This window comes from Rhodococcus shunpengi, from assembly GCF_048381395.1.
GTDB lineage: Bacteria > Actinomycetota > Actinomycetes > Mycobacteriales > Mycobacteriaceae > Rhodococcus.
The window spans coordinates 9,125-62,422 of record NZ_JBLWIU010000017.1 but is presented as its reverse complement, the minus strand read 5'-3'; the positions used below and the strand labels follow the sequence as shown (position 1 = coordinate 62,422).

Below are 53,298 nucleotides of genomic sequence, written 5' to 3'. Positions count from 1 at the left end.
CGACAGAGTGTTTCAGGGGTCAGGAACCGAACGTTTCGTTTTCCAGGCCCAGTGCGCGGATCTTGCGGTAGAGGGTCGAGCGGGCCACACCGAGTCGGTGGGCGGCGAGGGATTTGTTGCCGTCGGACTCGTCGAGGGCGCGGACGATCGCTTCGCGTTCGGTGCGTTCGAGCGAGGTCAACCGGCGGCCGGCACCGAGGGTGCGGTAGTCGGCGGGCAGATGTTCGAGTTTGATGTCGAATCCCATCGACCGTGCCGCCGCGGTACTGAGCACCGAGGCGAGTTCGCGCAGGTTGCCGGGCCAGTGATGGTCGATCAACGCCCGATGCGCGGCCGGTTGCAGTTGCGGGGTCGGACGGTCGGGGAATTCGGCGGCGAGCAACTCCCGCGCGAGATCGGTGAGATCTTCGATGCGCTGGCGCAGCGGTGGGATGCACACACTGCGCCGCACATGGGTCTGCACCTGATGGCGCAGATCGTCGGGGGTGCTCGAGGTGGCGGTGGCGATCACCGGTGCACCGAGCTCGACGGCGGCGTCGAGCAACCGCCGGGTAGGAGCGACAGCGTCGTCGGGGACCTCGTCGAGGTGCTCGAGGATGCACGCGAAACTGCCGGACAGACGCGCCCGCAACTCGGCCACCGCCGAGGGGGTCAACGTCGACGCGTCGACGCTCGGGACCGGGGCGTTCGGTCCCCAGCGGTGCTGGATCTGCCGGGCCAGATGGGTTTTGCCGACACCGGACTCGCCGATGATCAGCACCGGCGCGACGGTCGCGGCGATCTCGTCGACCCGGTCCTGGAGTCGGTGCGCGGCCAGGCTGCGGCCGGCGATACGCGTCGCCGGCGCCGCACCGGCGGGCGCGGCGGGGGCCAGGCGGGCGCGCGGACGCGGCGGAGCCGGGGAGGCCAGCGGGCGCAGTTCGATGATCGCGCTGAGCGGATCGGTGGACTCACCGACCCGGCGGGCATGGACCCGCACGTCGATCCCCTCGGCGAAACGCAGCGGTCCTTCCCATTCGTCCTTGGCGGCCAGATGGGTGCTGATCCAGTCCCAGATCATCATCTGATCGGTCGAGTCCATCAACCGTGACACCGTCGGGGTCGCGATCACCGTGTCCCGGCTCATCGCCACCACCGCGGCGTGGCCGCGGCGTTTGCTGCGCATGTATTCGCGCAGCAGGTTCTGCTCGCTGCGGGCGGACAGGGCGAACAGTCGTTCTTCGATGTCGCGTACCGCCGAGAGCACCAGCGGTGCCATCAGCTCGTTGACATCGTCGACCTGGCAGGTGATGTCGACGATGCCGGTCACCGCGCGTGAGACCTGGTCGACGATCGGGGAGCCGACACAGGCCAGCGGGTGCAGCGACTCGAGCAGGTGCTCTTCCCCGCGGACCCGGAACGCTTTGCGTTCTTCGAGGGCGGTGCCGATCCCGTTGGTTCCGGCGCATTCCTCGGCGAAGATGAACCCCGGGGCGACCTGGGCCCGGTCGAGACGACCGAGCAGCGACCGCTGCCCGGCCCGCCGGTCGACGATGGTCGCATCCTGCGAGGCGAGCAGGATCGTCACCGGTGCATCGGCGAGTTGATCGGCCAACCGATCCAGGACCGGCCGCGCCGCACGCACAAGCTTCGAGTCTGTGGGGGTATCGATGTAGCGCAGACGAGAACCGTCCGAAGCCGCCCCGATGGCACGGCAGCGGCGCCAGGACTGCTCGATCTCCGGCCGCACTCGTGGCGAAGCATTGTCATACCTGTCGGAGTCATACCTATCGGAATTGCGATCGTCTACGTGCATGCCAAGCCGCTCGGTCACGTCATCACCACCTCGAACACCTCACGGTCAGTACGAACATTATGTAATAGAGGTCACATGGACCATGAGTGTCCCAGAACGCTACACCACGGACTTCTGGGCCCACATCCGGCGCATGCGCACCTTGTCCAATTTGCCCACTGACGTCTTGGGGACCTCGTCTACCCGCACGAACGTGTCGGGGAGCCAGAACTTCGGCAGGGTGACCGCCAAGTGGGCCCGAAGCTGATCATCGGAGACCTCCTCCGTTGTCCGAACCCACGCCAAGGGGCGCTCCTGCCAGGTTTCGTGCGGTACCGCGATGACAGCGGCTTCCACCACCGCCGGATGCAGGAGCAGCTGGTTCTCGACCTCGACGGAAGAGATCCATTCTCCTCCGCTCTTGATGAGGTCTTTGACCCGGTCGCGGATCTCCAGCCGGCCGTCCGGGTGGATCACCGCGACGTCGCCGCTGCGCAGCCAGCCGGCGTCGAACGCCTCGGCGGCGCGGTCGTCGTCGAGGTACGTCCCGGTCACCCACGGCGAACGAACCTCCAGCTCGCCGGTGGTGAAGCCATTCCACGGCAGCTTCCGACCCTCTTCGTCGACGACACGCACCTGGAACAACGGCAAGGGTCTGCCTTGGCAATCGGCCGAGTTGCTGAAAGTTCCCATAGGGGAGGTTTCGGTCATCCCCCACCCGTTGACGGTCGCCACTCCCCGCTCCGCCCACCACCTCACCAGCACTGGTGGCAGCACCTGCCCGCCCAACCACATGGTCTGCAAACTTCCGAGGTCGTAACGCTCGGGATCGGCATCGAACTGTGCACGCATGAGCGCCGCCACGGCCGGGGCGCCGACGAAGACATCGGGTGTCTGATCCGTGATGATGCGCAGCAGCTCCGCGGGCGAGGGGTGCGGCCCGGGGAGGACGAGACGTGCGCCCTGCAGCACCCCCGCGTACGGAACACCCCAACTGTGTACGTGGGACATCTGCGTGGCAAGCAGGTACGAGTGCCGACCGTCGATCGCGACGCCCCCGGAAGCACTGATCGCCATCGCGTGCAGCACCGTACTTCGATGGCTGTACACGACCCCCTTGGGCAGCCCGGTGGTACCCGAGGTGAAACAAATCGACGATGCGGTCGTCTCGTCGAACTCCGGGAATTCCCCGATCGGCACGGCATCGAGCAGCAATCCGTCGAACGACCACCAGGTCACCTCTGCAGATATCGAATACTCGGCCTGCTCGAGATCACCGATGACCACCACATGCCGGATCCGCGGGAGGCGCGGGAGAATCTCGAGGAGTACGGGCAACAGATCAGCGTCGATCAGCACAACCTCGTCCTCGGCCTTGTCCATTGTGTAGGCGATGTGCTCGGGTGACATCCGATGGTTGACCGTGTGCAGCACTGCCCCGCACGCAGGAACTGCGTAGTAGGCGACAAGATGCTCGAAGGTGTTCCAGGCCAACGTCGCAACCCTGGTTCCGAACCCGATGCCCAAGTTCTCGAAGGAACCAGCAAACCGGCGTGCGGTCGCGCCGAGATCGCGGTAGGTGAACTCTCGGTCTCCGCGGGTTGCGTCGCACGAGACTCCGACCCGGTCGGCGAAGACGTTCTCAGCACGCCACAGCAGCGAGCTGATCAGCAGTGGACGATCCATCATCGTGGTGAGCATGGCGCATTCCTCCGGATCAGGTGAGCGAGGGTACGACCAGCCTGCACACCAACCCTGGCACCGAACCGTCCGAATTTGCGACAGCGCCCGATGAACTCGTCCGCACTGTTGCGTTGTGGGACACCTCGACCGCCGTGAGGATCCCGAGACTGGAGCCACCTCACCCGCATAGGCGCCCGGCCGACACCGGCCGAGCCCAGCGGGCAACGAGCGCCGGAAGAAAGGTACTCCCATGACAAGTCGTCCAATGACGGAAGTCGCAACAGGATTCACCTACACCGAGGGACCTCGGTGGCATGAGGGCCGACTGTGGTTCGTGGATTTCTACACCCACTCGGTCAATGCCGTGAACGCCGACGGATCCATCGAACAGGTCTGCACCGTCGAACACCAGCCGTCCGGACTCGGATGGCTTCCCGACGGGCGCATGCTCGTCGTCTCGATGAAGGATCGCAAAGTCCTGCGCCGCGAACCCGACGGCTCGCTCGTCGAGCACGCCGACATCTCCGAACACTGCCACGGTCACGCCAACGACATGGTCGTCGCCGCGAACGGTCAGGCATACGTCGGCGAGTTCGGATTCGACCTCATGGGAGGTGCCGATCACGAGCACGGCGTTGTGGTCCTCGTCGACACCGACGGCACTTCCCGAGTAGCTGCCGAAGGACTGTCCTTCCCGAACGGTATGTGCATCTCCCCGGACGGAAGAACGCTGTACGTCAACGAACTGTTCGGCAACCGCGTCTCCCGATTCGATATCGAACCGGACGGCACACTCGGCCCCCGTCAGGACTTCGCCTCGTTCGGCGATCTCGGCGACGAGCCGAGCGTGGAGAAGAGGCTTGCGGCGTGCACGATTGCACCTGATGGTCAGGCCCTCGACGCTGAAGGTGCCATCTGGATCGCCGACTGCGTCAACCAACGTGCCGTCCGCCTGGCCGAAGGCGGAACCATCCTGGACGAGGTGAGTACGGCTCCGCTGGGAGTGTTCGCGGTTGCGCTCGGTGGCGATGACGGTCGCACACTATTCCTCTCGGTCGCACCGGATTTCGACGAAGCCAAGCGCAGCGCTGCGCGTGAAGCCAAGGTCCTCTCGACGAGAGTCGACGTTCCGCACGCAGGGAGGCCGTGATCGTGCTGCGCACACGTTTCACCGACACTTTCGGGATCGAGCACCCGGTGGTGTGCGGTGGCATGACCGGGGTCGGCACCGCGGAGCTGATCTCCGCGGTGGCCAATGCCGGGGGTTTGGGGTTTCTCACCGCGCTGACGCAACCCACCCCCGAAGCTCTCGTCGCTGAGATCGCCCGGTGCCGGGAGATGACCGATAAGCCGTTCGGTGTCAATCTCACCCTGCTGCCCACCGTCACTCCCGTGCCGTACGACGACTACCGGGCCGCGATCATCGACAGCGGCATCACCATCGTGGAAACCGCCGGCAGCAACCCCCAGGAACATGTAGCGGCGTTCAAAGCCGCCGGGATCAAGGTCATCCACAAAGCGGTAGCGGTCCGGCATGCGATCAAAGCACAGTCCATGGGTGTCGACGCCGTCAGTATCGACGGGTTCGAGTGCGCCGGCCATCCCGGCAACGAGGACATCCCCGGCCTGATCCTCATCCCCGCCGCAGCGCGCGTGCTCGACATCCCGATCATCGCCAGTGGCGGATTCGCCACCGGCGACGGATTGGCCGCAGCACTGGCCCTCGGCGCATGCGCAATCAACATGGGCACCAGGTTCGTGGCCAGCGACGAAGCTCCTGTGCATCCGAACGTCAAGGCCCAGATCGTTGCCAACGACGAACGCCAGACCATCCTCGTGTTCCGAGAGTTCCGTAATACCGCACGTGTGGCCCGCAACTCCGTCTCCGAGACGATCGCAGCCCTTTCCGCCCGCCCTGACGCCACGTTCTCCGACGTCGCACACCTCGCCTCCGGGGTACGCGGCCGAACGGAAGTGCTGGAGAAGGGGAACATGGAAGGCGGCATGTGGTGGGCCGGCCAGTCCCAAGGTCTCATCGATGCCGTGCTTCCCTGCAAGACGATCATTTCGGACATCGTGAGCGATGCCGAAGCCGCCATCCGCAGGATTGCCGCCGACCTCGCCTGACAGGCAGACGGGAGAAGTCATGGAATACACCACCCTTCGCCACGAAGTCGAGGACGGCATCCTCACCGTGGTCCTCAACCGTCCCGACCGTCTCAATGCGTTCACCGTCGAGATGGCCGACGAACTCGAGCACACCTTCGTGTCGGTGAACGACGACGACACGGTCCGGGCCGTGATCGTCACCGGAGCAGGGCGCGCTTTCTGCGCCGGCATGGACCTGTCGAGTGAAGGGAATGTGTTCGGACTCGACGAGTCGAAACGCCCCACTCTTGCCGACATGAAGAATCTCGACGACCCCGAATTGCGCCGGATCCGCGACACGGGCGGTCGTGTCACCCTCGCAATCCATGCCTGTCGTAAACCGGTGATCGCCGCAATCAACGGTGCGGCCGTCGGAATCGGTGCAACCATGACGCTGGCGATGGACGCGCGGCTGATGTCGACCCGAGCGCGGTTCGGCCTGGTGTTCGGCAAACTCGGAATAGTGCCCGAAGCGTGCTCGACATGGTTCCTTCCCCGGCTGGTCGGCATGCCCACTGCGCTGGATCTGGTCTATAGGGCAGAGATCCTCAACGCCGAGGTCGCATACATCGACGGGTTGGCGCAGGCGGTCTATGAGCCCGAGATGTTGCTCAGCGAAGCGCGCGCGTTGGCAAATGCCTGGACCCGCGACCGCTCACCGGTCTCGGTGGCCCTGATGCGCCAGATGCTGCTGCGAAACGCGGCCGCTGCTCACCCCGCAGATGCCCACCGCGTCGATTCGCTGGCCATGTTCTACACCAGCATCGGCGACGGCGCCGAGGGAGTGCAGGCATTCCGCGACAAGCGCCCACCCGAGTTCCATGACAAGGCCTCAGCCATGCCGTCGTTCTACGAAGAGTGGATCGAGACAACGACGCCGTGAACACCTACTGCGTCCCCGCTCCAACCGACCGAACAAAGAAAGTCTCATGAAGCGCACTGTCCTTATGCATGAACTCCGCCAGGAAATCGGACTACCGCTCGGCGACGGCATCCCCGCTGATTCGTCCGCATCTCTGATGGTCTCAGCCGATGCTCTGAGCGCGTGGGGCGCGGAGACCGAAGCGGCCGCAACACGCGAGTTGGCAGCGATGCTCCATCAGTGCCTCTGAATACCGAACCTTCCACTTCACCAGCTCGGTTCGTGATGATCGATCCACGCAGGACATCGAACTCTCAACGGATCAGGACTGGAGAAGCCCCGCACCCGGTTGGAGCCACCTTCCCGACCACGGGGAAGGTGGCCCACCGCACTTCGCGCGGAAGGCGCCCGGGTGCGAGTGTTCGACGTCTCCTACCCCAAACACGTACTTACATCGGGGCTACTGTCCGTCGGCCGAGGAATCCGTCGAACCCTCTCCTCACGGCCGCGGTAGGAACGGGGGTCTGTCCCTACATGGACTATTCGACTATGAGGGCGAAGTTGCTGTCGTTTTAGCCGATGGTGGGAAGCGTCTGCGAGCCGATCAATGGGAGCAACGGATCTGGGGAACAACCCTCGTCATCGATTGGAGTATCCGCAGTCACGAAGAGTTTGCCTTTCGCGTACCATTCTACGCTCACAAGAACTTCGATCATTCTAAGTTGATGGGCCCTTGGGTTTCAGTGGACGAAGTGAATCCGGCTTCGTGTGACGTCACGACCCGTGTCAACGGAGAGGTCCGACAACAGTTCAACGGTTCGGAAATGATGCATTCCTTCGGAGAGCTGCGGGAACAGATGTCCGAAGATTTCACCCTCTTGTCAGGAGATGTACTCAGCGGGGGAACCGGGGCGGGAACCGCAGTCGACAGCACAGTCGTTGACAATGACGGAAGACTCCCCTTCGATAAATTTCTGCATGACGGAGACACCGTCGAAGTGTCCTCTCCGGGACTCGGAACGTTGAACGCGCACATTGTCGGACATCCATGATGCTGGGCAGCCAGACAGCATTCCGTTGACCGGAGTTGACTTGCGACTGAACCGGGGTGGGCGCGACTGCCGGAGCGACCACAACGGAGGTGGTTGATGCCGGCGCCCGGTACGTGCTGGATATCGAACTCTTTGTTGTGCTGGGCGGGGGCGGGCCACCGTCGGCGTGCTGACGATCGTTGCGACGGTCGTGGGCGTCGACATTTTCGGCGTCGTGGAAGCCTCGACTGACACGGTCACCGTTTCGGTGACCACAACCGGCGAACCGCTGTCGGTCGAGCAACCCGCGACGAGGAGCAAGAAGACAGGGCTGGCGACAATGACACGAACCCTCATGCCGGGATCATCCACCTTGCCCTATTTTTTGATACCGGAGGCAAACGACTCGTTCCACCCGTTACCGACAGAGCACCGCCGATGCATGACCTACGACGGTGGTCTTGCCTGCCCTACCGACGCCGGACCATCCTTTCAAATCAGGACGGGTCATCAGGCAAGGATCCCGTGCTTGCGTGCTTCCTTCACCCACGACGGGAATTCAGACAGCAGCAGATCGTATAGTTTGTCGTCGGACACCTTTTCGATCTTGTCGACCGCAAAGAATCCGACGTTGTCGACATGCCGATCCGGCAACGTATCGAAACGTTCGAGCACCCCGAACCCAGCTCGGCCGAGACCGACGAACTGCCAGAAGATCGGCTCCGACACCGCGGCACGCAACTCGGCTTCGATCTCCTGATTTCGGTACACACCACCATCGGAAAAGAACAAGACCAACGTGGGAACAGGCTGAGGATCCGCCCGAACCAGGGCACGCACATCGGCGATGACCTTCTGCTCCTCGTTCTGGATACCCACCGTACGCATATCGATCTGCCCGGCGGCGAGGTTGCGACGCCGCCCGAAACCCTTCATCTCACCCACGCGAACATGCAATCGGATCCACTCAGGCATGTCGCCGAGAACGAGATCCGGTAAGCGAGCACTGTTACTGGCAAAGGTGAACGCCTGCATGCGACCGTCGTCGTCGAGTTGCGCAGCTACGGCCGCCATTCGTTCCACGACGCCGGCAACCACACCCTTGTCATACAACCGGGACATCGATCCCGAAGCATCCAGCACGAGAATCACCCGGGCCCTCAGTCCGGTGGCACCGCGTTTCGTCAACGATACTGCGACCTGCTTCTTGCGCAGTTCCAACCGCTTACGCATGTCCACAGGAAGCCGCTCGAGCTCCGCAGCAACTCCCCCGGATGTCGGCGGCGTTGTAGTGGTTGAACCACGAGGGGATTGGGTTCGGCTATCTACGTGAGATGGCGGCGGCGGATCGTCAACCGTGATCCCGAAATCGGTTGCGATTCCGTACAGTCCCGATGCGTATCCCTGCCCTACTGCCCGGAATTTCCACTGCTCGCCCCGGCGGTACACCTCACCGAACAAAAACGCAGACTCGACCGAAGCATCGGTGATATCGAATCGAAGAAGCGGGTGGTCAGCACCGTCTCGTACGACCAACGCCAAACCCTGCAGCTGGCCGAACGTACCCCCGTCTGCGGACGCAGCTATCACGACGCGGTCGATGTCTGCGGGGAGGCGGGAAGTGTCGACTGTGAGAGTGTCGCTCCCCGGACGTGGCTTGCCGGTATGCACCACCGCGCCCGATACGTGCGACGGCTGGTTGAAGAACACAAAATCGTCGTCCGAGCGCACCTTGCCGGACCCCGAAAGCAGCAAAGCAGATACGTCCACATCCGGCACGCCAGCGCTAGCCGACCACACCAATTCGATACGCAACATCGTCGTGCCCAACGCAACGTTGGCGCCCTTACTCATCGCTACCGGCATGCGAGAGAGCCTATACCGCCTGAAAACTCACCTGCGTGTCCACCGCAGGTTCATCGGCCCTTACTGATGTCAAGGGACATGAGGACGTCCCTGCAGGCGGACAGAGGGTGTCCCTGTGCGCGGCCAGCTGATCTGCCTGTCGGCGGTCAGCTGATCTCTCGCACCAGGTCAGCTCAGGGCATCACCCCGCCCAACGGTGGCGTCCTGCACCCGCAACGAGGTGCCCTCGGTGATCACCACATGCGCATGGTGCAACCGGTCGACCGCGGCGGTCATCTTCGCCCGGATCCGGACCGTCCCGGCCGCCAACGCAGCGATCAACCAGATGTGTGCACCGAGTCCGAGATCAAGAAACCAGGCGTCGGCCGCGGAGCGGGCCCTGGGGACCGGCAGATTCGGAGCCCCGCCCGGATCCTGCGGATGATCTTCGGTAATGCGCCGGGTCGATCTGCAGATGCCGCACCGCGATGCCGGCGACGTGATCGATCCTCACGGTGCGCGGATTGTCGGTCAACGCGTAGGTCGGGACTCCGCCGAAGCGACGCACCGTGGCATCCAGGCACCCGATCAACGTCGGCAACGTTTGATCCCAAACCGGGATCACCACCCGGTAGCGCGGCCACGCCAACCAGGCGCAGAACAACAACGTTGAGCGTAGAATCCCGCCAGGGTCAGTCACTTTCGGTCCGTCGCCCCGGTCGAACTGCATCCACAACCCGGGCTCGGTGGTCCTCCCCAACTTCGTGGGAGGAGCCGACTTAAGCCAGCAGTCGACTGTGGGTAGTCAGTGCGCCAAGGCCGCAGGCTGCCGCGTCGAACGCCCTTGTCTGGCGGTGCGTGGTCCGCGCGACCGCGGGGTGGGCGAGATACCGAGAAGTTCGAGGACAGCTTGCTCGTCAGCCGGGAGGTGACCGTCTCGCCACTTGCGGACCTTGCGGTAGAGCCACTCCCCTACGGGTTCACCGTCGTCGGAGAGGTAGGTGCTCGGAACCTCGCCGGTACCGTGCTTTTCGCGGTAGGCAGCGATCTCGAGCAGCATCCGGCGATGCTTGCTGTCGAAACCTGCGGGACGGGGGATTTTCCAGTCGAATCCGATCGCGTCGAGTTCGGCCTCGCGAGCTGCGGGAAGGATGCCGAGGACGCGGGCGATGCGGTGCCGGTCCGCCCAGCGTCCGAGATGAAAACCGTCCTCGGCCACGACACGCGAATCCGGGTCCGGGGTGTTCGCATGTTCTCGGTAGCGACGCACCGCCGGCGACAACACGGTGGCGGGTCGGGGTGTTCGACGCGCATAGGGAGCGGTGCGATCCAGCTTTCGCATGGGTTCAGTATGCCCGGCGACGTTGGTGCTCACACCCGTTGAGTTGAGAGGTGGGCGCTTACAACTCTGTTCCGTTATGCCCCGGGTGTTCCCTGTCGACCGCTGCGTGGGGCTGAGACGGTCCGGCCAGGATCACTGCGATCACTACGGCGACCAGCGCAATCGTTGCGGTGATCACGCAGAACCACAGCGGCGCCGCCAGATGGGTTGTGGTCGGGTCCGCCAGAAAACGTGAGCTGAACACACCGGCAGCAAGTCCTCCGAAGGCCAGAGCGATCGCTGCACACCACATCTCCGGGCGCCGCCGCGCAGCCAGAAGAGCGCCGACGGGCAGGCACACGAACAAGCCGATTATGAAGGCACCCACCGCTGACTCGGCTGCCGGTGGGCACGGCGGGTAGTCTCCTCCGCAGGAGCCGGGAACTTCACCGCGGACGTAGACGAACGACGCCCAGGCCAGCAGTGGGGCAGCAGCGAGCAGCAGGGCGCTGCCCACAACGAGTTGCACCGATGCGAACAGGTTTTTCGCGCTCATCGCGTTGCCTTTCCGTGCAGATCTACGGTCACGGAGTCGTCGGCCGAGGAGTCCGCAGGCTCGAAGTGGAAGGTCCACTCGTCCGAAGGGCCGTAGCCGCTGCCGCTGCCGAGAGTCAGCCATGGCGGTTCGGGCCGGCCGGTGCGAGGATCGATTTGATGATCGCCGGCGCGCCACAGGGTGTGCAGGCTGGTCAGTACCGAGTCGATGTCGATTCCGGTGAACTCGGTGGCGGAGATCCCGTCGTCGAAACGCTCCGGTTTTGCCGTGGAAAAGTGGCGGCTTTCGATGTGCCCGGTGATGTCCGTCGTGATCTCGGTGGCGCGGCCGGCACGGTCGACGACGTTGATTCTGAATGCGTGCCCGTCGAGGACGATCTGGTGGATTCGGTGCTGGTCCGTGACCCGCTCGCCGAGACGGTCGAGTCCGGCGCGGGCATTGCCGGGTTCGAGCATCGAGCGTGAACCGAACGGCTCGTACGCCACCGCGAACGAGAGCGTCTTGGGCCGGTCCTTCGCCCAGTCGATCGCGTACGCCATGCACGCCCCGACGGCCAGCATCCCGGCGCACAGGACCACCAACAACACCCGGCGACGAGACCACCTGTCCGTCAGTGCCGGGTGCGGGCCGGCCTCACTCGTACTCATGGCTTGTGAGCCTAGCGAGCAGGCCCGCAGCAGAAGGTCCCCAACCCGCGCCGTTTCCGCGGAGGTCACTGCCGCCTGCCCACGCCAGGCCGCTGGCGAACCTCGGACACGAAAGCATCAGAAACCGTCAGGATCTCGCGTAATGACACCTCCCCCAGCCGGCGACGACTCGCACACCGCAACCTGCGGCCACGGATCACCGAAAGGATCGCCCCGGACCCTCTGCCCCGCCTGGTTTCGCCGACCCGAAACGCCGAGGGGTGCTCTCTATCTGCATAGCCGACATGTCCCTCGTTGCGGCCCGGCAGCGCCATCATCGACGAGCTTCGAGGCAATGCGGAGGAGCGTCGTCCTTGCAGGACCCGGGAACCTCACCGCGGACCACCAGTAACCCCGGCGACGCAGCCACTGCACCACGGCCAGCCGACAACGGTATCTGAGGTAGGGCTGCCCTTCTCAGGAGAACGGGGTCCTTCACAGCTCACACTTCGACGCCGCACGTTGAAGGGCGATGGACACGGCAATTCGCGCTTCGCGCTGTCTCTGAGCATGCAGGCGGCGATGTCCTGCCCGATGTTGTCGAGTACATACGGCAACGCGCTGGCCGGGATCCGGTAGGTGTTGTATCGGCGGACGCTGCGGGCAGCGCGGTTGGCGGCTTCGTTGTGCAGATCCCCGTCGTGTCCTTTCACCCATTCGAAGCTGACCCTGCGATCGGGGACGGCCCGGACGATGCGCTTCGCGACGTAGTTGATGTAGAGAGTGGTCCGGTAGTCGCCTTGCCGAGGTCGACGAGATCGGCCCCCTCCCTGCGCTACGCCTCCGCGAAGGTCCTCAAGGCTGGCCCCAGCGGCGGAACCGGGGGTGGTTTCGGCGGCGGGCAGTCCAATGCCGGTGGCAGCGACGAACCGCCGTTCTGATCCGACCAGCCGTGGTGAGGCGGCAGGCGCCGATCCTGGTGCCTGCCGCCTTTCCAGGTGAAGGGAGCAGCCATGACACGCACCACCGACACTGCCGCCGGGGTCTCCACTGCGGCAGCCGCGCCCGGCGCTACCCGAGGGCGTCGAAGACAACAGCCGGCCAGACCTGGTTCGCCGACGGCGATACCAGAGTCGACAACACCGAAACCGGGGACCGGCCGGATGCATCCGCGGCACCGAGACATCCGCTGATAGACGGGGAGTGGGCTTATCCGACGTAGAGGAAGTCGGTCATGTCCGAAGGTGAGACGCGCCGTTGAGGTCCAGGATTGTCCCGGTGGCCCATTCGGCTTCGGGTGAGGCGAGATAGACGATGGCTGCGGCCACTTCGGCCGGTGTCCCGACGCGCCCGAGCGGACTCTGTTGCCGTAGTGCGGTGCCTTCTTCGCTGTTGAGCTTCGGTTGCTGACGTTCGCTGGAGACGAACCCGGGTGCGACGCAGCTCACGGCGATTCCTCGTGGTGCCAGCCCGATCGCCAGCGATTGTCCGAGTGCGTGCAAAGCAGCCTTGGTTGCACCGTAGGCCGGATGCTCGGGTTCACCTCGAAACGCCCCACGAGAGCCGACGTTGATGATGCGACCCCCGGCGGTCATGTGTTGTGCCGCTGCCCAGGTCACGCAGGCAGACCCGAGAAGGTTCACCTCCACCATCCTGGTCCACACGGTGCACCAATCGTCGTAGCTGACATCCGTAATCGGGTGGCGATTGCCCGCGGACGGTGCTACCGCGGCGTTGTTGACAAGCACATCCAACGAACCGAGCGCCCCGACCGCGCGCTCTACCAGGTTTCGTGCTTGCGTCGGATCTCCGATGTCACCGCTGACGATGGTGTGGCCTTCACCGGGAAGCTCTGACCTCGTGTGCTCGGCGCCGCGCCGGTCGGTCGCATAGTGCACTGCCACGGTGTCACCGAGTTCGGCGAATGCGCGGGCAGTGGCGCGGCCGATGCCGCTCGATGCGCCGGTGACCAGAACCTTTCGCATGGACTGAACCTTCGCTTTCGCGGTGAGTATCCCACCGATCTCGTGTCATCCGCCGTCCGCCCACAGGCAGGTCCCGTCACGAGACAGGGGCGGGCTCGACATGGACAACACTATCCGACATCGAGTGGGGCGAACTTCCGTTCAGTGCAGGACAGCGGCAGGAGCACCCTCGAACGCTGCCGCTCTGTTCGGCGAGGGTTCACAGTGCAAAGACCGCGATGTGCGGACAGTTCCTGCCTACCTGAACGACAGATCTACGGCAGATCGGAGCTGGCGGTTGCTGCGAGGGATCCCAACAGTTGGAGCTTGTCTGAGCTGGGCGAGCCGACGGGAGCTTGGTAGACGATCAGTTGATGGCCGGGTGCGCTGCGGACGTCGAAGGCGTTGTATTCGAGGAGAAGATCACCGACGGCAGGATGGCGAAATTCTTTTGCCTCGTGAGTTTTTCCTCGGACGTCGTGCCGGCTCCACAGTTCGCGGAACTCGGCGCTTGCAGCGTGTGCCTGGAGAACAAGAGCACGGACGTCATCTGCCGAACCCGTGTGACCGAGAGCGAGCCGAAGGTTCGCGACACACGAGGTGGTTGCGCGATCCCGATCGGTGAAGAACCTGCGTCCGAAGGGGTCGAGGAAGACCATCCGCGCAATGTTGTCGATGCGTTCGAACCCGCTGTACAGCGCTCCAGCCAGATCGTTGTATGCAAGAACATCCAACTGACGGTTGATGATGAACGCGGGGGTATCAGACCAGGATGCGAGCAGTTGCCGAAGTGAATCGTCGACGGTCGTCCGTACCGGAGTGCGCGGTGTCGGGGCCATACCGGCGAGACGGAACAGGTGCTCGCGCACATCGGTGTCGAGGTCGAGTGCGCCGGCGAGGGCGTTGAGGACCGCTGGGGAGGGATTTCGCTCGCGTCCCTGCTCGAGTCGGGTGTAGTAGTCGACACTGACACCGGCGAGCATGGCGACTTCTTCACGCCGAAGACCAGAAACCCGCCGCCCCGACTGCGCTGTGATGCCGACATCCGTGGGCTGCACGTGACCGCGTCGCGCTTTGAGGAATGTTCCCAATTCGGTGGAGCTCATAAGACGACGCTAGCCTCACCGCGACGCGCCTGGCAGGCCGTATCGCACCCAGGCTGGGTTTGCGTGCCCGTGAGCACCAGGGCGGCACCGAACAGGGCGATCGCCACCACGAGGAACATCGCGGTGGTCACACTGCCGCCGTGGGCCGGTGCAGCGATCACCGGGCCGACGCTGCCGCCGAGGAACATGAACGCGCCGTACCAGGCAGTCGCGCCGGCCGTCTCGGGCAGGCGCAGACATCTCGACGATGCCTGCGACAAGGGCAGAAGTGGTCAGCACGATGGCTGCGACAAAGACGATGATACCACCGGCGACGACCAAGGTGGTGCCCACGACCCCGATCACGGCCGCGCTGCCATGCGGCTCCTCTCACGAGATTCCTCGGAGCGACAGGATCCGACTCTCGTACCTCGGCCAGGCCGAACCAGGCCGTAGCGCACCCAGGCACACAGCGGCCTGTTCCCGTGCTCCCTCCAGCCGAATAGTGGATCTCGCCGGAGTGACCCGGCGTCCTCGAATCCCATTCTGGAGTACACATGATCACCGCCTTCACCCCCGAACTACTCGAACTCATCACCGCCAACCGCACCGGCGGGCATCGTCCGCTGCTGTTCGCCAACGCCCGGATCATCACCGGCGACTCCCTGATCGGCGACTTCGACCGCGGCGATGTTCTTCTCGGCGGCTCACGCGTGGTCGGCATCGGACCGGGCCTGCTGACCGCAGCAGATGACGACGGCGCCATCGTCATCGACTGCGCCGGGTATGTCATCGTGCCGACGGTCGTAGACACTACTCAGCTGCGCGGCCTGCGCCCGAAATCGTTCCGGTCACCGACCGCGATCGCGCCGGGCAATCCGGCCGGTTTCGCAATCCTGCCCGCCGTGTCCGGAGAATCGGAATCCGTGGTGGGCCGATTCCTCGCCGCCCCCAAGATCGCGCTCACGGTCGTCGTCGACGGTGACATCGCCGTGTGGGATGGACACCCGGTCGACGTCACCAGCCTTGCAACAGATATCGAAGTTGCCCACACCGCCTCCTCGGACCGGTATCTCGGCACCTGGATCGACGAGAACGATTTCGTGCACCAGCACCTGACCGCCGACGGCCGCTACGACGAAACCCGCGGTGGACGCCCGCACGCCTACCAGGGCTCGTACTGGATCACCGGCGACCGCATCGACTACCGCGACGATCTCGGATTCTGGGCCTTCGGCGAATTCGCCGACGACGTACTGCATCACGCCGGCTACACCTTCCACCGCTCCTGACCTGCCGCCGACACCCGAAAGCACACCATGCCGAAGATTTCCCTCACCGAGTTCACCGCTGCCCGTGACAGCGGCCGCCCGATCCTGCTGACCGGCGGCGCCGTCGTCACCATGGATCCCACCATCCCGGACCTCGACACCGGCGACGTCCTGCTCACCGGTTCCCGAATCGCCGCGATCGGACCCGACCTGCGCTCCGACCCCGAACACGGTGCCACCGCCACAGCGGCCCTCGCCCTCGATACCCGCGGGTTGATCGTCAGCCCCGGTTTCGTCGACACCCACCGTCACGCCTGGGAAGCGCAACTGCGCCGCAGCATCCCCGACGTCGCCGACCTCGGTGAATACGTCACCTCAACCCTGGCCGGCATCGCCCCGAACTACGAGCCGGAGGACATGTACATCGGGACCCGACTCGCCGCGCTGACCGCGCTGGATTCGGGTATCACCACCATGCTCGACTTCTCGCACAACTCACGCAGCTCCGCGCACTCCGATGCTGCGCTCAATGCGCTCATCGACACCGGAATCCGCGGCGTGCATGCCTCGATGGGGCCGCACTTCGGCCAGTGGGACCACCAGTGGCCCAAAGATATGATCCGGTTGGTGAACGACTTCCACGGCGCCGCAGGAGGTCTCGTCACCGTACGACTGGCTGCCCTGTCCACCGACGAGATCGCCGGACCCACCATCGCCTACGGCCCCGAACTCGCTGCTCTCGCTCGCGATCTCGGCGTGTGGACCAGCATCGACGCGGTCTTCGGAATGCCCTCCTCGGAGGCGATCCTGCGCTGGGCCCGGATGGGGATCCTCGATCCGAACCTCACACTGATCCACTCGACGGGACTGACCCCCGAAGCATGGACGGCGATGGCAGACGCCGGTGTCACGGTCTCACTCGCCCCGACCTCCGACGCACAGATCGGTCTCGACACGGCCGTACCCGCCGTCGACGAGGCCCTCGCCGCCGGGATCCGGCCGGGCCTGAGCATCGACGTGGAGGTCGCGCTCGCCAGCGACATGTTCACCCAGATGCGGACCCTGCACGCCATCCAACGCATGCGTGCCACCAACGCCGCCTACGGAACGGAGGAGACCCGCCACCGGATCACCACGCACGACGTCCTCGACTTCGCCACCCTGCAAGGCGCGCACGCCAACGCGCTCGGGCACGTCACCGGTTCGCTGACCCCCGGCAAGGACGCCGACCTGCTCATCGTCCGTGCCGACGACGTCAACAACATGCCTCTCAACGACGCCGTCGGCACCCTCGTGCTCGGCTCCGACACACGCAACATCGACACCGTCCTCGTCGCCGGCAACCCGCGCAAGTGGAAAGGTTCGCTGATCGGCGAAGACATCGACGCCCTCCGCGAGGACGTGATCCGCTCCCGCGACACCATCACCCGACGGGTGGCGGCAGCACTGTGAAGACCATGAAGGAAGCGAAGGACATGAAACAAGATCAGCACCCATTCGTCGGGCTGTGGGTAACCGCCGACGGGAACATCCGCCAGCGTCTCCTCCCGGAGGGACGGTACGTCGAGGCACGCGGCAGCCGGGAGGCCGCCTACACGGGCGACTACCGGATCGACGGCACCATGATCTACTACCGCGACGACACCGGCTTCTCCGCCGACGGGGAGTTCCGCGACGACGTCCTGTACCACGCGGGCATGGTCATGTACCGGGACCCGACCGGCTGAAGCAATCGCCGAACTGAAACCGGCAACCAACAGAGGCAGTTTGCACCCGAATGTGCCTCAGGGAGCGTCGGCGTGTGACAGCTGAGATGCGGCGAACTCCAGGTAGGTCAGTGAGTGCTCACATCCCTGCCCTACCAGGAGCTCACTTGCCGCCTTCACCTATCGCGCTGTGCCCGTCATGCCCTACCCGCCACCAGATCGGTCGACTCCGGTGCGCGGTGCAGCCGTCATCATCGGTGACCGACACACAATGGGCACCGCTCGAGCCCTTACTCCCACCTTTCGAAAACACCGAAGGTCGAGGTGGACGCCCCGAAAACGCTGCCGACGAGCGGTTCCCGATGCAATCTTCGACGTCGTGACCGCACCCGTGTCGGCGGCGGACGCCACCCACTACCGTCGCCACCCTCCGCCAGGCACTCCACCTCGCCCCCCGGAACACGAGTGCTCGACCTGGCCAGCGGCTGCGGCTGCGACTGCGACTGCGGCGAGATGCTTTGCACGTGGGCACGCGACCTGAGATGCACGGGCACGGGCACGGGCGTGGACATCAGCACGCTCTTTACCGAGCAGGCCCGCGCCCGCGCTGTCGAACTCGACGTCACCGACCGCGTGAGGTTCGTCCACGGCGACGCCTCCGGCCACGTCACGGACGAACCGGCCGATCGCGCCGCATACGTCGACGCCACATTAATCGGTAACGGCGTCGCCGGCACCACCGAATTGCTCGCCCGCAGCCTCCGCCCCGGCGGGATGATCGTGATCGGCGAGCCCTACTGGCGCGTGATTCCCCCCGACAAGGAGACAGCGGTGGCCTGCCATGCCACCCGCGTGGCGACTTCCGGCCGCTGCCGGGGTTGATCGAGCAGTTCGGCGAACTCGGGTACGACGTCGTGCAGATGATGCTCGCCGACCAGCAGGACTGAGACCGCTACACCGCAGCGCAATGGCTCACTATGCCCCGCTGGCTCGACGAGAACCCGAACGACGAATTGGCGTCGGAGGTTCGGGCCGAGCTCACCGCCAAGGCCGCCCGCTACACGCGTTACGTGCAGAAGTATCTCGGCTGGGGCGTCTTCGCGCTGATGCAGCGCTGACCCCATATCCCGCGCGGGGCTCGGACGGTGCATCGTCCGAGCCCCGCACGGCCCATAGCGCTCACTCAACCAACGCCACAGAGCGGCATCGATCACTGTCGGTACCCGGCCATCACACCAACGCTGTGGACTTGTTCATCACAGCGTCTGTAGAGCAGGAGCAAACTGTGGTTCCGCTGCCTGAAGGTGTCCACGCAAAGTAGTCGTCTGGTACTCGTGCCGGTACAGGCCCCGCGCCCGAAGCCTCGGGATGACCTCGTCGGCGATGACCTCGAGGCTGTCGACGAGGATGTCGGGCTGCAGGTTGAACCCGTCGCAAGCACCGGCGAGATACCACTGCTCGATCCGGTCGACGAGCTGCTCGGGTGTGCCGACGAATCCGCCGTGCCCGGAACCGGAGTAGCGGGTCTGACGCAGATACTCGCGCACCGTGGGACGCGTCTGCCGGATCTGTTCGAGGATTGACTCGCGGAAACCGATGCTGCCCTGGAAGGTTTCGGAGATCGGACCGTTGATCACCTCGTCGGGGAACGGCTCGTCCAGTTCGAGGGTGGTGACGTCCACCCCGATCGCGTGCGTGAGCCACGCGGCCGAGTACCAGGAGGGGCTCGTGTCGTACAACTCGTCGACCCGGCGACGGGCCTCCTCCTCGGTGGACCCGAGGGTGAGCAGCAGACCGGGCAGGATCTTCACCTCGCCCGGCCGGCGTCCGTGACCGGCCGCGGCCGACTTCACCAGCCGATAGTGCTCGCGCGCAGTCTCCTGGGTGATCTCCGCGGCGAACACCCCGTCCGCATACCGCGCGGCGATGTCGCGGCCGGCGGGCGACCCACCCGCCTGGAAGAGCACCGGGTGTCCCTGCGGCGAGGCGGGAGCGACGAAGTCGCCCTCGTAGTCGAAGTGTGAACCGTGGAAGCGCACCGTCTCTCCGGTCTGCGCCGCGGTCCACAGTTGCCGGGTGAGGTCCGCGAATTCGGCGGCCCGCTCGTACCGTTCGGTGCGCGCCACGATGTTCGGCAGACCGAAGTTCGCGGCCGAGCGATTGTCGCGAGTGGTTACCAGGTTCCACCCGGCACGACCCCCGCAGATGTGGTCGAGGGTGAGGAGGCGGCTCGCGAGTTCCACCGGATCGTTGAAGGTCGTCGACGCGGTGGCGAGCAGACCCACCCGTTCGGTGGCCCGTGCGACGTGCGCCCACAACACCGTCGGGTCGAGCCGGATCGGGTTCGCATCATAGGCCGGATCCCCCAGACCCAGCGCGTCGGCGAGGAAGACGGCGTCGAGCGTCGCGCGTTCGGCGAGTCGGCCGATCCGCTCCCAGTACGCGGGTTCGACGAAGTCGCGGGCGTCCAGCAGCGGGGAACGCCACGCGGAGGGGATGTACCCGTAGACGAGGACGTTCACGCCCAGAAGCACATGACCTTCACGTCGGTTGCCCATCGCCTAGACCCCTTGTCCCTGCGGACGCGCATACGGATTCGAACCACCGACCGGCACGGTCCCGTTGACGTAGTAGTCGCCGAGGACACGTTCCTTGAACACCCGCGGGTTGTGGGAGGACAGCGTCCGGGCGTTGCGCCAGTGCCGGTCGAGTGCCGATGAGACTGCGGTCGCCGAAGCGCCCAGGGCATCGAAGATCGTCGCCGTGATCTCGAGAACGGAGTCGATGATGACGGACTGGGCCTCGTGGGTGCGGACGGTGGCGTCCACCAGCGCCGACTTCTCCCGCTCGACGTCGCCGCGAGCGTGTGCGTGAGCGACGACGTCGAGGGTCGCGCTCTGCTTCTCGAGGGCGGCCTCCGCCTGGAACAGTCGCGTGGCGATGCGCCCGATCTGCTGCTGCAGGAGCGGATCCTGCGGCGGTACCTCGTTCACGCCGAGCGGGTAGTTGCGGGTGCGGCGTCGCAGGCCGTCGGAGCCGTCGCGGAAGGCTGCGCGGCCGATGCCGACGAGCACCGACAGCAGCGCCGTCTGGTAGAAGAGTCCCTGATATGCGAATCGCTGCTCGGCCGGGAAGGTTCCGTGCTCGTCGACGACCGCGTCCTGGTAGCGGGCCGATCCGCTGGCAGTGGTTTGCTGCCCGAAGCCCTCCCAGTCGTCTATAAGGGTGACGCCGGGCTGCTCCCGCGCCACGAGAGCCGTGACGAGCTCGTCGTTCTCGTTGCGGCCGATGACGTCGAGCCAGTCGGCGTAGAGGCTTCCCGTGGCGTAGTACTTGTTGCCGGTGATGCGGGTGACACCCTCGGACGTGGTGATGCGGGTGCCGATCTCACCGAACTTGGTGTTGCTCGCCTCGGTCCATCCCCCGCCGACGAACTGCCCTTGGCGGAAACGTTCCAGCCAGATCTCCGTCGACGGATGGTCGGACGAGTTGAGCCGGTCCTCCACGAACGCGAGGTGGTTGCGGAAGATGTGGGCCACGTTCGGGTCCGCCTCGCCGAGTTCGGCGAGCAGCAGGAAAACCTGCTGGAGGGTGGCGCCGTCGCCGCCGAGTTCGCGTGGGATACGTAGCCGCGAGAATCCGGCGTCGATCAGCCAGCGGACCTGCTCGTAGGGGAACTCGCGCGTTCGTTCGCGTTGCAGATTCCCTTCGGCGATGCGGGCGAAGACGGGCCGGTACGTCGCGGCGAGGGTGTCGAACTCCGCGAAGGGGCCCGCGAGGAGCGTGCGGATGTCGGGGGAAGTGGGGGCGACCATTGTGTTCACTTTCTCGGTAGGTCGAATATGACGGCGTGTACGACACGCGGGCGTCGAAGGTCAGCGGTAGACGCTCGTCGTAGGTGCCGTGAACGCCGGGTCTGCGGATTCGAGCAGAGGAGCCGGTGCGCCGAGTCCGAGGAGGACGCGGAGGGTGCTGTTCGTGTCGGCCGGGGCCGCTTCCACGGATGCACCGGACACCGCTCGGGCTCGGTCGAGCAGGCGAGCCGGATCGTCGAGTGCGGACTGCGCCGAGCGCAGCAGCACACCATCCGCGCCCGCGTCGAGCGCCGCAGTGACGGCGGTATCGGCGCCCTCGGCATCGGCTTCGACCGGAATCTCGATCAGCACAACACTATTCGGTAAGCCGAGCTTCGTTCGGATTCGGCTCACGGCACCCGCGGGATCGACAACGCCACCGAGCACGACGAGATCGGCGACGGCCGGGATCTCGGCGAGCAGATCGTCGTCGTCGGCGTACCACGCGAGGACCGGTGCGCCCTGCACCGACGCGGGGGCACTCAGCGGTCCGGCGATGTCGACGACACCGTGGTGGTCGACCCGCCTGATCCGGTCGGACTGCACGAGGATGCCGGCTTCCTTGTCGGCGACGATCGAGTCGAGCGGCCAACTCTGCCACAACCGCGCAATCGCCAGCGCTGCGTCGGCGGCAGTGACGGCACCCAGCTCGGCGCCACCGTGCCAGGCAGTCTCGCCGTGACCACGCGGATCGCGCGCGCCGAACAGCAGTCCGGTGCGCCCGTGGGTGAGGTGGTCGAGCGAGAGCACACGGCGGGCCAGATTGTAGGGCAGGTCGTGGTGCGCTGCGCCGGTGACGACGAGCGGCGGTCCCCCCGCGCGGGCCAGGGCGGTCGCCGCGAGGGACGGATCGATGTCGGTGGGGCGCGGGCCCGTCCGTCCCACCTCGGACTGCGGGTTGCGGGCGATGCGGTCGATGCCGATCACCCCGAAGGTGGCGCCGGTGGCGGCCCAGCGCTCGCAGACCGCCGCGTCGTCGAGGATGCGCAGCGCCTCCTCTCCGGTGAGACCGACTGCGACGATCGGCCGACGGGCCGGATGTGACGTCATGACTTGTCGAGTACCTTTCCTGAACCGAGATCGGCGCGCAGCAGGTCGTGAACCTCCGGCGCCCTGTCGGTGTCGTAGAGATCTTCCGTGGGGAACGTGTCGACGAGGCGGCCTCGCGACATCACCCCGATGCGGTCGCACATCCACTCGACGAGACCCAGTCCGTGCCCGATGAACACGCACGTGAGATCGAGTCGCTCCCGCAGATCGAGAACGAGGTCGACGACCCCTGCCTGAGTTGACACGTCGAGGGCGGAAGTCGGTTCGTCAAGGATCAGCAGATCCGGCGACAGGGCCAGTGCCCGTGCCAGGCAGACCCTCTGAGCCTGGCCTCCGGACAGCGAATGCGGATAGCGGTCGGCGAATGCGGCCGGCAGACCGACGAGTTCGAGGACCTCTGCCACCACGTCCGGCATACCGCTCTTATCAGCCACGGTCCTGAAACGCCGTAGCGGACGGGCAATCTGCTCACCCACCCGCACGGCGGGATTGAGCGAACCGACGGGATCCTGGAAGACATACTGCAGGCGCGGGCGGACGGCGCGGAGCGTGTCACGGTCGTTGCCCGAGAGCGGATTCCCTCGGAAGTGCACGGTCCCGGAAGTCACATCCAGCAGACCTCCCATGAGCCGGGCCAGCGTGGACTTGCCCGATCCGGATGCACCGATCAACCCGTAGATCTCGCCGGACCGCACCTCGAGCGACACATCGTCGACGGCGACGAACTCCGAACGGCGTGTTCCGGTGCCCCAGCCGCCGACGGTGAAACTGCGCGTGACGTTCTCGAGTTTCAGCATCGGGGGAACCGGATCGGATATCACCGCAACGGGTTCCGTCACCGCCTGGGTGACCGCACCGCCCGACAGCGAGCGGGCACCGCGCCAGTGCGGCAGGGTGTGTCGCTTCCCCAGGCGGGGAACGGCGGCGAGCAGCTGCTTCGTGTAGGGATCGCGGGGCGAGGACAGGACCTCGTCGCGTGTTCCGGACTCCACGACGGCGCCGTTGCGCAGCACCACCACCGAATCCGCGAGGTGCTCCACCACGTCGAAGTCGTGGGTGATGAGCAGCAGCGACGCGCCGGTGGAGGAGGCCACGTCGCGGAGCAGGTCGAGCACCTGCCGCTGCACGATCGTATCGAGCGCGGTGGTCGGCTCGTCGGCGACGAGCAGCGCGGGCTCGGCCAGGCCGGCCAGCGCGAGCACGACGCGCTGCCGCATCCCGCCACTGAGTTCGTGCGGATAGGAGTTCAGCACCCGATCCGGATCGTCGAAGCCGACCCGGCGCAGCCAGTTGGCGGCGAGTTCGCGCCGCGCGGCGCGACGCGTGCGCGGACGGTGCCGCACGAGCACCTCGTCGAGCTGACTGCCGACACGGAAGGACGGATCGAGCGAACTCAGCGGATTCTGGAAGACCATCCCGATGCCGGAACCCCGGAAGGTGTCGAGCCGCTTCTCGCTCAGTCCCGCGAGGTCGACGACCTCACCGGACTCGCTCCGGAACAGGATCGATCCGCCGGTAAGGTTCGCCCCCGGCGGCAGCAGGCCGAGCAGCGCAGAGGCCGTCAGGCTCTTGCCCGAGCCGGACTCCCCGACCAGGGCGAGAACCTGCCCCGGCGTGATGTCGAAGGACACGTCGCGGACCGTCGGCTCGTCGTGCGGGTCGCCGGGAAAGGCGATGCGCAGATCGGTGACCGAGAGGATCCGCTCGGACGTATCCGGGCCGGGCGCAACCGGCAGGCCAGGGTCGTGGAGTGTGCTCATCGCCGGGCTCCTCGCCGGGACCGGGGATCGAAGACATCGTTGAGTCCGTCGCCGATCCAGTTGAAGGCCAGCGCGACGAGCAGGACCGTCAGGCCCGGGATCAGCGCGACGTAGAGGTGGCCGGAGATGACCACTTTGGCGCCGGACGCGATCATCTGGCCCCAGTCCGACGCGGGCGGCTGGACGCCGATCCCCACGGCACTGAGGCTGGCGGAGAATACGACCATCGCCCCCACGAGGCTCGTCGCGTAGACAACGATCGGACCCACGACGTTGGGCAGGACCTCCCGCACCGTCAGCGACCAGCGTCCCGCTCCGAGCGAGACCGCGGCCTCGACGTACTCACGTCCACGTTGCTGCTTGACCTCGGCGAACACCACGCGTGTGATGTAAGGGATGACGGCGAAGCCGATCGCGAAGACCACGACACCAGCACCGGGACTGAGCAGCGCGGCGAGCGCGATCGCCACAAGGATCACTGGGAAGGCGAACAGCACGTCTACCACTCGCATGATCAGGCCGGACAGGCGCGGACCGGCGAAGCCGGCGGCCAGCGCTGCGGACGATCCGAGGACGGTCGCCGCCGCGACGGCCGCCACGGCGAGCAGCAGTGAGGTGCGGCCTCCCCACAGGAGCCTGCTGAGCAGATCCCGACCGAGTTCGTCGGTGCCGAGCAGATGTCCGGGGCTTGCGGGCGGAAGGAACTTGGCCGTGGGGTCGGTCAAGATCGGATCGTAGGGAGCCAGCAGCGGCGCGAGCAGCGAGCACACCGCGACCACCGTGATGACGACGAGGCCGGCGAGCAGCTGGGCGCGGTGGCGACCGTGTCCGGACGAGAATCGTCTCCGAGCGATCACTTCGTCGAGCAGTGTTGCCATCACGCACCTCTCATACGTGGATTGAGACCGTCAACCACGACGTCGGTGACGAGGTTGACGACGAGATAGCACAGAGCCACCAGCACGATGCCGCCCTGGATCACCGGATAATCCTTGCCGTTGACCGCATTCACCAGCTGGGTCCCGATTCCCGGCCAGTTGAAGACGATCTCGACGAAGAACACTCCGGTGATCAGCGTGCCGATCTCGAGGCCCGTGATATTGACGACGCTCGGCAGGATGTTCCGGAAAACGTTCCGGCCGTACAGGGTCTGCGGGGCAATACCCTGAGAGCGGAACGTACGGAACCAGTCCGACGAACGTTCCCGGATGACCCCGACCCGCACGAACCGCGCCAGCACGAGCATCGAGATCAGGGCCGCAGACACCGCCGGCAGCACGAGATGTTGGAGCAAGTCTCCGAAACCACCGCCACCACGGGATTCCATGCCGCCCACCGGAAGCCACTTCAACTGCAGCGCGAACACACTGATCAGGACGAGACCGAACCAGTAGACGGACAGATTGCTGCCGATCTGCACGACCAGCATCACCAGCCGGTCGATCCACGTGTTGTGAAAGATACCGGCCACGAACCCGATCGCGGTACCGAACACCAGGCAGACGACCACACCGGCCACCGTGAGGATCAGCGTATTGACGAAATTGGGCACGAGGATGTCGAACACCGGAGTGCCCAGGGTGAGGGACAGTCCCCCGCCGTCGGCGAACAGGTTCTTCACCCACACGAAGTACTGCTCCCACAACGGCCGGTCGAGTCCGTAGGTGGCGCGAATCTCGTCGAGCTGTTCGGGAGTGAATCTCGAGGCGAACTGCGCCTCCACAGGATCTCCCGGTGTGAGTGCACCCAACAGGAACGCAAGCACCGAGACGATCACCAGGATCGGGACGATGTTGACTGCACGGATACCGATCCGCCGGAGGTAATTCATCACTCCCCCGCGAGCCAGACGTTGCTCAGGTCGTACCAGTTGGTGGACGCGAAGACGAACCCTTCGACGTTCGGGCCAGTGGCGTAGTAGCGGTTCAGGTTCACCGCCGGGATAACGAGAGCCTTGCTGCGCAACTGTTCCTCGGCAGCCTGCCACAGCGCGATGCGCTGCTCGGCGTCGTCTGTGTAGAGCGCGGTTTCGATCGCCTGGGTGACCTCGGGGTACTGCTCAGGGTTCAAGCCGCGGTTCTTCAGGCCGTTGTAACCGTTGTGGAGCCACTCCGCATTGGTCTCACCGAACTCATCGATGCTCAGACCGTCACCGGGCTGCGGATTATAGACGCGCGCGGAGTAATTCACGCGGTCCAGGCTCACCACTTCGGTCTCCACCCCGATCTGCTTCAGGTGCGCCTGCAGCCACTGACCGACGTTCTCGTTGGCCACATCGACCACGAGGTTGAAACGCAGTTCGCCGGGCCCGTAGCCGGCATCGGCGAGCAACTGCCGTGCCCGCTCCGGGTCGTACTCGAAGTCGGTCACGTCGTCGCGATACGCCTCGTTGCCCGGGGGCAGGAAGGAGTACTGCGGGGTGGCGTAGCCGTTGTAGACCTCGTCGGCAAGTGCCTGCCGGTCGAGGCCGTGGATGAGGGCCTCACGGACACGGTCGTCGTCGAAGACGGGATTGCGCCGGTTGAAGGAGAAGTAGATCAATTCCGCGCCGGTGCCTTCGGGCACGTCGATCCCGGCGTTCTCGAGCGTCTCGACGTCGTCGGGCTGAACGTAGCTGATCAAGTCGACCTCGCCGTTGATCAAGGAGGCGACGCGGGTCTGGTTGTTCGCAATGATGCGGAAGGTGAGCGTGTCGAGATGCGGCGGCTCACCCCAGTAGCTTTCGTTGCGTTCGAGTTCGATGCGGTCGCCGATCGCCCGCGAGACGAAGCGGTACGGACCGGTGCCCTCGGGGTGCTCGGCGAAGCCGTCGTTGCCGTAGGTCTCCCACACCGCCGGGTTGCCAACGGGCAGGGTGTACATCGACTGGGCGAGGATCCGAGGGAATCCGAGGAAGGGGCGGTCGAATTCGAAGGTGTAGGTGTAATCGCCCGTGGGCGCCGCGTCGGTGAGGTTCGCGAACCACACCTTCACGCGGCCGGCGCTCTCCTCGTCGAAGTACTCGTAGGACCGGTCCCACACGCGGCGCACGTTCTTGTGCAGCGCCGCTGCATCGAAAGGGCTGCCGTCGTGGAAGGTGACACCCTCACGTAGCTGAAAGGTCCAGGTCCGTCCGTCCTCGCTGTGCTCCCAGCCGGTGGCCAGCACGGGGACAAGTTCGGGGGTGCCGGCGGTAGTGGTCAGATCCTCCCCGACGAGCGGCTCGAAGATGTTGCGGGAGACGCGGTAGGTCTCCCAGAACACCTGCCGATGCGGGTCGAGGCCACGCGGCTCGAGGTACAGACCGGTGACGAAATCTCCGCCGTCGACAGGACCGGTTCCCGCGTCGGCCGTCCCTCCCCCGGACCCGCATCCCCCGAGGAGCAAGACCGCAGCCAATCCTGCCGACGCGACCACGAGACGGTTTCTTTTCCGCACTGATCCACACTTTCTTTCGAAAACGCACAAGTATCCGGCGGCTGAATGTAATCGTGTCCGTCGAGCAGGTCATCGTATGGAATCACCATGATCGCAACGCTTCACAAGGTGTAGAGGAATCCGATCCCGCGCAGCTGTTTCGGACTTGAAATCACCGCAGCGCGAAATTATTGCCTCGAAGACGGGGATCAGGCTAGCTTTGACCCGTCTCGGGAGAACCGTGTCCACGCGTCGGTAGCGCTCCCGCAGTACACCCATCCAAGAATTGCTTCGGCAGGCGCATCGGCACCGATGCGCCTGTCTTTCGTACGACAGGAACACGACATGTCCGCACAACCAGCCGATCGTTCCGCATTCGAATTCGATATCCGGGTGCTCACGGACGAACGCGATCTGATCGCGGCCCTTGAGGTGTTCCGAACAGCGATGGTCGGCCTTCCGTGGTCCGTTCCCCTATCTCCTGACGTTGCGGGAAAGTTCTTCGAATCCGGCAGGACTCTAGGCGCATTCGCCGACGGTGAGCTCGTGGGGACTGTCGACTCGACACGCGGTTCCCTCACCCTGCCCGGCGGACGAACGGTCGCCCACGCCGCGGTGACCCACATCGGAGTGCTTCCCACCCATACCCGCCGCGGAATTGTCTCCCATCTCGTGCGCCGCCAGCTCACCGACGCCCGCGCTACCGGGGAGGTCGTCGCGACGCTGCGCGCCTCGGAAGCGACCATCTACGGGCGCTTCGGCTACGGCATCGCGAGCCGGGTCGCCTCGGTCACGGTCGACACGCGCCGTGGCGGGTTCCGGCCCGAGGTGCCGGCGGGAGATCCTGTCCGGCTCCTTCCCGCGGACCAGATGTGGGACGTCCTGCCGACCATCCACGCACGGATTCCGAACACCCGACCCGGCTTCATCACCCGATCGTCACAGTGGTGGGCGGCGCAGGAGCTGCGCTACGGCCAGGACCGGGGACCTGCCTACACCGCGGTGACCGGACCGGAGGGCGCCGAGACGGGCTTCGTCCGCTACCACCCTGTCGGTACCGAGACGTGGTTCGGCAGCAACGAACGCAGCATCGTCGTCGACGACCTGTTCGCGCCCTCCCGCGAAGCGTTCATCGGACTGATCCGGTTCCTGTGGGAACTCGACCTCGTCAACCGGATCGTCTTCCCCGGTCTGCCGGTCGACACATCGCTACCTTGGCTGCTGACCGATCAACGTGCCGTCGCCACGACCCACATCCGAGACGAGACGTGGCTGCGAATCCTCGACGTCGAAGCAGCCCTGCGCGCCCGCACCTACGGCGACGGCGGGTCCCTCGTCCTCGCCGTCCACGACCCGCTACTGCCCGAGAACACCGGCACCTACCGCATCGCCGACGGACACCTCGAGTCGGTGACACCCGGCCTCGCCGCCGATGCCGATCTGGAGACCGACGTCTCGACGCTGGGCAGCGCGCTGCTCGGCAGCGAGCGCTGGCACCGACTTGCCTACCCCGGCACGGTGCGCATCGGCGCCGCCGACGCGCTCACCCACGCCGACCGGCTCTTCGCCACCGGCTCGGCCGCGTTCGCCGGCACCAACTTCTGATCCCGTTCCGCCACCCCTCTCGAAGGATCAACTGTGAACAGATATCGACGACCCGCCTCCTGTACTGCGCGGAACATCGGTCTGGCCGCCACCACCCTGGCGGCTCTGCTCGTCTCCGCCTGCGCAGGGAGCGCCCCGGCCACCCGTGCCACCGACGACGGCGACATCGTCCCCGGCGGCACATTGCGGGTCGCTTCTCTCGCGTCGGACATGGACTCGCTCGATCCGCTCACCGGCTACGACACCAACGCATGGGCGGTGCAACGGGCGATCACCCGGCAGCTCGTCACCTTCCCCGGATCCACCGGGGAACTGGAGGACGATACCGAGATCGTGCCCGACCTCGCCGAGTCATGGGACGTCAGCGAGGACGGCCGCACCTACACGTTCCACCTGCGGGACGGCATCACGTACTCGGGCTCGTCGGACCGTGAGATCGTCGCCGGCGACTTCGTGTACGCAGTGAAGCGATTCTGCGATCCGAACAAACAGGTCGCGGCGATCAACTACTTCCATCTTTCCTTCGAGGGCTTCACCGAGTTCTGTGACGAGTTCGCGACCGTTCCCACCGGAGATCTCGCAGCGTCCAAGCAGTTCATCGACACGCACGAGATCTCCGGTGTGCAGGCCCTCGACGACAAGACCCTCATCATCACCGCACCGTCGAAGTCGTACGACTTCCTCGACATCCTCACGATGAACTTCGTGACACCACTTCCTCCGGAAGTCGCCTCGCAGTACTTCGGTGACTCGCTCGAATTCCGACAGAACTTCCCGTCGTCCGGCCCCTACCGGATCGACACCTACCAGCCGGGACAACAGCTGGTGCTGAAGAAGGTCGAAGGCTACAACCACGACGCGGATCCCGCCCGAGCAGCGTACGTCGACGAGATCGTCATCGACTTCACCACCAACAGCGAAGACAGCGTCGTTCAGAAGGTTCGTTCCGGCGAAGCCGATCTGACCCTCTACATGGATGTTCCACCTCGCGCCGTGCTGAACCAGTACGCTTCGACGAACGATCCCGGCCTGCACACGTCCGACAGCGGTGCAGCGAACTTCGTCGTCATCAACGCCAAGCCGGAGGCGACCTTCCCCGGCGCAACCGCATTGCGTGACCCGCGCGTGCGCCAGGCCTTCGCCTACGCCGTGAACAAGGCGAATCTCGTTCAGGGTCAGGGTGGCCCGATCGCCGCGAAGCCGAACGGACAGATCGTCACGTCCACGCTCCTCGGCCACGAACCCTTCGATCCCTATGCCACACCCGACAGTAAAGGTGATCCCGAGAAGGCTCGGCAACTGCTCGCCGAGGCCGGCCACCCCGACGGGCTGACCCTCGACGCGGTATACAGGTCCACCGCCCAATTCGAATCCATTGCCGTGACGTTGAAGGAGGATCTCGCGGCTGCGGGAATCACCTTGAACCTCATCGCTCTTCCCGGCACCGAGTACACCTCCTACCTCCAGGATCCGAACTCCCGGTACGATGTCGCGCTGAGTGGTTCGTTCACCCCCGACTGGCAGGGCCGCTCGACCCGCATGCTGCTTGGCGGATGGCTCAACTCGGAAGCCGCGCCGTGCGGCAAGGGCAACGTCTACGCCATCTGCTATAGCAACGACCAGCTCAACGAACTTGCACGCGAGGCGTTCCCGTCGGACGATCCGGCACCGATCTGGGCCGAGGCCGACCGCATCGTGTCCACCGACCTGCCGTGGATCCCTCTGTTCGAAAAGCGCAAGAACCTCATCTCGTCCGACCGGGTGATCAACTGGACGTGGGCGTCGCTGCCCGCACAGGCCGACTACACCAACATCGCGCTGCGCCCGGGGTCCTGAGATGCCGCTCCTGCAGGTCGACAATCTCAGCGTCTCCTTCCGATCGACACCCGTGGTGCACGACGTCTCGTTCTCCGTCGACAAGGGCCGCACCCTCGGCATCGTCGGTGAGTCCGGATCCGGCAAGAGCGTGTCGCTGCTCGCCGCAACGGGACTGCTCGACTCCGGTGCCGCCGTGCACGGGCGTGCCCTGTTCGACGGCACCGACCTGGTGACCGCGTCGCCGCGGCACCTCCGATCGATCCGTGGCAGCGACATCGGCTTCGTATTCCAGGACCCGTCGAGCAACCTGCACCCCCTCATGCCGATCGGCCGGCAGATCAGTGAGGCGCTGACGGCGCACCACTGGCTGGACCGGACGACAGTGCGGCGACGGGTGCTCGAGCTGCTCGATGAGGTCGGGATTCCCCGAGCACACGAGCGACTGGACGATCATCCCGTGCACTTCTCCGGGGGTATGCGTCAGCGTGTGATGATCGCGATCGCGCTCGCGAACAATCCGCAGCTGGTTGTCGCGGACGAGCCGACCACAGCGCTGGACGCCACAGTGCAGGCGTCGATCCTCTCGTTGCTGCGGCGCCTCCAGCAGGACCACGGCATGGCTCTCGTCCTCGTCAGCCACGATCTGGCGGTGGTCGCGGAACTCGCCGACGACGTGGTGGTCATGCGCAACGGTCGTGTCGTCGAGACCGGGCCGGTCGATCGGGTGTACAACACCCCCGCCCACCCGTACACGGCGGAACTGCTCGAGCCGCTCGCACAACCCGTCGCCGCTCCGGCCGGTCCACGACCGGACCAGCCGGAACTGCTGCGGATCGAGAACGTCTCGAAGGGATTCCGTGTCACCCGCAAGGCGCACCGCCCGGTCCTTCGGGACATCGACCTGCGGATCGGCGAAGGCGAGATCGTCGGTCTGGTCGGCGAATCCGGTTCGGGAAAGTCGACACTGAGCCGCATCGTGACCGGGCTCGACATCACCGACACCGGCACGGTGAGTTTCCGCGGCACCGCCTACACCGCGTCGAGCCGCAACCGGCCCGTGATGGATCCACAAGTGCGGCGCTCGATCCAGATGGTCTTCCAGGACCCCTACGGAAGCCTGAACCCGCGCCGCAAGATCCGGCAGATCCTCGCGGCACCCTTCGAACTGAGCACAGACCTGCAGGGACCGCAGATCCAGCGGCGGGTCGGGAAACTGCTCGAGACGGTGGGACTCCCCGGTGACTTCGCCGACCGCTATCCGCTGCAGCTGTCGGGCGGGCAACGCCAGCGCGTCGCCATCGCCCGGGCACTCGCACTCGACCCCGCTCTCATCGTCGCCGACGAACCGGTGTCGGCACTGGACAAGACCACCGCCCGGCAGATCGTCGACCTGCTGCGCAACCTACGCGACGAGCGGGGCACGTCGTTGCTGTTCGTCTCGCACGATCTCGGTGTGGTGTCCGCCCTGTGCGACCGGGTCGCGGTCCTGCACGACGGAGTGATCGTCGAGCAGGGTTTCACCGACGAGGTGTTCGCCAACCCGGCTCATCACTACACCCGCACCCTGCTGAGCGCGGTGCCGGGCAGCACCCGGAAGGAGACCGTCGATGTCTGATCTGTGGACCGAGCCCGTCGGCGTCGACACCCTCACCGACACGCCACCGCGGAACGGACGGCGGCTGTTCACCGCCCTGATGGAGGACCGTTCGGCGCGCCTCGGCCTGTGGACCGTGGTGCTGGTGATCCTCGCCGCGCTCACCGCCCCACTCGTCGCGGTCCTTGTCGGGCACGGCGCCACCCAGCAGTTCCGCGAGACCGCGCTCGACGCCTCGGGTATCCCGGTCGGCCCGTCCTCGACCTTCTGGCTCGGCGCCGACGGAGAGGGCCGGGACGTCCTGGTCCGCACCCTCTACGGCACCCGGATCTCCCTGCTGGTCGGGATCCCCGCGACGACCCTGGCGATGGTCATCGGCACGATCGTCGGAGTGGCCTCGGGACTCACCGGTGGGATCTTCGACCGCGTGACCGGCCAGATGATCGACATGGTGCTGTCGTTCCCCTTCATCGTCACTGCGCTGAGCCTGCTCGCGCTCAACCGCGGACCAGACGGCCAGCCCGTGGTCAGCCCCCTCGTGGTGGTGATCGTGATCATCGCCGCGTTCACCTGGACCTACTTCGCGCGGCTGAGCCGGGGACTGACGGTGACTCTGCGGTCGCGCCCGTTCGTCGACGCCGCGGTGACCCTCGGCGCGAAACGTCGATGGATCCTGTTCCGGGAGGTCCTGCCGAACGTGCTGCCGGTGGTTGTCGTGTACTGGGCTGTGCAGCTTCCCGCGAGCATCGTCGCGGAGGCGACCCTGTCGTTCCTCGGGGTCGGCATCCAGGCGCCTACACCGAGTCTCGGCAACATGATCGCTGACGCCCAGCGCACCTCGCTGTACCAGGTGCAGCCCTGGTACCTACTCGGCCCGGCGATTGCCCTGTTCGTCATCGTGCTCGGTTTCAATGCGTTCAGCAGCGGGCTTCGCAACGTCCTCGATCCGAAGGGACGGTGACCTCGATGCTCCGGCACGTCACACAACTCCTCACCCGATCGGTGACGACCCTCGTACTCGTCCTGCTGGCGGCCTTTGTTCTGATCCGTATCGCCTACCGCGATCCGGCCACGATGCTCGCGCCGCGCAACGCCGGTCAAGAGGGCATCGATGCGGTCGCCCGCGCGCTGCGCCTCGACGATCCCTGGTACCTCCAGCTGAAGCACTACCTGTTCCGGGGCCCCGACATCCAGGGAGCTCCCATGGGTCTGGTCAACTGGCCTCCGGCGCTGGGGTATTCGTTCCGACAAAACACACCGGTCACGGAACTGATCCTGTCCAAGGTCCCAGTCACCGCGTCACTCGCGTTGGGCGCCCTCGTGATCTGGATGACGCTCTCGTTGGTGTTCGGTGTGGAGGCTGCGCGTCGGGAGGGTACTGCGATCGACCACGGGCTGTCGGCTCTGGCGTATGTCGCGTTGTCGCTGCCGACCTTCCTCACCGGCATGCTGTTGTCCTACTTCCTGTTCTTCACGCTCTCCACCCACGGGATCTACCTCTTCCCGAGCAGCGGATACGTGCCGCTGACGGAGAATCCCTTCGAGTGGGCCCGGCACCTTCTGCTGCCGTGGCTGACCCTGGCGATCGCCGAGATCGGCATCTTCCAGCGGGTAGTGCGTGGGTCGATGCTCGAGGTGCTCGGCACCGACTTCATCCGCACCGCCCGAGCGAAGGGCCTGTCGGAGCAGGTCGTGCACTATCGGCACGCGCTGAAGGCAGCGCTGAACCCGGTCATCACCCTGGGCGGTCTCGAACTCGCCGTGATCATGGGCGGGGCGATCGTAACGGAGACGATCTTCGGCCTCGACGGGGTGGGACGCCTGGCGGTGAACGCAGCTCTCGAAGGGGATTTCCCCGTCGTCATCGGCACTACTGTGTTCGCCGCCGCGGTCTTCGTCACGTGTTCCTTCATCGTTGATATAGCCACGAAGCTGAGGGAGCCGTTGCGTACATGAATCGTCCGCAGACCGTCCCCAGGCAGATCGGTGTTTCAAGAGTCCGATGCCTCGCTTGGCCTTCTGCTCTCGTAGATCGACCGACAGGTCGCCAAACTAGGACGCAGCACCAGTGTCCGCTCCACTCATTTCTGGGCCTTCCTCATCGCGAAATCCTCGACCGGTCCTTGTCGAGGAAATCGTCATCGACAAGGACCTACAACGGGCCCGATGCGGCGAACATGTGAATCCTGTTTCAGACCGGACCGGCACTAGCTGAATGCGTGCACGTCCGGCGGGTCTCGATCGGCTCGTTGTTGTCCGAGCGGCAGAACTTGGCCGAGTACGCACGTCAGGTCGGTCTGGTCACCGGCATCTTCTTCCTGTGCAGCCTCGCCCTCGGCTACGCAGGGGCTCGCCTGCTGAAACTCGGACAGCCGCAAGCGATCGCCACATCGATGGAGGTCGGCATCCACAACACTACGGTCGCTTTGACCATCGCGCTCAGCGTTCTCGGAAGCTCAGAGGTGGCGATCCCCAGTGCTGTGTACTCGATCCTGATGTATGTGCTCGCCACCGCGTTCGGCTTCGTTGTCGTCCGGAATGGTGCGCCGGTCCCGACCACACGGCCGGCGACTGAGCAGAAGATACGCAATATCTGACAGCCCAACAGCGATGGCATAGCAACGCACTGGAAGAAACTTGCGCGCCCGATCCTGGACAACGGCCGAAGTTGACCGCCCATCAGCGCGCTCGGCCCAACCGCCGGCATCAAGTTGGGATCCGCCGAGAGATGCCATCAAGAGCACGGCCCCGGAAGGTTGGGCACGGGCCAGAATTTGAGGAGGAAGTACGCATGACGAATCAAGCAAAGCCAGCTGTTCGGCGCCGAAACCTCCGATTTGGAAACAGATTCGGCCATCGCGTTGCCGGAGCGCTCGCTGTGATGGTCGCCTGCACGACCACCATCGGGACCACCACGGCCTTCGCGGAGCCGGTCACCTCCGCCCCGCTGCCAGTCCCTTTCGATATGGGCGCGGCCGTACTCCCGTTCTTCTTTCCCGAGGACGTCCCGGCCGGCGCCAACGACCCGAACTGTCGACTGACTCCCGAGCACCCACGGCCGGTAATTCTGGTCAACGGGACATTCGTCAACCAGGCGGCCAACTGGCAGGCAGGCGCACCGTTCCTGCGCAACAACGGCTACTGCGTGTTCACCTTCAACTACGGAAACCCCACCTGGATCTTCGAGATCCCCGTTCAATCGGTAGCTGATGTGCGCGACAGCGCACGGCAACTCGCCGCTCAAGTGGACAAGGTCCGGGCACAGACCGGCGCCGAGAAGGTCGACCTCGTCGGCGCCTCGCTCGGTGGCGGTCTTCTTCCCCACTACTACATCAATTTCCTCGGCGGTGACCGCTACGTCGACAAGCTCATCGGCCTCGGCCCCGCCAACCACGGCACGACCCTCTCGGGCGTCGTCTTCTTGCGCAAATCGTTTCCGCCCCTGGGTCCTTCCGCCGTCAACGCTCTGGAGATACTGTTGCCGGCCTCCATCCAGCAGACCGTCGGTCACGAGCTGGTCAAGCAGACCTACGCCAACGGTGACACCCGACCTGGTGTCACTTACACTGCCATCGTTACCAAGTACGATGAGGTGAACACCCCGTACACCAACCAATTTCTCAATGGCCCCAACGTCACCAACATCCTCATGCAGGACGGCTGCGAGGAGAACCAAACCGACCACCTCGGTATGAACTACAGCGAGCGAGCATGGGGCTTCGTCCGAAACGCGCTCGACCCGGAACACCCCGCGCCGGTTGTTTGCGTCCCCGAAGGCTTCATGTTCCCCGGCCTGACCTGAACCACCTGATGGCCACCCGAGCCCGGGTGGCCATCAGCGTTATAACGACCTGCGGCAACTCCGCCGCGGTTGCAGGCGCGGATATATGTGCGGGATTGTCGGCGCCGTGGGCGGCCAAGAATGGCTGGGCGCTTGCCGAAATGACCGGTGATTTGACGCCGGATGGGATGCGGAAGTCGATGAACACGACCGCATGGAACATCGACGGGGTGCGCAATGATGTGTGCGCCTATGCGGTCGAGCAACTCGACGACCTCGATGGGGTGTCGATCGTGTGTGAAACCGGTTCCTCGTGAATGTACGGAAATCCGCTGGGGTGCAACGACACTACTCGTAGTGTGGCAGGACGGGATTGCTTCATGGTCAGGTGACAGATAGCGTCACGCAGCCTGTGCGGCTGGTGTGGTCATGATTGTCTCGAACTCGACCGCCGTCAATCTGCCGAGTCGGAGCTGACGGCGCCGGCGGTGGTAGGTGCGTTCGATCCTCCCCCGCAAGCGGGTGGTGCCCCCAGTGACGATCGCGATGCGTACCTGCTCGCGAGTGACCCAACGCTGCCGGTCGAGGACGTTGCGTTGAAGCAGCGCAAAGAGGCCACGCGGTTGATGTGGCCGCCGCATCGTCGGTCGGCACCTGCGGCGTGGCCGCCGCACCACGCTCCCCGATCCGCAGGCGGGCGGTGCCGGATCTGATCGGTCGGGGTTTCACCACCGACGAACTCGACACCCGGTGTTCGGTTCCCGAGCAGGCTGAACAGCAAGGTCCCTATCCCTCGCTTTGGAAGGCGTCCGGGTATAGCCGCTCCGCGATGGTTTCGACCGCTTCGACATTGCCGATGGTGCCGGGATAGAAGTCGCTCTGCGGGACTCCGATGAGCAGATCGTCCCGAACCGCAGTGACGTTCGGGAATGTGGCGCGCAAGTACTCGAGCACCTGCTGTTCCTGCTTGTCGCTGGTTGTGCCGAACACAATGGCGTCGGGGTTGCGGCTGATGATCTCTTCAGGATTAATCTCGGCCGAGAAGAAGTCGGCGAACTCCGGAGCGTCCGGGTCGAAGACGTTCTCTCCGCCGGCGGTGCGGATGATGTCGTACTCGATGCCGGCGCCGATCGCACCGAGAAGGTTCCCCTCGACCCAGACCTGGGCCACACTCACAGGTTCCTCGCCGCTGATCGCTTCTTCGACAGCGTGGAGGCGGTTCTGTGCGTCCTCGGCGAGCGCATCGGCCTCGTCGGCAACCCCAAGGATCTGCCCGAGGGTGGCGATGTCGGTGAACAGGTCGGCGACCTGCGCGTTGGAGCGGCGGTCCGCGCATCCGCCGGTGGCGATGTAGGCCTGGGCGCCGTTCTCTGCGAGTTGTTCGATGCTGGCGTAGCCCTGCTCGGCGGTGAACTCGTACTCGGTGGGCGAGACCACCAGATCCGGTGAGACCGCCAGGAGGTCCTCGCGCGCCGGTGGCGTGTCCGTGCTGAGCACGGGGATGTCGGCAGCACGACCGGCGACGTCGTCGGGGAGTTCTGAGGTGCTGACCTGGGCCTGGCCGACGAGCGAGTCCTGGGCTCCGAGGCGCAGCAGCAACTCGGTCTGGGAGGGCATCATGCCGACGACCCGAGTGGGGAGTTGTTCGAAGGTGAGCTCGCGCCCACAGTTGGTGAACGTCGCCGTTTCGCTCGTGCCTTCGGAAACGCCACTGCCGGTGGATGTCACGCTCGTGCCGCAGGCAGTGAGCAGAAACGGTGCGAGGACGAGCAGACTGACACCAGCGGTCAGGCCTTTCCTCGCGGGTCTCGGGTTGCTGGAAAGAGAGTTCATCGGGTGGGGATTTCCTTTCTCAGGGTGATGCCGGCTTCGTCGGCGGTCCGTGCGCGCTCGTCGAAGACGAAGTGCCGTCGTCCGGTATGCGGATGGGCGACCGAGGTGGACTCGACATGGAAGACCGAGCGGATGAGGTCGACGTCGAGCACCTCGTCGGGGGCTCCATAGGCGACGAGCCCTCCGTCTGCGAGCACACCGATTGCGTCGCAGTTGCGAGCCGCGAGGTTGAGGTCGTGGAGGGCGAGAAGTACTGTGCGCTCGGTCGTGCGTACGAGGTCGAGCAGCTCGAGTTGATGGGCAATGTCGAGGTGGTTCGTCGGCTCGTCGAGAATGAGCACCGGCGTGTCCTGTGTGAGCGCTCGGGCGAACAGCACGCGCTGCCGCTCACCGCCCGACAGCTCCGAGAACGCTCGGGATGCGAGGTGAACGGCCCCGACCTGGGCCAGCGCGCCCAGCGCGAGCGCGATGTCCGAGTCCGAGTCACGGCCGAAGCCCTTCCCGTGCGGGATGCGTCCGAGGAGTACGAGGTCGAGGACGGGGACGTCGAATTCTTCGCTGTGCTCCTGCGTCATCACTGCCACCCTCTGCGCGAGCTGGCGGCGGGTGAGCCTGTCCAGCGAGGCATCGTCGTAGTGCACCGTTCCTGCTGATGGGATGTCGATTCCGGAGAGCGCGCGCAGCAGCGTCGATTTCCCGCTGCCGTTCGGCCCGAGCAGACCCAGAACCGTGCTGGAGGGGACCTCGAAGCTGATGTCGCGGAGGATGTCTCGGCCTCCTCGGCGTGCGCTCAGTCGGTCGACGGTGACCCTCATCGGCCTGTGCCCAGTCGGTCGGCGCGCTCGCGGCGCAACAGCCACAGGAAGAACGGGGCGCCGACCAGGGCGGTAAGCACTCCGAGTGGGATCTCCGCGGGCGCGGCCAGCGTGCGTGCCAGCAGGTCGCAGGTTGTGAGGAACACCGCTCCGCCCAGGACTGCGACCGGCAGCATCTTGCGGTGATCTGAGCCGACGATGATGCGGGCCACGCGTGGCACGACCAGGCCCACGAATCCGATGCCGCCGGAGACTGCCACTACTGCCCCGGTCAGAAGCGCGGCGGCGATGAGGACCGTGGCGCGCAATCCGTTGACGTTGATGCCGAGCGAGGTGGCCGCGTCGTCACCGACGAGCAATGCGTTGAGCGCACGCGCACGGGTCGCTGCGAAGATCGCAACCGCGATCAGGGCGATCGTTGGGAGGAGCAACTGTGGCATCGTCGCCGCCGAAACGGAGCCGAGTAGAAAGAACATGATGCTGTACACGTTCTGCGCATCGGTTGAGATCGTCAGGTAGCTGGTGATTGCGCTGAACAACGAGCCGAGAGCGACCCCCGCCAAGATCAGCCGTTGTGGAGCGATCCGGCCGCCCTTGCGCGCCAGGAGGTACACCGCACCCGTCGCGATCCCCGCCCCGATGAACGCTGATGCCCCGATGCCGAGCGAACCGATCCCGATGCCGAGCACGATGTACGACACGGCCCCGACGCCGGCGCCCGCTGAGACTCCGAGGATGTAGGGTTCGGCGAGTGCGTTGTGCACCACGGCCTGGATGAGCGCTCCCGCCAGCGCGAGCGACGCACCGGTCAACGCCGCGAGAACGCTACGCGGAAGCCGGAACTGCCACACTGCGTTGTCCTGCATTGTCGTCAGCGAGCCGTCCGTCATCCATGGCATACCCGGCACCAGATGTCCGACAAGGATTTTCACCGCGTCCGTCGCGGGTACCGTGATGGTCCCCACACTCACGGACAGCACGAGCATCACCACCAGCAGCACCGACAACGACGGCACCAGGATCCGTACCGCCAGCGCACCCTTTTGTCTGGGAGCCTGCGCAACAGGGTCGGTGTCGTAGCCGCCTCCGGCTGGAAAGGCAGCGGGCGGCTGCGGTGTTGCCGTGGCCGTCGAAGTATCCGGCGTCATGCGTCTCGTCCTTCGAAAGATCGGGTGCGTCCGGTGGTGTGTGCAGCAAAACTGAGAAGCATCGAGCCCATCGAATGCAGACTGTTGAGATGGTTGTGTCCGTGACCGGCGTGCGGTGCTTCCCACACGAGCGCTTCTGCTCCCGCCTCTCGGAGTGCTGAGGCCAACGCATAGCTGTCGTCGGGATTCACGCGCGAGTCCTCGCCGAGCACGATCCCGAGGAATCGCGGCAGTCCGTGAGCCGGGCCGATCATCTGCGCGCGGTGCAGCGGTGATATCGCGCGAAGTTCCTGCATACCTTCCGGACTGCTCGTATCACCGAACTCGTCGAGCCAGATTCGGCCGAGGGGATGCTTGTCGAGGGAGAGCAGATCCAAAGGTGCTGCCGTGGTGGCGAAGCCTGCGCATATTCCTCGACAGCCGAGAGCGCAGCTCGCCACCACGGTTCCGCCGTGAGAAGCCCCGGCGAGCACGAGCAACTCCGGGTTCGTCAAGTCGGCGCCGGCCAGACCACGTGCAGCGTCGGCGAGGTCATCGATCCCTCGCCGCTTCCTGGCGCCGTAGCCGGCTCGACGCCACTGCTCGCCGTGCTCCCCACCGCCACGAATGTGTGCTGTCGCGTATCTACCCCCGGACTCCACCCACGCCGGAATCGTCGGCTCGAAGACGGGAAGATCAGGAACTCCGAAGCCGCCGTAACACGTCAAGATGGTTGGGGCCGGGCCGGTGAGTCCCTTCGGAGAGGTGACGACGACCGTCAACGTCGCCCCATCGTCTGCCGCGAACTCGTGCCGCATCGTCTCGAAGTCCCCGGCGACTGCCGCCGCGCCGCCGCCGCTGATGTGCTCGTCGACGGCTACCACGTGCGGAGGCACTGCCGGTGCTTCGAGTACGGCATACGTTCTGCCGCCGTCGGCGCCCAGATCCGTGATCGATGCGACCGAGCCATTGATGCTCACAGACCATTCGTCGATCACGGTTCCGTGTGCGAGTCGCAGTATCACGCTTGTGCCGGCGCGAACCGCGCTCGCATGAACCGTGTCCCCTGTGACGGTGACGGCGGTCAGCCGCACCGCAGGGTCCGCCCATCGCCAGCGTTGCACCCCCGAATGCGCGTCGAGCACGTGCAGCGCGTTGCCCCCATGCACGAGGACATCGCTGTCATGAATTCCGAATACGCCCGTGATCGAGCGGAAGGAGCCGAGATACGTGCCGTTGTCGAGGCGGATCAATCGGGTTGGCTGGCCTGCTCGGCTCTCGGCGAGAAGCATATGGATGCCGGCAGAGAAGAGCCTGCATCGTGCATCACCGGCGACCTGCTCGACGGTGACTTCGTCGTGGACGACATCGAGCTGCACGAGCCGTTGAGGGGAACGAGCGACCACTACCAGCGACCGGGCGTCCGGGGTCCATTGCATCGGTTCGTAGCGGCAACGGATGCCGTTGTAGCGGCGGAGATTTCCGGAGGTGGTATCGAGCACGGCGAGAACGCCGTCTTCGTCTGCCCGCTCCGCGAGCTGAAGGGCGATGTATCGGCCGTCGGGCGCCGGTGCCATCGTCAGGATGTGCGCGTCCGGTTCGAAGATCGGCTGCTCCGATTCGGCGACATAGATTCCTCGCGTGCGTCTGCCGGGCAAGCGGCTGAGTACGAATCCTGTATCGGGTGTGCCGGGGCGGCCGTACTGCTCCCAGTGTGTGAGCGCGGTATCGAGAGCATCGTTGATCGGGAAAGAGGAGGAGTTCACGGCTCAGCGGCCCACCCGGTCATGAGGGCCTCCCGGCCAGAACAGCAGGCCTCCTTCGTTCACCGGCGTGGGAACAGTGACGGTCTCGAACGATTGGTCGGTGATCAGATGGAGTTCGCCGTCCCCGCCGCGTGTGACGGCAACAGTGTCACCGGAGGGGGCGATGGCGACGGCCCTTCGTTGCGCCGGTGCATCCCCGACCGGATCCCAGGGCAGACGTCCCGGTGTCGGTGGGGCGCTCATGTCGGGGAGTGACAGCTGCCGGTGAATGCGCTGCTGCGGTCTCTGCCGTTCGAAGATCGTGAGTTGGTCGCCGTCCGGGTGGATGGTTGCGACTGCAGCGCGGTTGCGTGTCAGAGCGAAGCGGAACGCAAGTCCCGGGGGTAGAGAGGCGTGAACGGTTCGGCCGGTGGTGAGATCGATTTCGACGAGGTGATTCGTCCACTCCGTCCATGCAGTCGGGTTCGTCGGGCCACCGCGCACAACACCGAGGGCTTTTCCTGCCTCGGAGTCCAGGCGCAGGTAGAACGCGCGACCGGGTACCGGCCACGGTACGGTCCCCAGTGGCACAGGAACGCCCGCTTCCACCGCGAAGCGCTCGAGACCTCGGCTCGTCGCGGTGGCGAAGATTCCGGTCCGCGCATCTGCGACATCGCCATGCCCGTCGTCCGCGACCTCGGTGATTGCTCCGCGCAGCACGGGAACGTGGGGACCGACCCTGAGCGCTGCCGCGAGCGGGAGCGCCTCGATCGCCCCCGGCGAGCGATGCCGGAGGACGATGAACGGATCACCGGTCGCTCGATCGCGGACGAGGCCTGTGCCGGGTTCGCCGATGCGTGAGCGGAACCGCCTGGATGTATTCGTATCGAGGTCGACGACTGTCACGACGTCACTCCACGGCTCCGAGTTGGCACCGAGGCCTGTAGTTGCCACTACGTATCGTCCGCTCGGGTCACTTGCAATGTGCTCCACAGGCGTGGCGACCGGAACCGTCGCTGCGACGCCCTGTCGCACCACAATGAGCTCGCCGCGCAGATCATCCGCGAAGGCATGCCCTCCCAATGGTCCTCCCAGGGAAAGAACCCCTGCGTGCTCCGCTGCGTGTCCGTGACCGTGGAGCGTCGCTGTCGTATCGCTGATGCCGTACACGCGATCGGCGCGGTAATCGACGAGCACGAGCTGCGAAGGTCTCATGCGTCCGCATACTATTGCTTCTGACAATCGTTTTCAATTAAGCTCCGGTCGTTCGCCTCGCGGACACGGCCACCCCATCCGGTGCGGCCGACAAAACACACGAAGGAGAAGTCCCATGGACAAGCAGATCCTCGCCGAGATCGAAGAGACCGAGCAGCTGGCCCACCTGTCGGCCACGCACTCGAACGCACTCGTCGAGAACCCGTTCGACTGACCTTCGCAGCACACACTGCACACGCCCGGTCGAGCAGCCAACGGGGCTGCTCGACCGGGCTCGTCCGAAAGGCTGCCGATGTCCTCCCACTGTTCCGTTGTTGCGCTCGCTGGCGCTGCAGGCCATCTGATCGCCTCCGGCGACCACACAGTCACGCTCCGCACCACCGCGGGCACGCTCCTGCAGGTCCAGAACCCGCCGACCGATCTTCTTTCCGCGCTGCACGATCCGACGTCAGCAACCAAGACTGCCTGCACCTACGTGCAGCGCCTGAACGAGGAAGTCGCCGAACGCAACACCGCCGACATGCAGGCACGCTGGCCCGAAGCGCGACGCGCAGTCATCCTTACCGGAACGGGACCGATCGCCGACGACACGGCCGACGCGCTCCGCACGTGGGGAGCCACACCGACACGTTTCGCCACCACACAAGAACTCCTGAGGGATCCGGTTCTCCGCGACGAAACCTGCGTCGACAATCCGAAACTGGTGATCTCCTACGCAGACTCGCCGAACGAACGCAAGCATTGGGGCCTGCTGGAAGCACGACGTCGCCCGTCCGTCGCCTGGCTACGCGCGTACCGGGAAGGCGAGGTGTGTTTCGTGGACCCACTGACACTCGCTGCGGGCGACGCAACGGCCGACCACGTGGTACGGCGACGTATCGCCGCCAGTCTCACACCTATTGCGATGACCGAGTGGCTCCACGACGCCCCCAGTGCCACCACTGTGCCCGACACCTATGCCCGCGCCATGACGGTGAGCAAAGTCCTCACGGTCGCGCTTGCATGGGCGCAGCAGGCGACGACGCTGACGCACCACCGCCACACGCTCTGGAAACTCGTCCCCGCCACAGCCAGGACGAGCGAACATCCGATCCTCGGATACGAACTGCCGCACGCCCCCGACCGACCGCAGGCCGCTGCATGACCCCGACCCCACTCCCCCGGGTACACACCATGACGATGCCGGACGGCATCCGACTCGGCGGCCTGTTGTGGGACGTCGACGACGCCGCCGGGATCGTCCTGCTCCGCACCCCGTACGACGCCCGGCGTCACACCGAGACCGGCCGATCCTGGGCAGGCCGCGGATACCACTGCCTGATCCAGGACGTACGCGGACGGCATCTTTCGTCCGGCGAATGGGATCCGTATCAGCATGAGACCATCGACGGCGCCGAGGTCATCGCGCAGCTCCGCACGCACTTCCCGGGTCTACCGCTCATCGCATTCGGGGCCTCGTACGCTGCACATGCAGCACTCGAAGGCGCGTACGGCGCGATGCAGCACGAGCAGTCAGCCCCCGACGGGATCATCGTGCTGGTGCCGGCGCTGGGGCTCGCGGAGACGGCGTGGAACCCTGACGGTACCCCTCAGATCGAGCATCGCATCGCGTGGTGGCACGAACACGGCATCGGCCGGCAATCACAGGAGCCGTTGTCTCCTGCCGCGCTCGCCACTCGAGTTCGCCGAGCCGAACAAGTCGGTGTGATCTCAGCTGCCCGCGAATGGCACTGGCCGACAGCTGTGTTCGAACGCTGGGAACGTCTCTGGAAGGCGCGGCACACGAATGTGCGCTCCCGCTACGCAGAGCTGACCGCACCATTGCTCGTCGTTACCGGAGCACACGACTTCTTCGACGCCGATGCCCGCCGCCTGGCCGCTTCCTGGCCGAGCGACAGCCATCTCGTGACCGGCCCGTGGGGGCATCGTCTCGCCGCAGACCTCACCGATCCCCACGCGCGCGAACAATTCGACAACAGCGGAGGCATCGGGGGCATCATCGACGGCTGGCTCCGCGCCTACACACCCTTCGCTGCGCGGATCGGCCGGCTCGAGCCTACTCGTTACGTTTCTGCTTTCGATCCGGACAGCGGCAGCTGGCAGCAGAGCCGAACGGCAGCGTGAGCAGAAAGGACCGCACCATGAACCCCCGAGCCAACGGCAAGAATTCACCCAGCAGCGACCTCACCGTCCACGAGTTCTCTACACTGCCGGTCGAGTCGCTGGTGGACGCCGAATGCGGTGTCATCCGCTCGGTGCGCGCCGTTCCGCACCCCCTCGGAGCCCCGACCGCCTACATGGGGCTGACCGCGTCGGTGTCGGATGCTCGCCAACTCGGGGAATGGCCCGCAGACCGCGTCTCGCTCGGTACCTCGTTCGACGACCCGGACGCTGCGCGGATCGCCGCGATCGCTGAAGGGGTCGAACGATACTGCGGCAACTGGCTTCCCGCCGAACTCCCCAGCGAGCAGTTCAGGATCGCCACATACGCAGATCTGCTGTCCGACGACAACGCACCGCTTCCACTCGGCGACCTCCCCGCATTTGCGTCGTGGCAGTACCGCCGACCGGGATTTCCCTACGCACCGTTGACGGAAACCACTCCCACGCTATGGACCCGGTGTCAACGCACGGACGATGAACACGCTTGGATCCCGGCGTCATTGATCTACCTGAACTGGCGACAGTCGAGATTTCGGCACCTGCCGCGAACGCATCACCTGAACTATGCAGGGATTGCAACCGGTCAAGGTGCCGACGATGCCCGGGACCGCGGTGTTCTCGAAGTGATCGAGCGGGACGCGCTGGAAGTCTGGTGGCACCTCGACGGTCCGACGTACGGCATCGACCCGGACAGTGTTCCGGGGCTGCGTGACGATCTCGCCGGGGGCAACTTCGAGGTGTCCCTCGTGGCCATGCCTTCCGAGTTCGCCCCCGCTGTCGCTGCTCTCCTCCACGACCGAACACGAGGGATCTACGCCGCCGGGTTCTCCGCTGCTCTCGATCCGGCCCGGGCCGCGCGCAAGGCCGTCCTCGAAGCCGTGCACACCTGGGTCTACACCCAGGGTTGCACCACAGCCGACGGCTGGGTGTTCCGTGCAGTCGAACAAGGGCTGATGGCTCGCGGGCTCTACCTGGACTTCCAGAGCGACGCGCGCTACCTCGACGATGCCGGGGAGCAGTTCGAGCATGTCGTCGACCTCGGCGCTCACGTGCAGGTCTGGCTCGATCCGAGGGTCCACCACCACGCGCGGCGCTTCACAGACCCCGCCTTCGGTCTTCGGGCCATCGACGAGATGCCGACGACCACGATGGCGGATGTCTACGACCGGCTCGCCTCGCACGGGCATCAGATCTTCACGAGAGACGTGACCACCGCTGACATCCGACGAACGCCTCTACGCGTCGTTCGTACCTTCATCACCGGTCTCGTCCCGAACGCTCCGGCCGCATTCGCCTACCTCGGGATGCCCAGATTCCGAGCAGCCGGGCATGATCGCGGCTGGCGCTCGACCTGGGAAGGCAACCTCAACGACTTCACGCTCCTTCCCCCTCCTCACATGTAGGCCCGTGATGAACACTTCGAATCGGCCGACGTGCCCAACCGCACCGAACGAACCCGGCAGCAGCATCGGCCTCCCGCCGACGCTGGCAATGTCATTGACGACGTACACGCCCGGAGCGCCCGTCCCCCCGGGACCGCGGATGAACCCGTGGCGCCGGTCCGGTGCTACACCCGTTTCCGCAGAAGGGCGGATCGAAGATCTGCTCTGCGCCTTGTGGCACATGGGCGACCGGCACCTCCGCGACGACGGCAGCGTCACGGACATCGCGCGCCGGCCCATCCCGTCAGCCGGCGCAACATACGCGGTGCACACCCATCTGATCGTCGGCACGGACGGAACCGACGGCCTCGAGCCAGGCCACTATGTGTACGACCACGACAGAGGACAGCTTCTTCGCAGAGACAGCGCCAGGGAGACCGCGGCGGGCTGGGAGCTACCGCACCGTCCCTTCATCGATTCACGCGTGGTGTTCAGTGTGCAGCCAGGCCGTAGCTTCGGCCGATACCGGCATCGCGCGTGGCCGCTGTGGATCGCTGACGCCGCATATGCGCTGGAAGCGGTACGTTTTCTTCTCGACACGGACCTCCCCGGCGTCTTCGGCCCAGGACCGGAGATTCGCGCACAACTCGGCATGCCGCCCGCTGCCGAGACAGACGCGTGGCTCCGTCGGGGCATGGTGCCCGAGATTCCGCTCGTCTCCATCGGACTTTCCAGCAGCTGGGCCGTCGCCCCGCAGCGGAGACACGCGCTTGCGCGGCGACGCTCACCGAAACTTGTCGACTTCGTACGAAATCCGGTCCACAACACCAACGCCGCACGCCTCGCCGAACTCACAGGCCAAGCCTGGATCGCACATGCCGACCGCATCGAGACCTGGGAAGTCGCCCCCCGCGCCCCAGCCGAGACCATCTACGACTCCCTCTGGCATGCCCACAGTGCCGCCGCCCGGTTGTGCTACAACGCTGCACTGTCTCAAAAAGTGAGATGCCGGCCTGTCTCCGGAATCCCCGCTGCGGCAGAGAGCTGGACGATGCACGCAGTAGCAATGCTCGACGGCATAGAGGACACGGAGGAAGAACCCGATGATGATCGTCCGTGAGCTGTGGCGCGAAGCGGGGCGGTTTCCCGGATTGCTCGCCGGAAGTGCGCTGCTTGCTCTACTGGTGTTCGCCGGCTATGTCGGCCAAGCGGTCGCGATCGCGTGGGCACTGACCGCGACGCTCCAGGGCACCAGCTCTGCGGTGATCACCGCGCTGGTATCTGTCGCAGGGCTCGCGGTTGCGCGAGTACTGCTCACGGCAGCCCAGGATTCGGTCTCGACGCGTCTCGGTGGCTCGGTTCGCCGAGAATTGCGACGACGAGCGACCCGGACGGTGCTGACCGCAGAACGGTTGCACGATGCGGGAACCCGCGACGGCTCCGTACGGGTCACACTCGGCGACGGCATCGACGGGACGGACACATACGTCTCGAAATACATCCCCGCCGTCACTCAAATCCTCCTCGCCTGCCCGTGCATCGTCGTTGCTCTCGCGGCACTGAGCCCCTGGGCGGGTTTATGGGTCGCGGTCGCCGTGGTCATGGCTCTGGCAGGGCCGCTCGCGTGGAAGACGATGATGTCGCGCCGGGGTCTCGAGCATTGGGACTCCTATGAAGCACTGAGCGCAGACCTGCTCGAGTCCCTTCGAGGCATGGCGACATTGCGTGCACTCGGCGACGTCCCCAGCACCCGGCAGCGGATGCACGAGCGATCGGAGGCGCTGCGCACGGCAACCGAACGGGTGATGCGAGTGTCCCTGGCAGAGACCGGCGTAACGGATTTCGCGATCCAGGCAGGTACCGTCGCCGCGGTCATGACAGCGATCGTCCACGCCGCGACCGGGCAACCACCGGCGTTCGAGGTCTACCTGATTCTCCTGCTGTCCTCGGAGGCATTCCGCCCGATCCGTGACCTGTCCCGATACTGGCACGCCGGGTTCCTGGGGCTGACCGCGGTGCCCGGCCTGCACCGCTTGGGCGCGTTCGATTCGCCCGACACCGGTTCGGGTACTTCTGTCGTCGAACACGGAAGGTCCGGCAGGAACATACAGTGCCTGCAAGCTCGAGGCCTGCGATACCGCTACCCAGGCTCCGACACCACGGTGTTGGAGAGTTTGGATATGACGGCACATCGGGGCGCGCTCACGGCGATCATCGGTCCGTCCGGGGCCGGCAAATCGACGTTGTTCGACGTGCTCCTCGGCTTCCTGACACCCGAGTCGGGCACAGTCGAGCTCGACGGCAAGTCCCTGCGCGCCGGAGACATCGCCGTCGTGTCCCAACGCCCCGTCCTGTTCACCGGAACGATCCGCGACAATCTCACTGTCACAGGCGAAGCGACGGACGCCGACCTTGTGGACGCGTGCCGGGCAGCGGGCATCCTCGACGAGATCCTGGCCTTACCGTACGGCTTCGACAGCCGCGTCGCCGAAGCCGGCCTGAGCCTGTCCGGCGGTCAGCGGCAGCGTCTCGCGCTCGCACGCGCCCTGCTGACACGGCGTCCGGTGCTCCTTGTCGACGAACCCACCAGTGCGCTCGATCCCGCACGTGCCGCTGAGGTAATGGAAACGCTCCGACATGCTGCGGCAGATCGGATCGTCGTGATGATCACGCACCGGCCTGAGAGCCTGTCCGGTATCAACGAGCAGTTCCGGCTCGAGCACGGCCGGCTGGAAAGGAAACTCGTTTGAGCATCCGCAGCTCCCTCCATGCGTTCCGCGCGCTACTTCCCGCACTGCGCCCCGAATACCGCGGCATGCTCGCCAGCTATCTCACCGGCACAGCCAGCGCCCTCGTCCTTGCTGCGCTGGGCGTTCTCACCGCCTGGGGTATCGGACATACGGTCGTCGAACGCACCGTCCCCGGCGCGACGTGGTGGGTTGCTGTGACCGCTCTGGTGCTGGTCCGCGCTGTTCTGACCTGGCAGGAGATGAACGTCTCGCATGCCGTTGCCTACCGGGTGCTGGCTCGGCTGCGCATGGCGCTGTTCGACTCGTACGCACGCAGCGTGCCCGGACGCCGTCGTGAGCACTCGGGCCGTGCGGCCGCGGTCGCGATGGACGACATCGAAAAGCTCGAGTTCTTCTACGCACACACACTCGCCCAAATCGCCACATCACTCACGGTGTTCATCGCTTCATTCGCCACGGCGTTCATCTTCCTGCCGTCCGCCGCATGGATCATGCTGGCCGGAGCTGCTCTCATCGCGGTCACCGTAATGCTCGCGCGACACCGGATCCAGCAGCTGGGTGATGCGGAGCAGCGACTGCGAGCGGACCTTTCGACGCAGATCGTCGATGCACTCGGATCGCTCCGAGAAGTCCTCTCCTACGAACTGGAAAGCAAGGTTGTCGCTGACACCCTTCACACGACGGAGCAGGCGACGGCCGTCACCCGGCGCCAGGGAACGCTGACACAATTCGTTACCGGACTCCGCGAAGCGCTCGTCACCACGACCATCATCGGTGTCGTCTTTGTCGGTGCTCATGCGACCGGAGCACTCGGCGGCGCCACGACCGGAAACTTCCAGCTTGCGCTGCTCCCCTCGATGGTCGCTCTCACCCTCGCCGGTGTCTCGGCGGTCTCCGACGCTGCGACCACGCTCACGCAGCTCCATCCCCTCACGGCCAGCGCCGGACGCGTCCACGACGTCCTTCGGCGCGAGCCGGTTGTCTCCGAGCCGCCCTGCCCGCGAGCGACTCCCGACGGGCCGCTCGGACTGCGAATCCAGAACCTGTCGTTCACCTACGATGACCGCGCCATGGCGGTATGTGGCTGGTCTGCCGAAGTGCAACCGGGAGAACACGTCGGCATCGCCGGGGCTTCGGGAGCGGGCAAAAGCACGATCATCGCGCTGGCCGCACGGCTCTGGGAACCCATGTCAGGAACGATCGAGCTGTTCAACGATCACGGCGACCGCGTGCCGCTCCAGGACGTTGACGATCCTGCGCTCCGGCAGAGCGTCGCGCTGGTGGATCAGGAGACCACACTGTTCCACGGCACCGTGCGAGACAACCTGCTCCGCGGGACAGGCCCAGTTTCGGATGACGAACTCCACCGCGTACTCGAACACGTCGGAGCAGCCGAGTGGGCCGCGCTCGACAGTGAGATCGGACAGGGAGGGATCACCCTCTCCGGCGGGCAGCAGGCGCGCCTTGCCCTTGCCCGAGCGCTTGTTCGTCGGCCACAGATCCTTCTCGTCGACGAAGTCACTGCCAGCCTCGATCCCGAGACCGAAGCCGTAATCTCCGGTGTTCTCTCCGACTACCCAGGCACCGTTCTGATCGCCTCGCACCGGGACGAAACCCTTCAGCGCATGCACCGTGTGGTCCCGATCCGACGTGCGACTGAAGCCGTCGCGTCACCGGCACGATAGGTAATGATCAGCTCGTGGTTCGGCCGCGCGGCGATGCGCACCGCATCGCGTGGCCCGAGTCGAAGTGACAAGCAGTAGGGCGTCGGCGATGCATGCGAACTATTCGTGGGCGGTTCAGCGGTGACCATGTGGTCGGTGTGGTTGAGGCCGTCGCGGACCATCCGTGCCAGATGTCCGCTTCGCAGTCGACTCCATGGCCGACCCGGTTCAGCCCGTGATGGCCGGACGGCAGGCGTACCAGATTCCCGCCTCATCACCGCACAGCGCATCGTCATCGAAGTTCCCATTGCGGTTGCCAAAGGAATTGGTCCGAGTGGGGTCAGGCCGCCACCAAGCGCAGATACAGCAACCTGTCGTCTGGGCGACGACACCGAGCACGATCACAGATAGCTCCCGCGGCGCGAGACCCACCTCGTGCGGTTCGACACCCCGTTCGGAGACAGCGAAGCCATCCTCGGGGGTCAACAAGTGTCGCGTACCGGATCTGGTCGAGGGTCCCATCACACGGAAGGATGAGATCCATGGGAGCACCGCGAAAGTAGCCTTCAGAAGCCGAAGGAACGAGCGACGCGACTGGCGGTCGAGGCACGCCGCGATCTGGGATCCAAAACAGCAGCGATCAAGCAAATCGCTGATCAATTGGGCATCCACCCCGAGGCCCTGCGCACGTGGGTTAGCCAGGCCGAGAGAGGACCTTGCTACCCCAGGGAGCTGTCTTCTGTCGCTCGATGATCGTCGCTCCGATCTGCCAGTAGAGCCGGAGCAGTTCGGTGTTCACCCGGCGCTGGGCCACGTAGCGTGCTTGATGCACGAGCCGTTTGATGCTCTCGAGCGTGTCGGCGTACTCGGACGAGACGGGAGACGACATACCTCGACGCTAACGGACCGAGCCGACTCTCCGGCCTCCCGGAGGGTGAGGCTACAGAGAGGCCGCCGCATGCCCGGCGCCCCCGCCTCCCAGCGGCAGGACTGTTGACCAAGTGGCGATGCCGCACCTCGGCTATCCGGAGACCGCACCGCCCCAGTAGGCGAGGACGGAAACGAGCGGAAATCGGATCGTCTCCGGGGTTGTCGACCATGGCTCGTGTGCGAGTCGTCGCCGCCGACTGATCGACGCACAGCACCCGGTACCATTTCTCATCTCGGCGTAGTGACGGTGACCTGCCATCCCCTGCACGCAACCGACATGGATGCGCTCCCGCCGTCAGCTTCCCATTGCTCGCACAGCTTGTGAGCGAAGGCGATCCCGGTCGATCTCCCCGGAGCTCAGGGCATCTGGGCGGTGCCCGAGGTGGAACAACCCGTCGACGTGGGGGGCAGGCGAACACCGCCATGCCCTTCTCTCCTCGGTGACGTTTGCGGACCGTCTTCGCGTCTCCGCGGGTCAAATATCCCCGGTGTCGACAACGGCCGCACCAGATCCAACGGGTGGACAGTGAATCCGGCGAGCTGTTCAGCGATCAGCTGGGAGACGGCATCGGAGGCTGCGGTCTCGGGATTCTCGATGTCCTCGGACCGCACATTAGGATGCGTTACGGGCGGCCGTTTGAGATCACGGCAGCAGGGTAGCCTCCACCACCACCCTGCCCCCTGCATGGTGATCGAGACCCCGCCACAGGCACGCACTGGTGGCGGAGTTCCTCGTTTTCAGACCGTTCGACCTCTTTTCCATACCGGCTGGTAGTGAGATTCTGGATACGGCCGGGTTGGCTGCGTCCCGCAGGGGGAAATGCAGGTGACCCGGCCTCCACGCGCTCCACTGCCCAACCGAACGACAGGACGCCACTCCGGGATCCGGAAAATTGGAATACACGCCCAAGGATCGGGTATGGCCCCGACAAGTCGTGGCGGCC

At 65.4% G+C, this 53,298-nt stretch carries 48 protein-coding genes and 4 pseudogenes; 25 read left to right on the top strand and 27 right to left on the bottom strand.

Annotated elements, in window-relative coordinates:
- Positions 1–19: 19 nt before the first annotated feature.
- Together ACNJ7K_RS11835 and ACNJ7K_RS11830 are read right to left on the bottom strand one after the other, a co-directional pair.
- Complete coding sequence (locus tag ACNJ7K_RS11835) at positions 20–1,624, bottom strand: sigma-54-dependent Fis family transcriptional regulator (protein ID WP_487041735.1); 1,605 nt, start codon at positions 1,622–1,624, stop codon at positions 20–22.
- Between the two features lie 270 nt (positions 1,625–1,894).
- Positions 1,895–3,475: a long-chain fatty acid--CoA ligase gene (locus ACNJ7K_RS11830; protein WP_088899526.1), complete on the bottom strand. Its 1,581-nt coding sequence runs from the start codon at positions 3,473–3,475 to the stop codon at positions 1,895–1,897.
- A gap of 232 nt (positions 3,476–3,707) precedes the next feature.
- Between ACNJ7K_RS11830 and ACNJ7K_RS11825 the strand changes: the two genes are divergently transcribed.
- The 3 genes from ACNJ7K_RS11825 to ACNJ7K_RS11815 are packed head-to-tail and all read left to right on the top strand — an operon-like array spanning position 3,708 to position 6,488.
- Positions 3,708–4,607, top strand: coding sequence for an SMP-30/gluconolactonase/LRE family protein (locus ACNJ7K_RS11825; RefSeq protein WP_039583700.1), 900 nt, complete (start codon positions 3,708–3,710; stop codon positions 4,605–4,607).
- A complete protein-coding gene (locus tag ACNJ7K_RS11820; protein WP_088899527.1) occupies positions 4,604–5,584 on the top strand; it encodes an NAD(P)H-dependent flavin oxidoreductase in 981 nt (326 codons plus the stop codon). Before ACNJ7K_RS11825 ends, ACNJ7K_RS11820 begins: the two co-directional genes overlap by 4 nt.
- A 19-nt stretch (positions 5,585–5,603) precedes the next feature.
- A complete protein-coding gene (locus ACNJ7K_RS11815) occupies positions 5,604–6,488 on the top strand; it encodes a crotonase/enoyl-CoA hydratase family protein (protein ID WP_230792349.1) in 885 nt (294 codons plus the stop codon).
- A gap of 411 nt (positions 6,489–6,899) precedes the next feature.
- On the opposite strand, the gene ACNJ7K_RS11810 is transcribed toward ACNJ7K_RS11815, so the two are convergent.
- Positions 6,900–7,076, bottom strand: a complete 177-nt coding sequence (locus ACNJ7K_RS11810; RefSeq protein WP_372474179.1) for a DinB/UmuC family translesion DNA polymerase — start codon at positions 7,074–7,076, stop codon at positions 6,900–6,902.
- Between ACNJ7K_RS11810 and ACNJ7K_RS11805 the strand changes: the two genes are divergently transcribed.
- Positions 6,992–7,519, top strand: a complete 528-nt coding sequence (locus ACNJ7K_RS11805) for a fumarylacetoacetate hydrolase family protein (protein ID WP_372474181.1) — start codon at positions 6,992–6,994, stop codon at positions 7,517–7,519. The genes ACNJ7K_RS11810 and ACNJ7K_RS11805 overlap by 85 nt on opposite strands.
- Positions 7,520–8,008: 489 nt before the next feature.
- On the opposite strand, the gene ACNJ7K_RS11800 is transcribed toward ACNJ7K_RS11805, so the two are convergent.
- The 6 genes and pseudogenes from ACNJ7K_RS11800 to ACNJ7K_RS11775 all read right to left on the bottom strand — a co-directional run bounded on the left by ACNJ7K_RS11800 (position 8,009) and on the right by ACNJ7K_RS11775 (position 11,867).
- The gene (locus tag ACNJ7K_RS11800) at positions 8,009–9,364 is read right to left on the bottom strand and encodes a VWA domain-containing protein (RefSeq protein WP_487041734.1); all 1,356 of its coding nucleotides are present in this window, start codon (positions 9,362–9,364) and stop codon (positions 8,009–8,011) included.
- A 168-nt stretch (positions 9,365–9,532) separates the two neighbouring features.
- Positions 9,533–9,685 carry a hypothetical protein gene (locus tag ACNJ7K_RS11795; protein WP_230792353.1) on the bottom strand — a complete coding sequence of 51 codons (153 nt, stop codon included), beginning with the start codon at positions 9,683–9,685 and terminating at the stop codon, positions 9,533–9,535.
- A gap of 124 nt (positions 9,686–9,809) precedes the next feature.
- Positions 9,810–10,091 (bottom strand): annotated as a pseudogene (locus tag ACNJ7K_RS11790) (IS21 family transposase); the annotation flags it as partial.
- A 57-nt stretch (positions 10,092–10,148) separates the two neighbouring features.
- Positions 10,149–10,685: a helicase associated domain-containing protein gene (locus ACNJ7K_RS11785; RefSeq protein WP_230792239.1), complete on the bottom strand. Its 537-nt coding sequence runs from the start codon at positions 10,683–10,685 to the stop codon at positions 10,149–10,151.
- 58 nt (positions 10,686–10,743) lie between these two features.
- The gene (locus ACNJ7K_RS11780) at positions 10,744–11,220 is read right to left on the bottom strand and encodes a hypothetical protein (RefSeq protein WP_230792241.1); all 477 of its coding nucleotides are present in this window, start codon (positions 11,218–11,220) and stop codon (positions 10,744–10,746) included.
- Positions 11,217–11,867: a hypothetical protein gene (locus ACNJ7K_RS11775; protein WP_230792242.1), complete on the bottom strand. Its 651-nt coding sequence runs from the start codon at positions 11,865–11,867 to the stop codon at positions 11,217–11,219. Before ACNJ7K_RS11775 ends, ACNJ7K_RS11780 begins: the two co-directional genes overlap by 4 nt.
- 784 nt (positions 11,868–12,651) lie before the next feature.
- Between ACNJ7K_RS11775 and ACNJ7K_RS11770 the strand changes: the two are divergent.
- Positions 12,652–12,848 (top strand): annotated as a pseudogene (locus ACNJ7K_RS11770) (single-stranded DNA-binding protein); the annotation flags it as partial.
- Positions 12,849–13,078: 230 nt separating this feature from the next.
- On the opposite strand, the gene ACNJ7K_RS11765 reads toward ACNJ7K_RS11770, so the two are convergent.
- From ACNJ7K_RS11765 to ACNJ7K_RS11755, 3 genes are all read right to left on the bottom strand, one after another.
- Positions 13,079–13,831 (bottom strand): SDR family NAD(P)-dependent oxidoreductase, encoded by a 753-nt coding sequence (locus ACNJ7K_RS11765; protein WP_230792243.1) that lies wholly within the window; start codon positions 13,829–13,831, stop codon positions 13,079–13,081.
- A gap of 254 nt (positions 13,832–14,085) precedes the next feature.
- On the bottom strand, positions 14,086–14,916 hold the full coding sequence (locus tag ACNJ7K_RS11760; RefSeq protein WP_230792244.1) for a helix-turn-helix domain-containing protein: 831 nt from the start codon (positions 14,914–14,916) through the stop codon (positions 14,086–14,088).
- Positions 14,913–15,176: a hypothetical protein gene (locus tag ACNJ7K_RS11755; RefSeq protein WP_230792245.1), complete on the bottom strand. Its 264-nt coding sequence runs from the start codon at positions 15,174–15,176 to the stop codon at positions 14,913–14,915. The genes ACNJ7K_RS11760 and ACNJ7K_RS11755 overlap by 4 nt, the downstream gene beginning before the upstream one ends.
- 276 nt (positions 15,177–15,452) lie before the next feature.
- On the opposite strand from ACNJ7K_RS11755, the gene ACNJ7K_RS11750 reads away from it, so the two are divergent.
- The 5 genes from ACNJ7K_RS11750 to ACNJ7K_RS11730 all read left to right on the top strand — a co-directional run bounded on the left by ACNJ7K_RS11750 (position 15,453) and on the right by ACNJ7K_RS11730 (position 18,990).
- Positions 15,453–16,187 carry an Atu4866 domain-containing protein gene (locus ACNJ7K_RS11750; protein ID WP_230792246.1) on the top strand — a complete coding sequence of 245 codons (735 nt, stop codon included), beginning with the start codon at positions 15,453–15,455 and terminating at the stop codon, positions 16,185–16,187.
- A 27-nt stretch (positions 16,188–16,214) separates the two neighbouring features.
- A complete protein-coding gene (locus tag ACNJ7K_RS11745; protein ID WP_230792247.1) occupies positions 16,215–17,618 on the top strand; it encodes an amidohydrolase family protein in 1,404 nt (467 codons plus the stop codon).
- Positions 17,619–17,641: 23 nt separating this feature from the next.
- Complete coding sequence (locus tag ACNJ7K_RS11740) at positions 17,642–17,893, top strand: Atu4866 domain-containing protein (protein WP_487041733.1); 252 nt, start codon at positions 17,642–17,644, stop codon at positions 17,891–17,893.
- Between the two features lie 444 nt (positions 17,894–18,337).
- Positions 18,338–18,754: an SAM-dependent methyltransferase gene (locus tag ACNJ7K_RS11735; protein WP_487041732.1), complete on the top strand. Its 417-nt coding sequence runs from the start codon at positions 18,338–18,340 to the stop codon at positions 18,752–18,754.
- Positions 18,755–18,849: 95 nt separating this feature from the next.
- Entirely contained in the window at positions 18,850–18,990 is a 141-nt protein-coding gene (locus ACNJ7K_RS11730; protein WP_487041731.1) for a hypothetical protein, read from the top strand.
- Positions 18,991–19,128: 138 nt separating this feature from the next.
- On the opposite strand, the gene ACNJ7K_RS11725 is transcribed toward ACNJ7K_RS11730, so the two are convergent.
- Genes ACNJ7K_RS11725 through ACNJ7K_RS11695 form a run of 7 tightly spaced genes read right to left on the bottom strand, consistent with a single transcriptional unit; the run spans position 19,129 to position 27,932 of the window.
- Complete coding sequence (locus ACNJ7K_RS11725) at positions 19,129–20,430, bottom strand: LLM class flavin-dependent oxidoreductase (RefSeq protein ID WP_487041730.1); 1,302 nt, start codon at positions 20,428–20,430, stop codon at positions 19,129–19,131.
- 3 nt (positions 20,431–20,433) lie between these two features.
- The gene (locus tag ACNJ7K_RS11720) at positions 20,434–21,696 is read right to left on the bottom strand and encodes an acyl-CoA dehydrogenase family protein (protein WP_487041729.1); all 1,263 of its coding nucleotides are present in this window, start codon (positions 21,694–21,696) and stop codon (positions 20,434–20,436) included.
- A 51-nt stretch (positions 21,697–21,747) separates the two neighbouring features.
- The gene (locus ACNJ7K_RS11715; protein WP_487041728.1) at positions 21,748–22,776 is read right to left on the bottom strand and encodes a hypothetical protein; all 1,029 of its coding nucleotides are present in this window, start codon (positions 22,774–22,776) and stop codon (positions 21,748–21,750) included.
- Positions 22,773–24,536, bottom strand: coding sequence for a nickel ABC transporter ATP-binding protein NikE (gene nikE, locus ACNJ7K_RS11710; RefSeq protein ID WP_487041727.1), 1,764 nt, complete (start codon positions 24,534–24,536; stop codon positions 22,773–22,775). Before nikE ends, ACNJ7K_RS11715 begins: the two co-directional genes overlap by 4 nt.
- Positions 24,533–25,414, bottom strand: a complete 882-nt coding sequence (locus ACNJ7K_RS11705; RefSeq protein ID WP_487041726.1) for an ABC transporter permease — start codon at positions 25,412–25,414, stop codon at positions 24,533–24,535. Before ACNJ7K_RS11705 ends, nikE begins: the two co-directional genes overlap by 4 nt.
- Positions 25,414–26,367: an ABC transporter permease gene (locus tag ACNJ7K_RS11700; protein WP_487041725.1), complete on the bottom strand. Its 954-nt coding sequence runs from the start codon at positions 26,365–26,367 to the stop codon at positions 25,414–25,416. Before ACNJ7K_RS11700 ends, ACNJ7K_RS11705 begins: the two co-directional genes overlap by 1 nt.
- Positions 26,367–27,932, bottom strand: coding sequence for an ABC transporter substrate-binding protein (locus ACNJ7K_RS11695; RefSeq protein WP_487041724.1), 1,566 nt, complete (start codon positions 27,930–27,932; stop codon positions 26,367–26,369). The genes ACNJ7K_RS11700 and ACNJ7K_RS11695 overlap by 1 nt, the downstream gene beginning before the upstream one ends.
- A 345-nt stretch (positions 27,933–28,277) precedes the next feature.
- On the opposite strand from ACNJ7K_RS11695, the gene ACNJ7K_RS11690 reads away from it, so the two are divergent.
- From ACNJ7K_RS11690 to ACNJ7K_RS11655, 8 genes are all read left to right on the top strand, one after another.
- On the top strand, positions 28,278–29,537 hold the full coding sequence (locus tag ACNJ7K_RS11690; protein ID WP_487041723.1) for a GNAT family N-acetyltransferase: 1,260 nt from the start codon (positions 28,278–28,280) through the stop codon (positions 29,535–29,537).
- A gap of 33 nt (positions 29,538–29,570) precedes the next feature.
- Positions 29,571–31,373, top strand: coding sequence for an ABC transporter substrate-binding protein (locus ACNJ7K_RS11685; RefSeq protein WP_487041722.1), 1,803 nt, complete (start codon positions 29,571–29,573; stop codon positions 31,371–31,373).
- 1 nt (position 31,374) lies between these two features.
- On the top strand, positions 31,375–32,970 hold the full coding sequence (locus tag ACNJ7K_RS11680; protein WP_487041721.1) for a dipeptide ABC transporter ATP-binding protein: 1,596 nt from the start codon (positions 31,375–31,377) through the stop codon (positions 32,968–32,970).
- Positions 32,963–33,910 (top strand): ABC transporter permease, encoded by a 948-nt coding sequence (locus ACNJ7K_RS11675; RefSeq protein ID WP_487041720.1) that lies wholly within the window; start codon positions 32,963–32,965, stop codon positions 33,908–33,910. Before ACNJ7K_RS11680 ends, ACNJ7K_RS11675 begins: the two co-directional genes overlap by 8 nt.
- A gap of 5 nt (positions 33,911–33,915) precedes the next feature.
- Positions 33,916–34,905 (top strand): ABC transporter permease, encoded by a 990-nt coding sequence (locus ACNJ7K_RS11670; RefSeq protein ID WP_487041719.1) that lies wholly within the window; start codon positions 33,916–33,918, stop codon positions 34,903–34,905.
- Between the two features lie 263 nt (positions 34,906–35,168).
- Positions 35,169–35,546 (top strand): hypothetical protein, encoded by a 378-nt coding sequence (locus tag ACNJ7K_RS11665; protein ID WP_487041718.1) that lies wholly within the window; start codon positions 35,169–35,171, stop codon positions 35,544–35,546.
- Positions 35,547–35,740: 194 nt separating this feature from the next.
- A complete protein-coding gene (locus ACNJ7K_RS11660; protein WP_430716970.1) occupies positions 35,741–36,751 on the top strand; it encodes an esterase/lipase family protein in 1,011 nt (336 codons plus the stop codon).
- Positions 36,752–36,759: 8 nt separating this feature from the next.
- Positions 36,760–37,047 carry a hypothetical protein gene (locus tag ACNJ7K_RS11655; RefSeq protein ID WP_487041717.1) on the top strand — a complete coding sequence of 96 codons (288 nt, stop codon included), beginning with the start codon at positions 36,760–36,762 and terminating at the stop codon, positions 37,045–37,047.
- A gap of 84 nt (positions 37,048–37,131) precedes the next feature.
- Here the strand turns inward: ACNJ7K_RS11655 and ACNJ7K_RS11650 are convergent.
- The 6 genes and pseudogenes from ACNJ7K_RS11650 to ACNJ7K_RS11625 all read right to left on the bottom strand — a co-directional run.
- Positions 37,132–37,341 (bottom strand): annotated as a pseudogene (locus ACNJ7K_RS11650) (hypothetical protein); the annotation flags it as partial.
- 175 nt (positions 37,342–37,516) lie between these two features.
- Positions 37,517–38,350, bottom strand: coding sequence for an ABC transporter substrate-binding protein (locus ACNJ7K_RS11645; RefSeq protein ID WP_487041716.1), 834 nt, complete (start codon positions 38,348–38,350; stop codon positions 37,517–37,519).
- Positions 38,351–38,559: 209 nt separating this feature from the next.
- A complete protein-coding gene (locus tag ACNJ7K_RS11640; RefSeq protein WP_159419473.1) occupies positions 38,560–39,378 on the bottom strand; it encodes an ABC transporter ATP-binding protein in 819 nt (272 codons plus the stop codon).
- Positions 39,375–40,526 carry a FecCD family ABC transporter permease gene (locus ACNJ7K_RS11635; protein WP_487041715.1) on the bottom strand — a complete coding sequence of 384 codons (1,152 nt, stop codon included), beginning with the start codon at positions 40,524–40,526 and terminating at the stop codon, positions 39,375–39,377. The genes ACNJ7K_RS11640 and ACNJ7K_RS11635 overlap by 4 nt, the downstream gene beginning before the upstream one ends.
- Positions 40,523–42,271: a prolyl oligopeptidase family serine peptidase gene (locus tag ACNJ7K_RS11630; protein ID WP_159419474.1), complete on the bottom strand. Its 1,749-nt coding sequence runs from the start codon at positions 42,269–42,271 to the stop codon at positions 40,523–40,525. Before ACNJ7K_RS11630 ends, ACNJ7K_RS11635 begins: the two co-directional genes overlap by 4 nt.
- Before the next feature lie 3 nt (positions 42,272–42,274).
- Complete coding sequence (locus tag ACNJ7K_RS11625; protein WP_016691943.1) at positions 42,275–43,156, bottom strand: hypothetical protein; 882 nt, start codon at positions 43,154–43,156, stop codon at positions 42,275–42,277.
- A gap of 424 nt (positions 43,157–43,580) precedes the next feature.
- Between ACNJ7K_RS11625 and amiA the strand changes: the two genes are divergently transcribed.
- From amiA to ACNJ7K_RS11590, 7 genes are all read left to right on the top strand, one after another.
- Positions 43,581–43,679, top strand: coding sequence for a streptamidine family RiPP (gene amiA, locus ACNJ7K_RS11620; protein ID WP_016691944.1), 99 nt, complete (start codon positions 43,581–43,583; stop codon positions 43,677–43,679).
- A 78-nt stretch (positions 43,680–43,757) separates the two neighbouring features.
- The gene (locus ACNJ7K_RS11615) at positions 43,758–44,609 is read left to right on the top strand and encodes a hypothetical protein (RefSeq protein WP_016691945.1); all 852 of its coding nucleotides are present in this window, start codon (positions 43,758–43,760) and stop codon (positions 44,607–44,609) included.
- Between the two features lie 29 nt (positions 44,610–44,638).
- Positions 44,639–45,589, top strand: a complete 951-nt coding sequence (locus tag ACNJ7K_RS11610) for a CocE/NonD family hydrolase (protein WP_016691946.1) — start codon at positions 44,639–44,641, stop codon at positions 45,587–45,589.
- A 17-nt stretch (positions 45,590–45,606) separates the two neighbouring features.
- Positions 45,607–47,031 (top strand): YcaO-like family protein, encoded by a 1,425-nt coding sequence (locus tag ACNJ7K_RS11605; protein ID WP_487041714.1) that lies wholly within the window; start codon positions 45,607–45,609, stop codon positions 47,029–47,031.
- A 139-nt stretch (positions 47,032–47,170) separates the two neighbouring features.
- Positions 47,171–48,130: a nitroreductase family protein gene (locus tag ACNJ7K_RS11600; RefSeq protein ID WP_157788865.1), complete on the top strand. Its 960-nt coding sequence runs from the start codon at positions 47,171–47,173 to the stop codon at positions 48,128–48,130.
- Positions 48,114–49,760: an ABC transporter ATP-binding protein/permease gene (locus ACNJ7K_RS11595; protein ID WP_026061091.1), complete on the top strand. Its 1,647-nt coding sequence runs from the start codon at positions 48,114–48,116 to the stop codon at positions 49,758–49,760. Before ACNJ7K_RS11600 ends, ACNJ7K_RS11595 begins: the two co-directional genes overlap by 17 nt.
- A 65-nt stretch (positions 49,761–49,825) precedes the next feature.
- Positions 49,826–51,445 carry an ABC transporter ATP-binding protein gene (locus ACNJ7K_RS11590; RefSeq protein ID WP_016691950.1) on the top strand — a complete coding sequence of 540 codons (1,620 nt, stop codon included), beginning with the start codon at positions 49,826–49,828 and terminating at the stop codon, positions 51,443–51,445.
- Between the two features lie 363 nt (positions 51,446–51,808).
- Here the strand turns inward: ACNJ7K_RS11590 and ACNJ7K_RS11585 are convergent.
- Both ACNJ7K_RS11585 and ACNJ7K_RS11580 read right to left on the bottom strand, forming a co-directional pair.
- A pseudogene (locus ACNJ7K_RS11585) lies at positions 51,809–51,916 on the bottom strand (potassium transporter Kef); the annotation flags it as partial.
- A 202-nt stretch (positions 51,917–52,118) separates the two neighbouring features.
- Complete coding sequence (locus ACNJ7K_RS11580) at positions 52,119–52,313, bottom strand: DUF1016 N-terminal domain-containing protein (protein WP_016691951.1); 195 nt, start codon at positions 52,311–52,313, stop codon at positions 52,119–52,121.
- Positions 52,314–53,298: the final 985 nt, after the last annotated feature.

Excerpts from the sequence above, each read along its gene's own strand:
- ACNJ7K_RS11830 (WP_088899526.1), bottom strand. The coding sequence starts at position 3,475 with ATGCTCACCACGATGATGGATCGTCCACTGCTGATCAGCTCGCTGCTG.
- ACNJ7K_RS11825 (WP_039583700.1), top strand. The coding sequence starts at position 3,708 with ATGACAAGTCGTCCAATGACGGAAGTCGCAACAGGATTCACCTACACC.
- ACNJ7K_RS11815 (WP_230792349.1), top strand. The coding sequence starts at position 5,604 with ATGGAATACACCACCCTTCGCCACGAAGTCGAGGACGGCATCCTCACC.
- ACNJ7K_RS11800 (WP_487041734.1), bottom strand. The coding sequence starts at position 9,364 with ATGCCGGTAGCGATGAGTAAGGGCGCCAACGTTGCGTTGGGCACGACG.
- ACNJ7K_RS11785 (WP_230792239.1), bottom strand. The coding sequence starts at position 10,685 with ATGCGAAAGCTGGATCGCACCGCTCCCTATGCGCGTCGAACACCCCGA.
- ACNJ7K_RS11780 (WP_230792241.1), bottom strand. The coding sequence starts at position 11,220 with ATGAGCGCGAAAAACCTGTTCGCATCGGTGCAACTCGTTGTGGGCAGC.
- ACNJ7K_RS11775 (WP_230792242.1), bottom strand. The coding sequence starts at position 11,867 with ATGAGTACGAGTGAGGCCGGCCCGCACCCGGCACTGACGGACAGGTGG.
- ACNJ7K_RS11765 (WP_230792243.1), bottom strand. The coding sequence starts at position 13,831 with ATGCGAAAGGTTCTGGTCACCGGCGCATCGAGCGGCATCGGCCGCGCC.
- ACNJ7K_RS11760 (WP_230792244.1), bottom strand. The coding sequence starts at position 14,916 with ATGAGCTCCACCGAATTGGGAACATTCCTCAAAGCGCGACGCGGTCAC.
- ACNJ7K_RS11750 (WP_230792246.1), top strand. The coding sequence starts at position 15,453 with ATGATCACCGCCTTCACCCCCGAACTACTCGAACTCATCACCGCCAAC.
- ACNJ7K_RS11745 (WP_230792247.1), top strand. The coding sequence starts at position 16,215 with ATGCCGAAGATTTCCCTCACCGAGTTCACCGCTGCCCGTGACAGCGGC.
- ACNJ7K_RS11740 (WP_487041733.1), top strand. The coding sequence starts at position 17,642 with ATGAAACAAGATCAGCACCCATTCGTCGGGCTGTGGGTAACCGCCGAC.
- ACNJ7K_RS11730 (WP_487041731.1), top strand. The coding sequence starts at position 18,850 with ATGCCCCGCTGGCTCGACGAGAACCCGAACGACGAATTGGCGTCGGAG.
- ACNJ7K_RS11725 (WP_487041730.1), bottom strand. The coding sequence starts at position 20,430 with ATGGGCAACCGACGTGAAGGTCATGTGCTTCTGGGCGTGAACGTCCTC.
- ACNJ7K_RS11715 (WP_487041728.1), bottom strand. The coding sequence starts at position 22,776 with ATGACGTCACATCCGGCCCGTCGGCCGATCGTCGCAGTCGGTCTCACC.
- nikE (WP_487041727.1), bottom strand. The coding sequence starts at position 24,536 with ATGAGCACACTCCACGACCCTGGCCTGCCGGTTGCGCCCGGCCCGGAT.
- ACNJ7K_RS11705 (WP_487041726.1), bottom strand. The coding sequence starts at position 25,414 with ATGGCAACACTGCTCGACGAAGTGATCGCTCGGAGACGATTCTCGTCC.
- ACNJ7K_RS11700 (WP_487041725.1), bottom strand. The coding sequence starts at position 26,367 with ATGAATTACCTCCGGCGGATCGGTATCCGTGCAGTCAACATCGTCCCG.
- ACNJ7K_RS11690 (WP_487041723.1), top strand. The coding sequence starts at position 28,278 with ATGTCCGCACAACCAGCCGATCGTTCCGCATTCGAATTCGATATCCGG.
- ACNJ7K_RS11680 (WP_487041721.1), top strand. The coding sequence starts at position 31,375 with ATGCCGCTCCTGCAGGTCGACAATCTCAGCGTCTCCTTCCGATCGACA.
- ACNJ7K_RS11675 (WP_487041720.1), top strand. The coding sequence starts at position 32,963 with ATGTCTGATCTGTGGACCGAGCCCGTCGGCGTCGACACCCTCACCGAC.
- ACNJ7K_RS11670 (WP_487041719.1), top strand. The coding sequence starts at position 33,916 with ATGCTCCGGCACGTCACACAACTCCTCACCCGATCGGTGACGACCCTC.
- ACNJ7K_RS11660 (WP_430716970.1), top strand. The coding sequence starts at position 35,741 with ATGACGAATCAAGCAAAGCCAGCTGTTCGGCGCCGAAACCTCCGATTT.
- ACNJ7K_RS11655 (WP_487041717.1), top strand. The coding sequence starts at position 36,760 with ATGGCCACCCGAGCCCGGGTGGCCATCAGCGTTATAACGACCTGCGGC.
- ACNJ7K_RS11645 (WP_487041716.1), bottom strand. The coding sequence starts at position 38,350 with ATGATGCCCTCCCAGACCGAGTTGCTGCTGCGCCTCGGAGCCCAGGAC.
- ACNJ7K_RS11640 (WP_159419473.1), bottom strand. The coding sequence starts at position 39,378 with ATGAGGGTCACCGTCGACCGACTGAGCGCACGCCGAGGAGGCCGAGAC.
- ACNJ7K_RS11635 (WP_487041715.1), bottom strand. The coding sequence starts at position 40,526 with ATGACGCCGGATACTTCGACGGCCACGGCAACACCGCAGCCGCCCGCT.
- amiA (WP_016691944.1), top strand. The coding sequence starts at position 43,581 with ATGGACAAGCAGATCCTCGCCGAGATCGAAGAGACCGAGCAGCTGGCC.
- ACNJ7K_RS11615 (WP_016691945.1), top strand. The coding sequence starts at position 43,758 with ATGTCCTCCCACTGTTCCGTTGTTGCGCTCGCTGGCGCTGCAGGCCAT.
- ACNJ7K_RS11610 (WP_016691946.1), top strand. The coding sequence starts at position 44,639 with ATGACGATGCCGGACGGCATCCGACTCGGCGGCCTGTTGTGGGACGTC.
- ACNJ7K_RS11605 (WP_487041714.1), top strand. The coding sequence starts at position 45,607 with ATGAACCCCCGAGCCAACGGCAAGAATTCACCCAGCAGCGACCTCACC.
- ACNJ7K_RS11600 (WP_157788865.1), top strand. The coding sequence starts at position 47,171 with ATGAACCCGTGGCGCCGGTCCGGTGCTACACCCGTTTCCGCAGAAGGG.
- ACNJ7K_RS11595 (WP_026061091.1), top strand. The coding sequence starts at position 48,114 with ATGATGATCGTCCGTGAGCTGTGGCGCGAAGCGGGGCGGTTTCCCGGA.
- ACNJ7K_RS11590 (WP_016691950.1), top strand. The coding sequence starts at position 49,826 with ATGCTCGCCAGCTATCTCACCGGCACAGCCAGCGCCCTCGTCCTTGCT.
- ACNJ7K_RS11580 (WP_016691951.1), bottom strand. The coding sequence starts at position 52,313 with ATGTCGTCTCCCGTCTCGTCCGAGTACGCCGACACGCTCGAGAGCATC.